The organism is Shinella lacus (assembly GCF_010994755.1).
GTDB classification, from domain to species: domain Bacteria; phylum Pseudomonadota; class Alphaproteobacteria; order Rhizobiales; family Rhizobiaceae; genus Shinella; species Shinella lacus.
In genome coordinates this window covers 277677-334023 of record NZ_WHSB02000006.1, presented here as the reverse complement: position 1 = coordinate 334023, position 56347 = coordinate 277677, and the positions used below count along the sequence as shown (strand labels likewise).

Annotated in this window: 55 protein-coding genes, 2 tRNA genes and 1 riboswitch (2 of these 58 only partly in view); of the genes, 30 read left to right on the top strand and 27 right to left on the bottom strand. The window is 63.8% G+C overall.

Features of this window, described 5'->3' with window-relative positions; translation table 11 throughout:
* A protein-coding gene (locus GB927_RS18625; protein ID WP_256118690.1) for a sigma-70 family RNA polymerase sigma factor crosses the window boundary here: on the bottom strand, positions 1-699 show its 5' portion. 168 nt of this gene lie to the left of the window's left edge; the window shows 699 of its 867 coding nt (coding positions 1-699); its start codon is at positions 697-699; its stop codon lies beyond the left edge, outside the window.
* A gap of 108 nt (positions 700-807) precedes the next feature.
* Between GB927_RS18625 and GB927_RS18620 the strand changes: the two genes are divergently transcribed.
* The 3 genes from GB927_RS18620 to GB927_RS34410 all read left to right on the top strand — a co-directional run bounded on the left by GB927_RS18620 (position 808) and on the right by GB927_RS34410 (position 4009).
* Complete coding sequence (locus tag GB927_RS18620; RefSeq protein ID WP_256118689.1) at positions 808-1266, top strand: carboxymuconolactone decarboxylase family protein; 459 nt, start codon at positions 808-810, stop codon at positions 1264-1266.
* 217 nt (positions 1267-1483) lie between these two features.
* Positions 1484-2920: an MFS transporter gene (locus GB927_RS18615; protein ID WP_256118688.1), complete on the top strand. Its 1437-nt coding sequence runs from the start codon at positions 1484-1486 to the stop codon at positions 2918-2920.
* Between the two features lie 114 nt (positions 2921-3034).
* Positions 3035-4009, top strand: a complete 975-nt coding sequence (locus tag GB927_RS34410) for a sensor domain-containing diguanylate cyclase (protein WP_256118687.1) — start codon at positions 3035-3037, stop codon at positions 4007-4009.
* A gap of 35 nt (positions 4010-4044) precedes the next feature.
* On the opposite strand, the gene GB927_RS18605 is transcribed toward GB927_RS34410, so the two are convergent.
* Positions 4045-5067, bottom strand: a complete 1023-nt coding sequence (locus GB927_RS18605; protein ID WP_256118686.1) for an NAD(P)H-quinone oxidoreductase — start codon at positions 5065-5067, stop codon at positions 4045-4047.
* A gap of 329 nt (positions 5068-5396) precedes the next feature.
* On the opposite strand from GB927_RS18605, the gene GB927_RS18600 reads away from it, so the two are divergent.
* Positions 5397-5654, top strand: a complete 258-nt coding sequence (locus tag GB927_RS18600; RefSeq protein ID WP_256118685.1) for a DUF1344 domain-containing protein — start codon at positions 5397-5399, stop codon at positions 5652-5654.
* A 70-nt stretch (positions 5655-5724) separates the two neighbouring features.
* On the opposite strand, the gene GB927_RS18595 is transcribed toward GB927_RS18600, so the two are convergent.
* From GB927_RS18595 to crcB, 3 genes are all read right to left on the bottom strand, one after another.
* On the bottom strand, positions 5725-7539 hold the full coding sequence (locus GB927_RS18595; protein WP_256118684.1) for a GGDEF domain-containing protein: 1815 nt from the start codon (positions 7537-7539) through the stop codon (positions 5725-5727).
* A gap of 123 nt (positions 7540-7662) precedes the next feature.
* On the bottom strand, positions 7663-8100 hold the full coding sequence (locus GB927_RS18590; protein WP_256118683.1) for an EamA family transporter: 438 nt from the start codon (positions 8098-8100) through the stop codon (positions 7663-7665).
* Positions 8097-8486 carry a fluoride efflux transporter CrcB gene (gene crcB / locus GB927_RS18585; RefSeq protein ID WP_256118682.1) on the bottom strand — a complete coding sequence of 130 codons (390 nt, stop codon included), beginning with the start codon at positions 8484-8486 and terminating at the stop codon, positions 8097-8099. Before crcB ends, GB927_RS18590 begins: the two co-directional genes overlap by 4 nt.
* A gap of 103 nt (positions 8487-8589) precedes the next feature.
* Positions 8590-8653, bottom strand: a riboswitch (Fluoride riboswitch).
* 125 nt (positions 8654-8778) lie between these two features.
* Between crcB and betI the strand changes: the two genes are divergently transcribed.
* From betI to GB927_RS18560, 5 genes are all read left to right on the top strand, one after another.
* A complete protein-coding gene (betI, locus tag GB927_RS18580) occupies positions 8779-9423 on the top strand; it encodes a transcriptional regulator BetI (protein WP_256118681.1) in 645 nt (214 codons plus the stop codon).
* A 45-nt stretch (positions 9424-9468) separates the two neighbouring features.
* The gene (betC, locus tag GB927_RS18575) at positions 9469-10998 is read left to right on the top strand and encodes a choline-sulfatase (RefSeq protein ID WP_256118680.1); all 1530 of its coding nucleotides are present in this window, start codon (positions 9469-9471) and stop codon (positions 10996-10998) included.
* A gap of 1 nt (position 10999) precedes the next feature.
* Entirely contained in the window at positions 11000-12463 is a 1464-nt protein-coding gene (gene betB, locus GB927_RS18570; protein WP_256118679.1) for a betaine-aldehyde dehydrogenase, read from the top strand.
* Positions 12464-12512: 49 nt separating this feature from the next.
* The gene (gene betA, locus GB927_RS18565) at positions 12513-14165 is read left to right on the top strand and encodes a choline dehydrogenase (RefSeq protein ID WP_256118678.1); all 1653 of its coding nucleotides are present in this window, start codon (positions 12513-12515) and stop codon (positions 14163-14165) included.
* A gap of 61 nt (positions 14166-14226) precedes the next feature.
* Complete coding sequence (locus GB927_RS18560) at positions 14227-14505, top strand: hypothetical protein (protein ID WP_256118677.1); 279 nt, start codon at positions 14227-14229, stop codon at positions 14503-14505.
* Here the strand turns inward: GB927_RS18560 and GB927_RS18555 are convergent.
* The 3 genes from GB927_RS18555 to GB927_RS34295 form a co-directional block, all read right to left on the bottom strand.
* A complete protein-coding gene (locus GB927_RS18555; protein WP_256118676.1) occupies positions 14498-14968 on the bottom strand; it encodes a DUF6644 family protein in 471 nt (156 codons plus the stop codon). The genes GB927_RS18560 and GB927_RS18555 overlap by 8 nt on opposite strands.
* Before the next feature lie 12 nt (positions 14969-14980).
* On the bottom strand, positions 14981-15316 hold the full coding sequence (locus GB927_RS18550) for a DUF6152 family protein (protein WP_256118748.1): 336 nt from the start codon (positions 15314-15316) through the stop codon (positions 14981-14983).
* Positions 15317-15505: 189 nt separating this feature from the next.
* Entirely contained in the window at positions 15506-16426 is a 921-nt protein-coding gene (locus GB927_RS34295; RefSeq protein ID WP_305111858.1) for a calcium-binding protein, read from the bottom strand.
* 263 nt (positions 16427-16689) lie between these two features.
* Between GB927_RS34295 and GB927_RS18540 the strand changes: the two genes are divergently transcribed.
* The 4 genes from GB927_RS18540 to GB927_RS18525 all read left to right on the top strand — a co-directional run bounded on the left by GB927_RS18540 (position 16690) and on the right by GB927_RS18525 (position 20624).
* On the top strand, positions 16690-17439 hold the full coding sequence (locus GB927_RS18540) for a phosphoadenylyl-sulfate reductase (RefSeq protein ID WP_256118675.1): 750 nt from the start codon (positions 16690-16692) through the stop codon (positions 17437-17439).
* A 47-nt stretch (positions 17440-17486) separates the two neighbouring features.
* Positions 17487-18440, top strand: a complete 954-nt coding sequence (gene cysD, locus GB927_RS18535) for a sulfate adenylyltransferase subunit CysD (RefSeq protein WP_256118674.1) — start codon at positions 17487-17489, stop codon at positions 18438-18440.
* Position 18441: 1 nt separating this feature from the next.
* On the top strand, positions 18442-19941 hold the full coding sequence (gene cysN, locus GB927_RS18530) for a sulfate adenylyltransferase subunit CysN (protein WP_256118673.1): 1500 nt from the start codon (positions 18442-18444) through the stop codon (positions 19939-19941).
* Positions 19942-20060: 119 nt separating this feature from the next.
* Entirely contained in the window at positions 20061-20624 is a 564-nt protein-coding gene (locus GB927_RS18525) for a GNAT family N-acetyltransferase (RefSeq protein WP_256118672.1), read from the top strand.
* Positions 20625-20795: 171 nt separating this feature from the next.
* Here the strand turns inward: GB927_RS18525 and GB927_RS18520 are convergent, their stop codons facing one another.
* The 3 genes from GB927_RS18520 to GB927_RS18510 all read right to left on the bottom strand — a co-directional run bounded on the left by GB927_RS18520 (position 20796) and on the right by GB927_RS18510 (position 24575).
* Positions 20796-22112 (bottom strand): HlyD family type I secretion periplasmic adaptor subunit, encoded by a 1317-nt coding sequence (locus GB927_RS18520; RefSeq protein ID WP_256118671.1) that lies wholly within the window; start codon positions 22110-22112, stop codon positions 20796-20798.
* Positions 22113-22125: 13 nt separating this feature from the next.
* Positions 22126-23856, bottom strand: coding sequence for a type I secretion system permease/ATPase (locus tag GB927_RS18515; protein ID WP_256118747.1), 1731 nt, complete (start codon positions 23854-23856; stop codon positions 22126-22128).
* Positions 23857-24062: 206 nt separating this feature from the next.
* Positions 24063-24575: an MgtC/SapB family protein gene (locus GB927_RS18510; RefSeq protein ID WP_256118670.1), complete on the bottom strand. Its 513-nt coding sequence runs from the start codon at positions 24573-24575 to the stop codon at positions 24063-24065.
* 161 nt (positions 24576-24736) lie between these two features.
* Between GB927_RS18510 and GB927_RS18505 the strand changes: the two genes are divergently transcribed.
* Positions 24737-24813, top strand: a tRNA-Pro gene (locus GB927_RS18505).
* A 152-nt stretch (positions 24814-24965) separates the two neighbouring features.
* Here GB927_RS18505 and GB927_RS18500 read toward each other — a convergent pair.
* From GB927_RS18500 to GB927_RS18485, 4 genes are all read right to left on the bottom strand, one after another.
* Complete coding sequence (locus tag GB927_RS18500; RefSeq protein ID WP_256118669.1) at positions 24966-26573, bottom strand: MFS transporter; 1608 nt, start codon at positions 26571-26573, stop codon at positions 24966-24968.
* Positions 26570-27646: an HlyD family secretion protein gene (locus GB927_RS18495; protein ID WP_256118668.1), complete on the bottom strand. Its 1077-nt coding sequence runs from the start codon at positions 27644-27646 to the stop codon at positions 26570-26572. Before GB927_RS18495 ends, GB927_RS18500 begins: the two co-directional genes overlap by 4 nt.
* A gap of 1 nt (position 27647) precedes the next feature.
* A complete protein-coding gene (locus tag GB927_RS18490; RefSeq protein ID WP_256118667.1) occupies positions 27648-28403 on the bottom strand; it encodes an SDR family oxidoreductase in 756 nt (251 codons plus the stop codon).
* A gap of 322 nt (positions 28404-28725) precedes the next feature.
* A complete protein-coding gene (locus tag GB927_RS18485; protein ID WP_256118666.1) occupies positions 28726-30294 on the bottom strand; it encodes a winged helix-turn-helix domain-containing tetratricopeptide repeat protein in 1569 nt (522 codons plus the stop codon).
* A gap of 321 nt (positions 30295-30615) precedes the next feature.
* Here GB927_RS18485 and GB927_RS18480 point away from each other — a divergent pair, with 321 nt between their 5' ends.
* Positions 30616-32106: a sensor histidine kinase gene (locus GB927_RS18480; protein WP_256118665.1), complete on the top strand. Its 1491-nt coding sequence runs from the start codon at positions 30616-30618 to the stop codon at positions 32104-32106.
* 165 nt (positions 32107-32271) lie between these two features.
* On the opposite strand, the gene GB927_RS18470 is transcribed toward GB927_RS18480, so the two are convergent.
* Positions 32272-32817, bottom strand: coding sequence for a dihydrofolate reductase family protein (locus GB927_RS18470; RefSeq protein WP_256118664.1), 546 nt, complete (start codon positions 32815-32817; stop codon positions 32272-32274).
* A gap of 220 nt (positions 32818-33037) precedes the next feature.
* Between GB927_RS18470 and GB927_RS18465 the strand changes: the two genes are divergently transcribed.
* From GB927_RS18465 to GB927_RS18445, 5 genes are all read left to right on the top strand, one after another.
* Positions 33038-33220, top strand: coding sequence for a hypothetical protein (locus GB927_RS18465; protein WP_256118663.1), 183 nt, complete (start codon positions 33038-33040; stop codon positions 33218-33220).
* A 285-nt stretch (positions 33221-33505) separates the two neighbouring features.
* Positions 33506-34096: a hypothetical protein gene (locus GB927_RS18460; RefSeq protein ID WP_256118662.1), complete on the top strand. Its 591-nt coding sequence runs from the start codon at positions 33506-33508 to the stop codon at positions 34094-34096.
* A 349-nt stretch (positions 34097-34445) separates the two neighbouring features.
* Complete coding sequence (locus tag GB927_RS18455) at positions 34446-35822, top strand: M10 family metallopeptidase (RefSeq protein ID WP_256118661.1); 1377 nt, start codon at positions 34446-34448, stop codon at positions 35820-35822.
* Positions 35823-36042: 220 nt separating this feature from the next.
* Entirely contained in the window at positions 36043-36378 is a 336-nt protein-coding gene (locus tag GB927_RS18450) for a hypothetical protein (RefSeq protein ID WP_256118660.1), read from the top strand.
* 73 nt (positions 36379-36451) lie between these two features.
* Positions 36452-37198, top strand: coding sequence for a class I SAM-dependent methyltransferase (locus GB927_RS18445; RefSeq protein ID WP_256118659.1), 747 nt, complete (start codon positions 36452-36454; stop codon positions 37196-37198).
* A gap of 43 nt (positions 37199-37241) precedes the next feature.
* Here the strand turns inward: GB927_RS18445 and GB927_RS18440 are convergent, their stop codons facing one another.
* Positions 37242-37685, bottom strand: coding sequence for a DUF3597 domain-containing protein (locus tag GB927_RS18440; RefSeq protein WP_256118658.1), 444 nt, complete (start codon positions 37683-37685; stop codon positions 37242-37244).
* A gap of 218 nt (positions 37686-37903) precedes the next feature.
* Between GB927_RS18440 and GB927_RS18435 the strand changes: the two genes are divergently transcribed.
* Positions 37904-38635 (top strand): AbiU2 domain-containing protein, encoded by a 732-nt coding sequence (locus GB927_RS18435; RefSeq protein ID WP_256118657.1) that lies wholly within the window; start codon positions 37904-37906, stop codon positions 38633-38635.
* An 80-nt stretch (positions 38636-38715) separates the two neighbouring features.
* On the opposite strand, the gene GB927_RS18430 is transcribed toward GB927_RS18435, so the two are convergent.
* Positions 38716-38790 (bottom strand) — tRNA-Gln (locus GB927_RS18430).
* 220 nt (positions 38791-39010) lie between these two features.
* Here GB927_RS18430 and GB927_RS18425 point away from each other — a divergent pair.
* Both GB927_RS18425 and GB927_RS18420 read left to right on the top strand, forming a co-directional pair.
* A complete protein-coding gene (locus GB927_RS18425; RefSeq protein WP_256118656.1) occupies positions 39011-39307 on the top strand; it encodes a cupin domain-containing protein in 297 nt (98 codons plus the stop codon).
* A gap of 5 nt (positions 39308-39312) precedes the next feature.
* Positions 39313-40260, top strand: a complete 948-nt coding sequence (locus GB927_RS18420; protein WP_256118655.1) for an MBL fold metallo-hydrolase — start codon at positions 39313-39315, stop codon at positions 40258-40260.
* A gap of 58 nt (positions 40261-40318) precedes the next feature.
* On the opposite strand, the gene GB927_RS18415 is transcribed toward GB927_RS18420, so the two are convergent.
* On the bottom strand, positions 40319-41224 hold the full coding sequence (locus GB927_RS18415) for a DUF1499 domain-containing protein (RefSeq protein ID WP_256118746.1): 906 nt from the start codon (positions 41222-41224) through the stop codon (positions 40319-40321).
* A gap of 186 nt (positions 41225-41410) precedes the next feature.
* Between GB927_RS18415 and GB927_RS18410 the strand changes: the two genes are divergently transcribed.
* Together GB927_RS18410 and GB927_RS18405 are read left to right on the top strand one after the other, a co-directional pair.
* Positions 41411-41794 carry a hypothetical protein gene (locus tag GB927_RS18410; RefSeq protein ID WP_439655511.1) on the top strand — a complete coding sequence of 128 codons (384 nt, stop codon included), beginning with the start codon at positions 41411-41413 and terminating at the stop codon, positions 41792-41794.
* Positions 41795-41915: 121 nt separating this feature from the next.
* Positions 41916-42173, top strand: a complete 258-nt coding sequence (locus GB927_RS18405; protein WP_256118653.1) for a hypothetical protein — start codon at positions 41916-41918, stop codon at positions 42171-42173.
* Positions 42174-42176: 3 nt separating this feature from the next.
* Here the strand turns inward: GB927_RS18405 and ppdK are convergent, their stop codons facing one another.
* From ppdK to GB927_RS18370, 7 genes are all read right to left on the bottom strand, one after another.
* Positions 42177-44846: a pyruvate, phosphate dikinase gene (gene ppdK, locus GB927_RS18400; protein WP_256118652.1), complete on the bottom strand. Its 2670-nt coding sequence runs from the start codon at positions 44844-44846 to the stop codon at positions 42177-42179.
* Positions 44847-45027: 181 nt separating this feature from the next.
* Entirely contained in the window at positions 45028-45174 is a 147-nt protein-coding gene (locus GB927_RS18395; RefSeq protein ID WP_256118651.1) for a hypothetical protein, read from the bottom strand.
* A 79-nt stretch (positions 45175-45253) separates the two neighbouring features.
* Positions 45254-45553, bottom strand: a complete 300-nt coding sequence (locus tag GB927_RS18390; RefSeq protein WP_256118650.1) for a type II toxin-antitoxin system RelE/ParE family toxin — start codon at positions 45551-45553, stop codon at positions 45254-45256.
* A 2-nt stretch (positions 45554-45555) separates the two neighbouring features.
* Complete coding sequence (locus GB927_RS18385) at positions 45556-45786, bottom strand: ribbon-helix-helix domain-containing protein (RefSeq protein ID WP_256118649.1); 231 nt, start codon at positions 45784-45786, stop codon at positions 45556-45558.
* A 49-nt stretch (positions 45787-45835) separates the two neighbouring features.
* A complete protein-coding gene (gene smc / locus GB927_RS18380) occupies positions 45836-49300 on the bottom strand; it encodes a chromosome segregation protein SMC (protein WP_256118648.1) in 3465 nt (1154 codons plus the stop codon).
* Positions 49301-49375: 75 nt separating this feature from the next.
* Positions 49376-50233, bottom strand: coding sequence for a DsbA family protein (locus GB927_RS18375; RefSeq protein ID WP_256118647.1), 858 nt, complete (start codon positions 50231-50233; stop codon positions 49376-49378).
* Positions 50234-50505: 272 nt separating this feature from the next.
* Positions 50506-51060, bottom strand: coding sequence for a DUF721 domain-containing protein (locus tag GB927_RS18370; RefSeq protein ID WP_256118646.1), 555 nt, complete (start codon positions 51058-51060; stop codon positions 50506-50508).
* Positions 51061-51167: 107 nt separating this feature from the next.
* Here GB927_RS18370 and mutY point away from each other — a divergent pair, with 107 nt between their 5' ends.
* Both mutY and GB927_RS18360 read left to right on the top strand, forming a co-directional pair.
* Complete coding sequence (mutY, locus tag GB927_RS18365; RefSeq protein ID WP_256118645.1) at positions 51168-52265, top strand: A/G-specific adenine glycosylase; 1098 nt, start codon at positions 51168-51170, stop codon at positions 52263-52265.
* 79 nt (positions 52266-52344) lie between these two features.
* Positions 52345-52962: an HAD family hydrolase gene (locus GB927_RS18360; RefSeq protein WP_256118644.1), complete on the top strand. Its 618-nt coding sequence runs from the start codon at positions 52345-52347 to the stop codon at positions 52960-52962.
* Between the two features lie 331 nt (positions 52963-53293).
* On the opposite strand, the gene GB927_RS18355 is transcribed toward GB927_RS18360, so the two are convergent.
* On the bottom strand, positions 53294-54424 hold the full coding sequence (locus tag GB927_RS18355) for a site-specific DNA-methyltransferase (RefSeq protein ID WP_256118643.1): 1131 nt from the start codon (positions 54422-54424) through the stop codon (positions 53294-53296).
* A 143-nt stretch (positions 54425-54567) separates the two neighbouring features.
* On the opposite strand from GB927_RS18355, the gene GB927_RS18350 reads away from it, so the two are divergent.
* From GB927_RS18350 to GB927_RS18340, 3 genes are all read left to right on the top strand, one after another.
* Positions 54568-54864, top strand: coding sequence for a nucleotidyltransferase family protein (locus GB927_RS18350; protein ID WP_256118642.1), 297 nt, complete (start codon positions 54568-54570; stop codon positions 54862-54864).
* Positions 54864-55205 carry a HepT-like ribonuclease domain-containing protein gene (locus GB927_RS18345; protein ID WP_256118641.1) on the top strand — a complete coding sequence of 114 codons (342 nt, stop codon included), beginning with the start codon at positions 54864-54866 and terminating at the stop codon, positions 55203-55205. Before GB927_RS18350 ends, GB927_RS18345 begins: the two co-directional genes overlap by 1 nt.
* Before the next feature lie 90 nt (positions 55206-55295).
* Positions 55296-56347: the 5' portion of a vWA domain-containing protein gene (locus tag GB927_RS18340; RefSeq protein ID WP_256118640.1), read on the top strand. It continues 625 nt past the right edge of the window; only the first 1052 of its 1677 coding nucleotides appear in the window; it begins with the start codon at positions 55296-55298; its stop codon lies beyond the right edge, outside the window.

The following is a 56347-nucleotide window of genomic DNA, read 5'->3' as shown; positions in this document are numbered from 1 at the left end:
CGCCTTGCCCTTGAAGGTGGTGGCCACCGCCTGCGCGCCGTGGATTTCCGCAAGCGAACCGAGCCGCACCGCATCTTCATCCGCGTGGAAGACGACCTCGGGATCGAGCACGGCGAGCAGGCCTGAAAAATCGCCATCGCGCGAGGCGGCGAGGAAGGCCGCGACGACGCGCTTGCGGCGGTCGTAATCCGCAGCCGGCGTCTCCTGCAGGCCCTGCACGCGACGGCGCGCGCGGCTTGCGAGCTGCCGGGCGGCAACCGGCGTCTTGTCGACGATGCGGCCGATCTCCTCGAAGGGTACGTCGAACATGTCATGCAGGACAAATGCGAGGCGCTCGGCGGGCGCCAGGCGCTCCAGCACGACCAGCAGCGCGAGGCCGACGGAATCGGCAAGGGCCGCCTGTTCGTCGGCCGCGGCGCTCGGGTCGGCGTGCTGTATTTCGCCGTCGTCACCGTCGATGGGGTCCTCGCGGCGCTTCGTGCGGGCGCGCAGCATGTCGAGGCAGATGCGGCCGACGACGGTCGTCAGCCAGCCACCGAGATTGTCGATGCCGTCGCCGCTGGCCCGCTCCAGCCGGAGCCAGGCTTCCTGCACCGCATCCTCCGCCTCGGCCCGCGAGCCCAGCATGCGGAAGGCGACGGTGCCGAGGCGCCCGCGTTCAGCCTCGAAATGTTCGGCCCAGAATTTTTTCTCGCTCATCTGTCACACTCCCTCGCTCAGCGGCGTCATGGCCATGACGAACGAAGCAGGCCCGGTGTGACAGGGTTCGCATTCGTCGAACGCGAAAACATTGCAAGGAGCGAAAAAATGCAATCCCGTATGAACAATATCGTCGCCGTTCTCCCCGAAGTCATGGGCGCATTGCAGGCGTTGCAGGGGGCCGCGCAGAAAACCGGCCTGCCGGAGAAGACCGCGAACCTCGTGCATCTGAGGGCAAGCCAGATCAATGGCTGCGGCTTCTGCGTCGACCTGCATCCGCGCATGATGAAGAAGGCCGGCGAGAGCGACCGGCGCATCTTCTCCGTCGCCGCCTGGCGCGAGGCGCCCTTCTACACCGACGCCGAACGCGCCGCGCTCGCGCTGACCGAGGCGCTGACCCGCATCGCCGACCGCGAGGAGCCGGTGCCGGACGCGGTCTGGAACGAAGCCGCCCGTCACTACGACGAAAAGACGCTGGCCGCCCTCGTCGTGGAGATCGCAGCGATCAATGTTTGGAACCGATTCAACGTGGCGACGCGGCAGGTTGCTGGCGAATGGAATCCGTAACTTCGCCCACCCACCGTCATCCTCGGGCTCGACCCGAGGATCCACATGGCGCTCGCGGCATGGATGGTCGGGTCAAGCCCGACCATGACGGAGGAGAGGCTGGCGCGGCTCTCGGCCCATCGGACCCGCATTTTCATTGAAAAGTCACGGCTTGCAGTCGGTTTGAAGCCGTGCGACGTCTGAAATCCATTCTTTTCGCATGCCAAGGCTCAATTTCATGTCCGATAGCGTCATCACCCCGAAGGAGGCCGCGCCGCGGCTTTCCAGCCTGTTTTCCCGCGCCTATCTGTTCGGGACGCTGATGCTGGGCGGCGGGATCATGCTGCATGCGGTGGAGACCTATATCACCGCGACGCTGATGCCCTCGATCGTGCGCGATATCGGCGGCCTTCCGCTGTTTGCCTGGGCGACGACGATCTATGTCGCGGCCTCGGTGCTCGGCTCGACCTTCGTGGCGGTGCGGCCGAAGAGCGTGACGCTCAATCGCTGTTATGTCTTCGGCGCGGTGCTGTTCGGCATCGGCAGCCTCGTCTGCGCCATCGCGCCCACCATGGAGACGGTGCTGGTCGGCCGGGCGATCCAGGGGCTCGGCGCCGGCTTCCTCGTGGCGCTCGGTTATGCCTTCATCCGCTTTGTCTATCCGGAACCGCTGTGGAGCACGGCCTCGACGCTCTATGCCGCCGTCTGGGGCATCGCGACCTTCCTCGGCCCGACGATCGGCGGCATCTTTGCCGCCGGCAGCGCCTGGCGCGAGGCCTTTGCGCTCCTCATTCCGCTTTCCATCCTGATGGCGGTCTCCGCGCCAAAACTGCTGCCCTCCGGCGAGGCCGAGCGGGTGACGACGAAGACGCCCTTCCTGCAGATCGTGCTGCTGGTCGCGGCCGTGGTCGTGTTGTCCTTCGCAAGCTCGGTGGATGCGCCGGCGCTGCGCAGCCTCTTTGCGGCCTCAGCCGTCGTCGCGATCATCGCCGCCATCACCATCGAGCGGCACACCGAAGCGCGGCTGCTGCCGGCCGGCACGATGCGCCTCACCTCGCCGCTTGCCCGCGTCTATCTCATCATGCTGATGCTGCTCGTCACCATCTGCTCGGACATCTACATCCCCTATTTCCTTCAGGTGTTGCACGGGGTGACGCCGCTCGTTTCCGGCTATCTCGTGGCGCTGCTGGCGCTCGGCTGGACGGCCGCGGCCTTTGCCACCGCAAACATCCGGGGGCGGCGCGCCAACCGGGTCATCGTCGGCGGCGCGCTGGTCGAGGCGGTTGCCACCGCGCTTCTCGTCGTCACGCTCGCCCGGCACAATCCCGCAGGCAGCCTGCCGCTGCTGGCGATCGCCACCGTCTTCATCTTCCTGATGGGTTTCGGCATCGGCCTCGGCTGGGCGCATCTCGTCACCCATGTGCTGCATCTGGCGCCGGCCGGCGAGACGGACAAGGCGTCCGCGGCCATCACCACCATGCAGGCGCTGGGTGCTGCCTTCGGGGCGGCGATTGCCGGCATCATCGTCAACACGACCGGCCTCGTCGATCCCGGCGGCACGGAAGGTGCTGTGACGGCGGCGCGCTGGCTCTACCTGCTGCTCGCCATCCCGGCGGCGCTCGGCATGCTGCTTGCGACCACCCTTCCGACGGGAAAGGCCACAAGCGCGGATTGAGGATTTGTTAACGGCATCCGGCAGTCCTCGTTGCGACACTGCCTCCTTCTGCCACAAAAGGCCCCTATCGTCCGGCGCAACGCCCTGACGATTCGGCCTTGGAAGGAAAACCGGGTGAGACGCAGCAACGGGCACAGGGTGCCGGGCGAGAGCAGCAGGGCGCATGCCGATGCTATCCTGCCGCTTGCAGCCATCCGCGACCGCGCGACGACCGACCTCGTGCTGTCCGGGCTCGACGCCTCCGGCGTCGCCTTCGCGCTATTTTCGCCGGACGACGAACTTTCCTACGGTTCCACGGCTTTTGCCGCCCTCTTCGACGTGCAGCCGGGCGCGCGCACCTTCGGCGACATTCTGCGCCATTGCCATGCCAAGGGCGTCGGCCCGAAGATGAACGGGCCGATCGACGCCTTTCTCGCGATGGCGGCCGAAAAACGGCGCAGCAGCCCGCACCGCAGTTTCGAGATCGACATCAGCGACGACCGCTGGTTCCTGGTCAACGAGACGCTGCTGGCCGACGGCTGGCTGTGGAGCGTCTTCACCGACATCACCATGCTGAAATCGACCGAGCGCGTGTTGCAGCTCGCCCGCGATGCCGCGCAGCTTGCCGCCGATACGGACCCGCTGACCGGGCTGCTCAACCGCCGCGCGGCGATGGAGCGGCTGGATGCGGAAATGCGCGCGGCCTTCCGCGACTGTACGCAGCTCTCGCTGGTGCTGATCGACCTCGATCATTTCAAGACGATCAACGACCGTTACGGCCATGCCAAGGGCGACGACGTGCTCCGGCATTTCGCCGCCGCCGGCCGCCAGCAATTGCGCGGCGGCGATGTTTTCGCGCGCATCGGCGGCGAGGAATTCATGGTGCTGATGCCGGGCACCGGTATCCGGCAGGCGACGCAGGCCGTGGAGCGGCTGCGCAGCCATGTGCGCGAGGAGGAGAACCGCGCGGGGCTCTGCTGCACCTACACCATGTCCGCCGGCGTCGCGGAATATTGCGGCAATGCGGTCGAAGACCTTTTCGAGCGGGCCGACAGGGCGCTCTACAGCGCCAAGCATCTCGGCCGCGACCGCATCGAGCAGGCGCCGTAACGTCTAGCTTTTACGCAATTGCGGACGCAAAACCGCTACACACTTTTGCTGGAATTGCTTTCGACGGTCAGCATGATCTTCCCGATATGATCGCCGTGTTCCATCATGCGATGGCCGGCGGCGGCATCGGCAAAGGGCAGGACGGCGTGCACCACCGGGGCGATGCGCCCCTCCTCCAAAAGCGGCCAGACCTTCTGCAAGAGCTCGTCGCGGATCGCCTGCTTTTCCGCCGCAGTGCGCGGGCGCATGGCGGAGCCCATCAGGTGCAGGCGCTTTTGCAGGATGGGCGCGAGGCTGACCTTTTCGGCAAAGGTGCCGCCGAGGAAGGCGATGATCGACAGGCGGCCGTCGCGGGCGAGCGACTTCAGGTTCCGCTCGAAATAGGCGGCCCCGATCATGTCGAGGATGACGTCGACGCCGGCCTTGCCGGTTTCCTCCGCGATGACGGTGCAGAAATCCTCGCTGCGGTAGTTGATCGCGCGGGAGGCGCCGAGGTCGAGGCAGGCCTCGCATTTCTCCGCCGTGCCTGCCGTCGTGAAGACGCGCGAGCCAAGGGCTGCGGCAAGCTGGATGGCCGTCGTGCCGATGCCGCTCGACCCGCCATGGATGAGCACGCTCTCGCCGGGCTTCAAGCCTGCCATCATGAAGAGGTTCGCCCAGACGGTGAAGAAGGTTTCCGGCAGCGCCGCCGCCTTCACCGCGTCATAACCCTTCGGAAAGGGCAGCGCCTGGGTCGCCGGCACGGCGCAATAGCGCGCATAGCCGCCGCCATTCGCCAGCGCGCAGACCTGATCGCCGAGTTCGTAGCCGGTCACGTCGTCGCCGATCGCCACCACTTCGCCGGCGATCTCCAGGCCGAGGATGGGGCTGGCATCCGGCGGCGGCGGATAGTCGCCCTTGCGCTGGAGCACGTCCGGCCGGTTGATGCCGGCGGCCGCGACACGCACGAGGATTTCGCCGCTTCGAAGCTGCGGCGTGCGGCCCTCCATCACCACCAGATTGTCCGGGCCGCCATGTTCGGTGAGCCCGATATAGGACATGGATGATGGAATGGACATGGGCTTCTGCCTCCCCGGGCGCTTTGGCGACGCGCAATCTGTAACGCTGATTCTAGCCTAAAGCGCGAACCATTTGAATCGTTTCCGGCCGCGCCTGCGACATTTGCGATGGCGCGCCGACCGCCCACTTTCAGCCGCAAACCGCTGAGATTCCGGCCGTTTCGGGACGCGCAGAATTAAATCTTGTTAATTTGAAAACGGATTTTTCCGGGCCTAGCTTCTGTTGCGAAGCCGGGGAGCGCCGGCGGCTCACCCCCCTAGAGCCGCGACGCGACGTCTCCCGGACGGCTTCTCAGTGCCCCGCCCGGGGCCGCTATAGGACGACACAGATGCGTGTTCTTCTTTCCAATCTCGCCATCGTCACTGTTCTCACCACACCGGCTCTTGCCCTCGCCGCCCAGACGGCGACCGGTACGGTCAAGGATTACAACAAGGCGTCGATGTCTCTGACGCTCAGCGACGGCACCACCTACCAGCTTCCGAAGGGTTTCCACGATCCCGGGCTGAAGACGGGCGAGAAGGTGTCCGTCTCCTTCGACATGTCCGGCAAGAACCACGAAGCGAAGACCGTGAAGCTCATTCGCTGACGTGGCGGGAAGCGGGCTCCGAGGAGCCCGCTTCCAAGTTTTTTGTTTTGCCGCTTCGGCTGGAAATGCTCTAGTGCGCAGCCGAAAGCTGCGCTGCGGCGGATGCCGAGGACAGCACGAGCCCCCCGTCGCTGCCCTTGGCATCCGCCTTCAAGGCGGCGATCCGGCTGCTGATCAGCCCCGCCTCGCCGATCACCTCGCCCTCCGGCACGATGACCACGGCAGCCGAGCAGCGCATCAGCGGAAACGTCGTCTGGTTGCCGGCGCGATCATGCCCGCGGATCTGGCCGGCGAGTTGGTCTTCCGCCGCATAGAGCAGGCGCACCTCGCGGCTGAAATCGGCCAACAGCCGCTCCAGAATGACCTGCACAGCCTCCACCGGACGGCCGGAAATGCCGGCAAAAAAATCATCCCCGCCGACATGGCCGATGAAGACGTCGTCGCCGATGAATTCGCGGCGCATCAGCGAGGCGAAGAGCGACAGCGCGAGATCGCCCTTCTGGAAGCCGTAGTGGTCGTTGAACGGCTTGAAATTATCGAAATCGAAGTAACACAGGCAGCGCAGCTGGTCGCCGTCGAGCGCCTTGTCCTGAAGGTAGTCGCGGATCGAGCGGTTACCGGGAAGCCCGGTCAGCGGGTTCTGGTCCTCCGCCGTCTTCAGGCGCTTCTCGTTGATGATCTTCAGCAGCGAGGAGGCAGACAGGATGCCGGCATAGCGCAGGTTCTCCGTCAGGATCACGCATTCATTGCCGCCCATGCCGGTGAAGACGTCGAGCAATTGTTCGGCGGGCGTGTCGAGATCGGCGATCGGCGCGGTGGTGACGAAATGCGACAGGCTCTTCTGGTAGAGCTTGTTCTTCAGGAGATCGCGGCCGAACGGGTGATAGCTCAGTTCCTTCACATGATATTCATGCAGGATGCCGCGCGGCTCGTCATTGGCGTTGAGCACCGGGAAGAAGGTGCGCTTGGGATCGCGGCGGAAGAATTCGAAGACCGATTCCAGGCTCTCGTTTTCGCGCAGCACCGCGACCTGCTCGATCTCGCGGCGGATGAGGATGCTGTCCAGCGTGCGTGACGAGCGGCGCGTGCCGCCGGCCCGCGTTACCTGGGCATAGACCGGGCTGAGCATGGAAAAATCGGTGACCGGGCGGGAGACGAACCAGCCCTGCACGAGATCGCAGCCGGCCTCGCGGGCGGCGACGAATTCGGCCTCCGTTTCCACGCCTTCGGCGATGACGCGGATGCCGAGCACATGGGCGGCGTTGACGGTGTTGCGCACCAGATGGCGCTTGCGCGCATCGTTCTCCATGCCGGAAATGAAATGGCGGTCGATCTTGAGATAGTCGACCTGGTGGTCGCAAAGCAGCTTCAGCCCGTTATGCCCGACCCCGAAATCGTCGATGGCGAGCTTGAAGCCGGCAAGCCGGAGCTTGCGCACGAGGATCGCGAAATCCGGCAGCGTATCGTTGTCGAAGCGCTCGGAAATCTCGAAGCAGATCGAGGAGGCCGGAATGCCGGCGCGGAAGAGATGGCCGGCGAGCCGCTCGACGAGGTCCGCCCCTTCCGGCACCAGGCGGGAATCGAGGTTGATGAAGAGCGTGCGCGAGCGGAAATCGGGCAGGGCGGCGAAGGCCGCGATCGCGCGGCTGTTGGCCATGTGCTCCAGCGCCAGAAGCTGGCCCGCCTCGTGCGCGCGGTCGATCAGGTCGAGCGGCGAGCTGAAGCCGAGCCGGTCGAAGCCGCGCATCAGCGATTCGTAGCCGAACACCGCGCCGGTGCCGGCCTCGACGATGGGCTGGAAGGCCGTTTCGATCACCAGCTTGGCAAGGGTGACGATCTCGCCATCCCCGAAACGGCGTAGGGCGAGCAATTCGGCGGCGGACATGGGCGGCTCCGAGGCGTGAACTTATGCCACGAAGTGTTCTCCGGGATCGCTGAAGAATCCGTTTCCGTAATGTGACAGTTCGATGAAAGTTCAATGACTACAAGGAGTTGAAAAAGGAGCGACTCATATAGGCAAAGCCAGCAGCAAGGCCCCGCCGCCAATCATGACCACAGCCAGCCAATGGGCCGGCGAAAGCTGCTCGCCGAGGAACAGAACGGCGAAGACGGCGACCAGAATAACGCTCAGCTTGTCGACAGGCGCGACCTGGGCAGCCTTGCCGATCTGCAGCGCGCGAAAATAGCAGAGCCACGAGGCGCCGGTCGCCAGGCCCGAGAGAATGAGGAAGATCCAGCTCCTTGCCGGCACCGTGCCCGGCGCCTGCCAGTTGCCCATGAGCGTCAGCATGAGGGCGAGCGCCAGCAGGATAACCACGGTGCGCACGAAGGTCGCGAAGTCGGAATTGACTTCGGCAATGCCGATCTTGGCGAAGATCGCCGTCAGCGCCGCGAAGACCGCCGAGCCGAGCGCCCAGACCTGCCAGGATGTGAGAAGCCCCTTCACATTGCACCTCCTGCGAGCATATAGCGCGACAGGATAAGCCCCGCCGCCACAGCAAGCAGCGAAAAAATCACCGAGGCGCCGACATAAAGCGCGGCCAGCCCCACCTCGCCGCGCTCCCAGAGCAGCGCCGCATCGAGCGAGAAGGCCGAAAAGGTGGTGAAACCGCCGAGGATGCCGGTGGTGAGGAACAGCCGCAACTCCTGCGGCAGGTGGCCGCGAAAGGCGAAGGCTCCGGCAATCAGTCCCATCACCAGGCAGCCGAGCACGTTGATGACGAGCGTGCCGGCCGGAAAGCCCGTGCCGAACAGGCGCGCCGACAGCACGTTCACCCCGTGGCGCCCGGCACCGCCGATGCCCGCGCCGAGAAAGACGATCAGATAGTTCATGTCCGTTGCCCTCATGGTTCAGCTACTGGAAAGCCGGACAACAAAAAACCGCCCACGGGCGGTCGCCAAACACGCGCCCGCCGTCGACGGCCATTGCTGGCCGGTTCTGGCAGGCGCTATCAGCCGGTAAACGGCGGTTGTCGGGGAGCACCATCCCCATCCCACGGTGAAATTTCTAACGCGGGGCTGCGGCTGCTGTCAAACGGCGTTGATGGGGCCGATAGTGCCAAAAAAAAATTTATTGATTGATCACTCAATTAAAAATACGCTTGACGAAAATCAGGGGAACCACATGCCGAAGGTTGGAATGGAGCCGGTGCGCCGCAAGGCGCTGGTGGACGCGACGCTGAGGGCGGTCGGCGACCACGGCTCGCTGACCGTCACCATGTCGGAGATCGCCCGCCATGCCGGCGTGTCGGCCGCACTCGCCCACCACTATTTCGGCTCCAAGGAACAGCTCGTCATCGAGACGATCCGCAGCCTGCTGCGCCAGCTCCGCGCCGATGCCGTGGCGGCGTTGAAGGCTGCCGCGACGCCGCGGGAGAGATTGTCGGCGGTGATCCGCGTCAATTTCCAGGCGCACCAGTTCGCACCCGAGACCGTCGCCGCCTGGCTCGCCTTCTATTCGGAGGCGCAGCGCTCGGAAGAGGTGCGCCGCCTGCTCGTCGTCTATGCGCGGCGGCTGAACTCCAACCTGCTGGCAAGCCTCAAGCAGCTCTGCCCCGCCACGACCGCCTCCGACATCGCCGATGGCGCTGCGGCGATGATCGACGGGCTGTACCTGCGGCAAGGGCTGAAATCCGCGCCGGTCAGCATCGAATCGTCGATTGCGCTGACGGAGGGGTATGTGAACGCGCAGTTGGCCGCTGCCGGCGTTGTCGCAGGGTCACCCCCACCCGCCGCTTCGCGGCGACCTCCCCCCTCAAGCGGGAGGTAAAGTCTGCCAAACGCCACGCCTTGCATTGTTTCGAAGGACCCATCCGTGACCGCCAGCAAGCCGAATATCCTGATCATCATGGTCGACCAGCTCAACGGGAAGCTTTTCCCGGATGGCCCGGCGGACTGGCTGCATGCGCCGCACATGAAGGCGCTGGCTGCGCGTTCGGCGCGCTTTCGCAACAACTACACGTCCTCGCCGCTCTGCGCCCCCGCCCGCGCCTCCTTCATGGCCGGGCAATTGCCGAGCCGCACGCGGGTCTACGACAATGCGGCGGAATACGTCTCCTCCATCCCGACCTTCGCCCACCACCTGCGCCGCGCCGGCTATTACACGGCGCTGTCGGGCAAGATGCATTTCGTCGGGCCGGACCAGCTGCACGGCTTCGAGGAGCGGCTGACCACGGACATCTACCCCGCCGATTTCGGCTGGACGCCGGACTACCGCAAGCCGGGCGAGCGCATCGACTGGTGGTATCACAATATGGGTTCGGTGACGGGCGCGGGTGTCGCCGAGATCACCAACCAGATGGAATATGACGACGAGGTCGCCTTCCTTGCGAACCAGAAGCTCTACCAGCTTTCGCGCGACAATGACGATATCTACCGCCGGCCGTGGTGCGTCACCGTCTCCTTCACCCATCCGCACGATCCCTATGTGGCGCGCAAGAAATTCTGGGACCTCTACGAGGATTGCGAACACCTGATGCCGGAGGTCGGCATGCTGGAGGAGCAAGACCCGCATTCCGCGCGCATCCTGCATTCCTGCGACTATGCCGCCTTCGCCATCAGCGGCGAGAACGTGCGCCGCTCGCGCCAAGCCTATTTCGCCAACATATCCTATCTCGACGAGAAGGTCGGCGAGTTGGTCGACACGCTGACGCGCACGCGCATGCTGGACAACACGCTGATCCTGTTCTGCTCCGACCATGGCGACATGCTGGGCGAGCGCGGCCTGTGGTTCAAGATGAACTTCTTCGAGGGTTCTGCCCGCGTGCCGCTGATGGTGGCCGGTCCCGGCGTTACCCCCGGCCTGCACCTCGCCCCCTCCTCCAATCTCGACGTTACGCCGACGCTCGCCGACCTCGCCGGCATCTCGATGGACGAGATCATGCCCTGGACGGATGGCGAAAGCCTCGTGCCCGTCATCAACGGCGCGGAGCGGACGTCGCCCGTGCTGATGGAATATGCGGCGGAAGCCTCCTATGCGCCGATCGTCGCGATCCGCGAGGGCAAGTGGAAGTACATCCACTGCGAGCTCGACCCGGAACAGCTCTATGACCTCGACGCCGACCCGCTGGAGCTGACCAATCTCGCGACTTCGGAAAATCCAGTCATCAAGACGACGCTCACGGCCTTTAGACAGATGCGCGAGGCGCGCTGGGACATGGCGGCGTTCGATGCGAGCGTGCGCGAAAGCCAGGCACGGCGCTGGGTGGTCTATGAGGCGCTGAGGAACGGTGCCTATTATCCCTGGGACCACCAGCCGCTGCAAAAGGCATCCGAGCGCTACATGCGCAACCACATGAACCTCGACAATCTCGAGGAATCCAAACGCTACCCGCGGGGAGAATAAGATGAGAGCCCAACCGAAAGCCTCGCATTTCATCGACGGCGAGTATGTGGAAGACGCCGCCGGCACGTCCTTCGAGAGCCTTTACCCCGCCACCGGCGAGGTGATCGCGAAGCTCCACGCCGCGACGCCCGCGATCGTCGAAAAGGCCATTGCGTCCGCCAAGCGCGCGCAGAAGGAATGGGCCGCACTGAGCCCCACCGCGCGCGGCCGCGTGCTGAAGCGCGCCGCCGAGATCGTGCGCGAGCGCAACCGCGAGCTTTCGGAACTCGAAACGCTCGATACCGGCAAGCCGATCCAGGAAACCATCGTCGCCGACCCGACCTCGGGCGCCGACGCCTTCGAATTCTTCGGCGGCATCGCGGCGGCAGGCCTCAACGGCGACTACATCCCGCTCGGCCAGGATTTCGCCTTCACCAAGCGCGTGCCGCTCGGCGTCTGCGTCGGCATCGGCGCGTGGAACTACCCGCAGCAGATCGCCTGCTGGAAGGGCGCGCCTGCTCTCATTTGCGGCAACGCCATGGTGTTCAAACCGTCCGAAAACACGCCGCTCGGCGCGCTGAAAATCGCCGAAATCCTCGTCGAGGCCGGGCTGCCGAAGGGGCTCTACAACGTCATCCAAGGGGACCGGACGACCGGGCCGCTGCTCGTCAACCACAAGGATGTCGCCAAGGTCTCGCTGACCGGCTCCGTGCCGACCGGCAAGAAGGTGGCGGGGGCTGCCGCCTCCGACCTCAAGCATGTCACGATGGAACTCGGCGGCAAGTCGCCGCTCATCGTCTTCGACGACGCCGACCTCGAAAGCGCCATCGGCGGCGCCATGCTCGGCAACTTCTACTCGACCGGCCAGGTCTGCTCGAACGGCACCCGCGTCTTCGTGCAGAAGGGCATCAAGGACAAGTTCCTGTCGCGTCTCAAGGAGCGCACGGAAAAGATCCTGATCGGCGACCCGATGGAGGAAGCGACGCAACTCGGCCCGATGGTCTCGAAAGCCCAGCGCGACAAGGTTCTCGACTATATCGAGAAGGGCAAGGCGGAGGGTGCGACGCTGCTGACCGGCGGCGGCATCCCGAATGACGTCTCGGGCGACGGCTACTACATCCAGCCGACCGTCTTTTCCGACGTGACGGACGAGATGACGATCGCGCGCGAGGAAATCTTCGGCCCCGTCATGTGCGTGCTCGATTTCGACCATGAGGCCGAGGTGATCGCCCGCGGCAACGCCACGGAATTCGGCCTCTCCGGCGGCGTCTTCACATCGGACATCACCCGCGCCCACCGCGTCGTCGACCAGCTCGAAGCCGGCACGCTGTGGATCAACACCTACAACCTCGCCCCCGTGGAAATCCCCTTCGGCGGCTCCAAGCAATCCGGCTTCGGCCGCGAGAACTCGCTGGCGGCGCTGGAGCACTATTCCGAGCTGAAGACGGTCTACGTCTCGATGGGCAAGGTCGAGGCGCCGTATTGAGCGGTCGCTCGTCGATGAACGCATGAACAAAACCTGGCTGGGGACCGCCATGCAGAACGCAGACTACATCATCGTCGGCTCCGGCTCCGCTGGCTCCGCGCTCGCTTACCGGCTTTCGGAGGATGGCAAGCATACGGTCATGGTGCTGGAATATGGCGGGTCGGATATCGGGCCGTTCATCCAGATGCCGGCGGCGCTTGCCTGGCCGATGAGCATGAAGCGGTACAACTGGGGCTATCTTTCCGAACCCGAGCCGAACCTCAACAACCGGCGCATCACCGCGCCGCGCGGAAAGGTGATCGGCGGGTCGTCGTCGATCAACGGGTTGGTCTATGTGCGGGGCCATGCGGAGGACTTCAACCGCTGGGAAGAGCTTGGCGCGCGGGGCTGGGCCTATGCGGACGTGCTGCCCTACTACAAGCGCATGGAGACCTCGCATGGCGGGGAAACCGGCTGGCGGGGCACGGATGGGCCGCTGCATGTGCAGCGCGGGCCGGTGACCAATCCGCTCTTCCACGCCTTCATCCAGGCGGGCAAGCAGGCGGGGTTCGAGCTTACCGAGGATTATAACGGCTCCAAGCAGGAAGGGTTCGGCCTGATGGAGCAGACGATCCACAATGGCCGGCGCTGGTCGGCGGCGAACGCCTATCTGCGCCCCGCCATGAAGCGGCCGAACGTTTCGCTGGTCCATTGCTTCGCGCGAAAGATCGTCATTGAGAACGGGCGGGCGACCGGCGTCGAGATCGAGCGTAATGGCAAGATCGAAGTGGTGAAGGCGAACCGCGAGGTGATCCTGTCGGCCTCCTCCTTCAATTCGCCGAAGCTCCTGATGCTCTCCGGCGTCGGGCCGGCCGCGCATCTGAAGGACATGGGCATCGAGGTGAAGGCCGACCGGCCGGGCGTCGGCGCCAATCTGCAGGACCATATGGAATTCTATTTCCAGCAGGTCTCGACCAAACCCGTCTCGCTCTATTCCTGGTTGCCGTGGTTCTGGCAGGGGGTGGCGGGGGCGCAATGGCTGCTGTCCAAGGGTGGGCTCGGCGCTTCCAACCAGTTCGAGGCCTGCGCCTTCCTGCGCTCGGCACCGGGGCTGAAGCAGCCGGACATCCAGTATCATTTCCTGCCGGTCGCGATTTCCTACGACGGCAAGGCGGCGGCGAAGAGCCACGGCTTCCAGGCGCATGTCGGCTTCAACCTGTCGAAGTCGCGCGGCAGCGTGACGCTGCGGTCCGGCGATGCGATGGCCGATCCGGTGATCCGCTTCAACTATATGAGCCATGCGGAAGACTGGGAGAAATTCCGGCACTGCGTACGGCTGACGCGCGCGATCTTCGGCCAGAAGGCCTTCGACGAATTCCGCGGGCCGGAAATCCAGCCGGGCGCCGGCGTCGAGACGGACGAGCAGATCGATGCCTTCCTGCGCGAGCATCTGGAGAGCGCCTATCACCCTTGCGGCACCTGCCGCATGGGGGCGGCGAGCGACCCGATGGCGGTGGTAGATCCGGAAACGCGCGTGATCGGCGTCGATGGGCTGCGGGTCGCCGACAGCTCGATCTTCCCGCATGTCACCTATGGCAACCTCAATGCGCCGTCGATCATGACCGGCGAGAAAGCGGCCGACCACATCCTTGGCAGGCAACCGCTGGCGCGCTCCAACCAGGAGCCGTGGACCAACCCGCGCGCTGCGGTGAGCGACCGGTAAAAACTTGGGAACCAGAACGGTTCCAAGGGGTTAAGGCGGGCAACCGTTCCAAGGGGAGCCCATGACCGTCTACCAAAAGGTTTCGCGCATCGACATCAGCAAGGAGACCGATCTCGTCGTCACCTTGATCCACGGCATCACTGGCCCCTGCGCCTTCATCACCGATCCGGCGCAGGCACAGGACACGATTCCGCTTCCCGCCGAGGAAGCGCTGACCGACGCCAGACGGCTGATTGCCGGCGACGTCAACCCGCGCAATCTCGTCGTCGTCGACGAGGAGGACCTGTGGGACGAACGCTGGGGCAGGCTCGTGCCACACCCCGATCGCGGCATCAGATAAAGCCGATCCAGCGCCCCGCCAGGACGGCGCCAATCCAGATCACGAGCGAGAACGCTGCCTGCACGCGCAGGGCGGGCGTGGCGCTGTCCGTCGACATCGCCATGCGCCACCCGCTGCGCAGATGCAAGACGAGGGCATTGGCGATGCCGAGTGCGACGAGCCCGACCTTGGCCAGGAAGGCCGGGTTTTGCGCGTATTCCTGCGGCCGGACGGAGAAAAGACAGAGGCCGGTCACGATCGCGAAAACGATGCCCGTTGCCGCGGTGCGCGACAGCAGCGGGCCGATAGCCGCGATGGGCGCTGCGCGGACCACGCCGATCAGCCGCAGGTCGAGCGGCAGGATCGCCCCGACGATGAGGCCGATCGACAGGATGTGGGCGGCGTTGACGACGAGATAGAGCGTGCCGGACGCCTTGAGCGCTGCGGCGACCGGCGTCGTCGAGAGCCAGGCGAGCGCCTCCATGCGGGCCGCCTGTCAGTTCGTCTCGATGCGGTCGGGATAGATATCGAAGACCTTGCCCGCGACGGTGATGCGCACCGCCTTCATGCGCTTCTCGTCCTGGTCGAGCGAGCGGTTGCCGAGCACGACGATCTCGTCGCCGGGATTCGCCGAGCCTTCCACGAAGCCGGAGCGCTCGGTCTGGCGCGGATTGCCGAGTTCGACCTTCCACACGCCGTCCGAGGCCGTCTCGACCTCCAGTGCTGGATGCGGCGGCGCGATCATCACGGTGCGGATGGTGCCGGTGAGTTCGGTCTGCTTTTCCTCGGCCCAGGTCCAGCCATGGTGGGCAAAGGCGGCGAAGGCTGTCATCGTCGCGGCAGCGGCGAAGGTGACGATCCGGATGGTTTCGGTCTGCACGGCGTTGTCCTCCGAGGGTCAGCCCCGAAGGCAGGATACACCAAGCCGCCGGCGAGGCCGTTCAAGGATAGTTGAACGGGTCGCCCAAACGGAAAAGGCCGGGCAGACGCCCGGCCTTCCTCACCGCTTCCGACCGGAGGCTCAGAAGAAGAAGAAATCGTTGGCGTGCAGGTCGGCCTTGTCGACGCCGGCAAGCTTGATCGTGTTGTTGCCGTAGTCGATGACCACGCCGCTGGACGAATCGTCGGCATGCGCCAGCACGTCCTTGAAGCTCGAGAGCAAGGACTTGTCGAGGCGGATCACGTCGCCCTTGGCGCCGCCGGCGGAGAAGTCGGTGATCGTGTCGTTGCCCTGGGCCTTCTTGAAGATGAAGGTGTCGTTGCCAGCACCACCGGAAAGGCGATCGTTTCCGGCGCCACCGTCGAGCGTGTCGTTGCCGGCGCCACCGGTAAGCTTGTCGTTGCCGGCGTCGCCGTAGAGCTTGTCATTGCCCGCGCCACCCGAAATCGCATCGTTGCCAGCGCCGCCCTTCAGCGTGTCGTTGCCGCCATTGCCGGAGATCTTGTCGGCCTTGCCGAAGCCGGTGAACGTGTCGCTGCCATTGCTGCCGCGATAGTCGATGGCATTGGCCTTGAGGATCTTTTCAAGGCTGGTCGTCGCGCCGCCATCGGTGTTCTTGCCGCCCATGATGTCGGCGAGGATCTGGCCGCCCACTGTCTTATCGGTGACGTTGAGACCGGTGATCTCGATATCGGACACCGCCTTGAAGCGCGAGCCCGACAGGTCGATGGAATTGCCGAAGGTGATGGCACTCAGCGAGCCGGTGACCTTGTGGGTCATCAGGTCGTAGTCCCACTTCGTCTTGCCGGCCGTCAGGAAGGCGCCGAAGTCCTTGGCGTTGGTGGTGGCATATTGCGTGCCGCTCATCGCCATCGGGTCGGCGCTGTTGAAGGAGCCGTAGCCATCGCGAAGGTAGGTCCTGTTGAAGCTGGCGAGATAGGCGGCGAAGTTGATGCCCTTGCCGTCGCTGTTTGCATCCTTGACCGTGATCTTGATCGCCATCTCGCTGTCCTTCCCGAAGAGCCGCACAGGCCCATTAATAACATGACTGGGGTAGTCAGCTATTAAATCTGATTTTTGCTGTCAAGTTTTTTGACGGCCTCTCTGCTACATGCATGGATGCTGAAAGGCGGCAGGATTTCTGCGCTCGGCGTGAGATGGAGAGATATTTGCTCCCGCGCCGACATTTCAGAAATCCGTTTTGCTGTCTTGGCGGGGGCAAGGCTGCGATAATCCCCTCAATTCTCGTAAAGGCATGGAATGAAATGACTGCTCTCACCGGAAACGGGACCGCGCAGGCCCTCAATGACAAACTCGCCGAACTCGACCTCGCCGGGCGCATCGCGCTCGTGGCGGAGTTGGGCGGCCGTGCCGTGTTCACCACCAGCCTCGGCATCGAAGACCAGGTCATCACCGCGGCGATCGGCATAGATCGCCTGCCCGTCGATGTCGTGACGCTGGAGACCGGCCGGCTCTTCAAGGAGACCGTCGACCTCATCGACGAGACCGAAGAGCAATATGGCATCACCATCACGCGCTATCGCCCGGTGCAGGACGATATCGACGCCTACGCCAAGCAATATGGCCTCAACGGCTTCTACGAAAGCGTCGAAGCCCGCCACGCCTGTTGTGGCGTGCGCAAGCTGAAGCCGCTTGCGCGCGCGCTCGAAGGGGCATCCTTCTGGATCACCGGGCTTCGCCGCGGCCAGTCCGGCAACCGTGCCGACACGCCGTTCGCGGAGTTCGATGCCGAGCGCAACCTCATCAAGATCAACCCGCTGGCCGACTGGGACATGACGCGCATCAACGCCTATGTCGCCGACAATGCCGTGCCGGTGAACCCGATGCACAAGCGCGGTTATCCGTCGATCGGCTGCGAGCCCTGTACGCGCGCCATCAAGCCGGGCGAGCCCGAGCGGGCCGGCCGCTGGTGGTGGGAAAACGACGAGAAGCGCGAATGCGGCCTGCACGTGCCGGAATCGGCGATCCCATCCCTCGAGTCGAGCGCCCTTTGACAATCTTTCGCCTCTACCAGGCGCATCAATCCGGAGACTACCCTTTCATGTCCGATACCCGTCACGAAGCGGAAGCGAAGCAGAATGCAACGTCGAAGCCGCCGCTCGATCCGCATCTGAAGGCACTGGAAAACGAAGCGATCCACATCTTCCGCGAAGTCGCCGCCGAGTTCGAGCGTCCGGTGATGCTCTATTCGATCGGCAAGGATTCCTCCGTCCTCCTGCATCTTGCGCGCAAGGCCTTCTATCCCGGCCGCGTGCCCTTCCCGCTCCTGCACGTCAACACGGGCTGGAAGTTCGCGGAAATGATCGCGTTTCGCGACAAGGTCGTCGCCGATTACGATCTCGACCTGATCGAGCACATCAATCCGCGCGGTGCGGCGGAGAACGTCACGCCGTTCACCCACGGTTCGGCGCTCTACACCGACATCATGAAGACCGAGGCGCTGCGCCACGCGCTCGACGCCGGCAAGTTCGATGCGGCCTTCGGCGGTGCGCGCCGCGACGAGGAAGCCTCGCGCGCCAAGGAGCGCATCTATTCCTTCCGCACGCCGGACCACCGCTGGGACCCGCGCAACCAGCGCCCGGAACTGTGGAACATCTACAACGGCATGATCCGCAACGGCGAAAGCGTGCGCGCCTTCCCGCTCTCCAACTGGACCGAGGTCGATATCTGGCGTTATATCCAGGCGGAAGAGATCCCGATCGTCCCGCTCTATTTCGCGGAAAAGCGTTCCTTCGTCGAACGCGACGGCATGATGATCCTCGCCGAGGACCCGCGTCTCGAACTGCTGCCGGGTGAAGTCAAGCAGGAAGGTGTCATCCGCTTCCGCACGCTCGGCTGCTTCCCGCTGACGGGCGCCATCCGCTCGCAGGCCACCACGCTCGACGACATCATCGCCGAGCTGGAGACCGCCACTGTCTCCGAACGCCAGGGCCGCGCGATCGACCGCGACCAGTCCGGCTCCATGGAAAAGAAGAAACGTGAAGGGTACTTCTGAGATGACCGCATCCGCCACCGCAACCGCCGAGGTTTTCACCGTGGACGAATCGGTTCTCGAAACGGCCAGCGACCAAGCGCGCGCGATCCGCGATTCCCGCCCGCTCCGCCTCATCACCTGCGGCTCGGTCGACGACGGCAAGTCGACGCTGATCGGCCGCCTGCTCTGGGACACCAAGGCCGTCAAGGAAGACCAGGCTGCGACCCTGCACCGTGACAGCGGCAAGCAGAACGACCTCGGCCTGCCCGATTTCGCGCTGCTGCTCGATGGTCTCCAGGCCGAACGCGAACAGGGCATCACCATCGACGTCGCCTATCGCTATTTTGCGACGGACCGCCGCTCGTTCATCGTCGCCGATACGCCCGGCCACGAACAATATACCCGCAACATGGCAACCGGCGCCTCGACGGCGGACCTTGCCGTGCTGCTGATCGATGCACGCGCCGGCATTCTCGAACAGACCCGCCGCCACGCCACGATCGCGTCGCTGATGGGCATTCGCCAGTTCGTGCTTGCCGTCAACAAGATCGACCTGACGAACTACGACCGTGCCGGCTTCGAGCAGATCGTGCACGACTTCAAGGAGTTCGCGCTGACGCTGGGTGTCAAGCAGATCACCGCCATCCCGATGTCGGCGCTGAAGGGCGAGAACGTCGTCTATGACGGCCGAGCCAACATGCCCTGGTACGAAGGCCCGACGCTGATCGAGACGCTGGAAAAGGCCACCACCCGCTCCAACCAGACTGTCGGCTTCCGTCTGCCCGTGCAGCGCGTCTCCCGCCCCGGCGAAAGTTTCCGCGGCTATCAGGGCACCGTTGCCGGCGGCTCGGTGAAGCCGGGCGATTCTGTCGTCATCCTGCCCTCGGGCATGGTGGCGAATGTCACCAAGATCGTCACCTTCGACCTCGTGCGCAACGCCGCCGTCGCGGGTGACGCGATCACGCTGGTGCTTGACCGCCAGGTGGACGTGTCGCGCGGCGATATGATCGTCGCCATCGACAGCCAGCCGATGACCGGCCGCGGCTTCGACGCGCAGCTCGTCGCCCTCCAGCCGGAAGGCATCGAGCCGGGCAAGCGCTACTGGCTGAAGAGCGGCTCGCGCCGTCAGCGCGTGAGCATCGAGCCGGTGAGCCAGCTCGACCTGAAAACCTCGAAGTGGCATTCGGCCGAAAAGCTCGGCATGAACGGCATCGGCAAGGTCCATCTCGTCTTCGACGAGCAGGCGATCTTCGACACCTACGAGCAGAACCGCACGACCGGCGCCTTCATCCTGATCGACCCGGACACCAACAACACGGTGGCCGGCGGCATGATCACGGGCCGCCGCTCGGAAATCGGCGGCATCCACAAGGACGACCAGCGCGTGCTGCTGTCGCTGCCCGCCGACCTCGCCGAAAAGATCATGGCCACCGAACTCTTCGCCAACCGCCGCCAGGATGTGGACGTGCGCCACACCAGTGCCGGCCGGGCTGCGGAAATTCTGGCCGATCTGGATGAATAGTCCCGGCTTCGCCATAGGATCTGCAAGCGGCGCTCCATGAGCGCCGCTTTCGTTTGGGCACTATCACTTTTTGCCCGGGCCAGCTTGCAGCACGCTCCATTTCTGCAATGTTGCGGGCCATGACGTCCCGCCTCACGATCGACTATCCGACACTCGCCACCGACCGCCTCCGGCTTCGCGCGCCGCGCATGGAGGATCGCGACACCTTCCACGCCATCCTGTCCGTTCCCGACGTGTCGCGCTTCTCCAACCTGCCCGATGCGCCGACGCGCAAGCAGACGGACCGGACGCTGAAGTGGATGTGCGAGGTCTTCGCGAAGGGCAAGGGCTGCGCCTGGATGATCGAGGAACGCACGTCCGGCAGCCTCATCGGCGCGGTCCGCTTCAACCGCATCGAGCACGAGGCGCGCTGCGCGCAGATCGGCTACGAGCTTGATCCGGCGTTCTGGGGCAAGGGATATATGCGGGAGGCGGTGGCGGCGGTCGTCGCCTGCGGCTTCGCGCGATTCGCTCTCAACCGCATCGAAGCCTGGACCTTGTCAGGCAATCCGGCCTCGGACCGGGTGCTGGAAAGAGCGGGCTTCCAATATGAAGGCACCCTTCGCCAGAAAGCCTGGTTCAAGGGTGCCTTTCATGATTTCAGAATGTTTTCACGACTGGCAGGCGACACGCCAGCGGCCTAGCGTTTTCCGCTCAGAAGAAGAAGTACCAGAGCACGAGAACGAGGAAGAGCGGCACACCCATCAACCAGAGGATCAAAGCCCGAGCCATTGTGGTTTCCTTTCCAACATTGCGTTGATCGGGAAATGCCCGGGCGGCAAAATTGTTCCATCAGCGAATGGTAATGCGAACCTTCAGCGCTCGCGGAACGCCTTGGCGAAATAGTCGGCGAGCGGCTTTACCAGATATTCGAGCGGCGAGCGTTCGGTGGTCTGGATGAAGGTTTCCACCGGCATGCCGGGCATGACGTGCTTGTCGCCGAGCTTCAGCATTTCGCCGACATCCGGCTTGATCTCCGCCTTGTAATAGGTCGCACCGGTGCGCTGGTCGGCGAGCACGTCGGCCGCGACCTTCGTCACATGGCCGAAGATTTCCGGCGTCGAGCGGTGGTCGAAGGCGGCAAAGCGGATATGCGCCATCTGGCCCACATGGACCTGGTCGATCTGGGTGGGCGAAATCTGCGTGGAGATGACGAGATCATGCTCCTGCGGGATGATGTAGAGCAGCGGATCGGCCGGGCGGATGACGGAGCGCAGCGCATGCACCTGCATGCCGAGCACGATGCCCGACATCGGCGCGGTGATGTCCATGCGGCTCAGCGTCTCCAGCTTGGCGTTGCGGTTTTCCCGGAGTTCGGCGACCTTCGCCTCGATCTCGCGCAGCGTCGTCGTCGCCTCCTCGCGCACCGTCGAGTGGATGTTGAGGATGGCGATCTCGATTTCGGCGACGCGGCCGGTATTCTCCGCGATGTTGGCGCGCGCTTGGCTGATCGTGCCGAGGATTTCCGCCTCCTCGCGCTGAAGGGCGAGCACGCGGCTGGCATTGGTGAGCGACTGGGCGAGCAGCTTGTTCTGGGCGTCCAGTTCCTTGCCGATCAGGCCCTGCTGGGTTTGCAGCGCCTTGATGCGGCTTTCCAGGCCCTCGTTCTGCTTGCCGATCTGCGCCTTCTTTTCCTGAAGCTGGCCGGCCTGCTTGCCGCGCGTTTCGGCACGCGCTTCCATCAGCCGCTTCTGGCCGGCAACGATTTCGGCGACGTCGGGATCACTCGCCGCGACCTTCAGCAGTTCCGGATCGAAGGTGATCTCGGTCTTCTCGTCCTGTTCCGCCTGAAGCCGCGCGGCGGTGCCGAGCAGGCTGAAGAGCTGGCCCTCGATGACGGCGAGTTCGGAGCGGTCGAAGGTGTCGTCGAGGCGCATCATCACGTCGCCCGCCTTGACCGTATCGCCTTCCTTGACGCGGATTTCGCCGACGACGCCGCCCGTCAGGTGCTGCACGATCTGGCGGTTGCTGGCGACCTCGATGATGCCGCTGGCGACGACCGCGCCGTTGATGCGCGTCAGCGCCGCCCAGGCGCCCATGCCGCCGAGCAGCACGAAGACCGTCGCATAGCCGGCAATCGCATAGCCGCTGCTGGCCCACTTGCGGTCCCTGGGTGCCGTTTCCTTTTTCATTGGCCGAAACCCCTTATTTGTTGCTGCCGCCGGTGCCGGCGACGACCTGCGTGTGGTTGCGCAGATGCGCGCGCAGCACGTCGTCGCGCGGGCCGAAGGCAAGGCGCTGGCCGTTTTCCATGATCAGGATCAGTTCGCATTCCTCGATCGCCGCCGGGCGATGCGCCATGATGACGATGGACTTGCCATCCGCCTTCATGTTGCGGATGGCGAGGTTGAGCGCCATCGAGCCCTCGGCGTCGAGGTTGGAGTTGGGTTCGTCGAGCACCAGCAGCACCGGATCGCCATAGAGCGCGCGGGCGAGGCCGACGCGCTGCTTCTGGCCGCCGGACAGCCGGCCGCCCATGGCCGGCAGCTTCGTGTCGTAGCCATCCGGCAGTCGCAGGATCATGTCATGCGCGCCGGCCTTCTTGGCCGCCTCCACCACCATCATCGGATCGGGATCGAGCGCCATGCGGGCGATGTTTTCCGCCACCGTGCCTTCGAACAGCACGACATCCTGCGGCAGGTAGCCGACATGGTCGGCAAGGCCGTCCGTGCCGTATTGTTCGAGCGAGGCACCATCGAGGCGCACCTTGCCGGCGGCGGGCGGCCAGATGCCGGTGAGCACGCGCGCCAGCGTCGACTTGCCCGATGCGCTCTGGCCGATGACGCCGAGCGCCTGGCCGGGCCTGAGTTCGAAATTCAGCATGCGCAGCGTCGCGACCTGCTCGCCCGGCGGCACCACCGTCACCTGCTCGACCTCCAGCAGGGCGCGGGGCTTCGGCAGCGCGGTGCGGGCCGTCTCCTCCGGCACGCGGCCGAGCAGCTCGGAAAGCTGCTTCCAGCCCTGCATGGCGCGCTGGATGAGAGACCATTGGCCGATGGCGCCCTCGATGGGGGCAAGCGCACGGCCGATGATGATGGAGCTTGCGATCATTGCGCCGGCGGTGATCTCGTTCTTCAGCACCAAATAGGCGCCGAGCGCCAGGATCGCCGATTGCAGGAAGACGCGGAAGGTTTTCGAAGAGATCGAATAGAAACCGTTGCTGTCGGAATAGTGGATGTTGGCTTCGAGCGCCCTGTCACGCAAGAGCTGCCAGCGGCCGGCGACGGCGCGGCGCATGCCGAGCGCGCGCACGGTGTCGCTTTCCTTCTGCAAGGTCTGGGTCATCTCGTCGCTGAGGCGGCCCGCGATCATCGCCTTTTCCTGGTCATCTTTCGTGCCGTTCTGGTTGAGCCAGGTGAGCGCCACGAGGATGAGGCCGCCGGCAACGCCGAGCATGCCCATCCAGGGATGGAACGTGAAGATGATGAAGAGGAAGAACGGCGTCCACGGAATATCGAACACCGTGAAGAGCGCTGGCGAGGACAGCACCTTCTGGATCGCGTCGAGATCGCGCATGCCGGTGACGGTGGAGACGCCCTGCGCGTGCAGGTTGGTGCGATCGAGCACGGCGTTGAAGACGCGCTTGTCGAAGCGGGCCTGGAAGCGGGCGCCGATGCGCGCCGCGACGCGGCTGCGGATATGGTCCAGCACGCCCATGACCATATAGAGGCCGATAATCAGCCCCGTCAGCGCCACCAGCGTCGCCTCCGAACGAGAGGACAGCACTCGGTCGTAGATCTGCAGCATGAACAGCGGGCCGGTGAGCACGAGCAGGTTCACGAAGAAACTGAAGAAGCCGATGGCGAGGAAGCCCGCGGCGCTCGATTTCAGCACGGCTCTGAGTTCTTCCACACCGGCTTTGCCCGATGGACGCATCACATTGTCTCTTTAAAGATCGACGCCGGAGGTTCGGCCGATCTCCGGCCGTTGTCCGAGCGGCGAAGGGCCACTCGACCGCCCTGCCGCGAGCGGCCGGATGCGGGGGTGCTCGCAAAACGCGAGCCACCTCAATGGAAGACGGTATAGGGCGCGATTTATTCGTAAATCAACAGAATTCCGACGAACCGCCTGAAAACAAGAGTTCAACTGTCATCTTTATCGTGCCGGCCAGCCCGTTTTGTCCCGCCATCCGTCTTGATTTCAAGCCTTCCGATGATGAAAAGCACGACGAAGCAGGCAACCGTTGCGAAGACGGCAATGAACCAATAGCCGAGGCCCACGCACAGTCCGACAGAGCCGGCGAGCCACATCCCTGCCCCGGTCGTCAGGCCTTTTACCTCACCCCGCGAGAAGACGATCATGCCGGCCGCAAGGAAGGCGACGCCGGCGGTGACCGCCTCGATGACGCGCAGGGGATCGATCTGCACCTGCTCGTCGGCAAAGCCCACCATATGCACGCTCTCGATCGAGAGAATGGCGAAGACGCAGGCCGACAACGCCACCAGGATATGGGTGCGCAGTCCCGCCGGATGCTCCCGGTACTCCCTCTCCGCACCGATCACCCCGCTCAGCACGATGGCCCCCACCATACGGGCCAGGATGACTGGATAGGGCAATCGCGTCGGCGGAAAGAAGTCGGCGAGGATCTGTTCCATGGCTCGCCAAACGCAACAGCCGCTTTTCGGTTCCCGCCGACGCTGAGCCGACAAAGAAAAATTTCCCGGCCAGCCGGGGTTTTGCCCAAGCTCTCGAATTTTTTTGACATTTTGCGCTTGTCGAAACGAAAAGCCTGATCTATAGGAAGCGCCGCTGGTCACGGAGTGTAGCGCAGTCTGGTAGCGCACCACGTTCGGGACGTGGGGGTCGAGTGTTCGAATCACTCCACTCCGACCAGCTTGAACCGCTTAAAATTCAGGCGGTTCAGACCTTTCCCGAAAACTTCACGAAAACCATATTTATGCGTAACGGCCCGGTTGCGGACCTTTTCGGAATGCGTTCGCCGTACTCTCGCTTGGTCGGCTTGCCAGCTCCATGGGGCTGATGCGCTACGACGCGCCCGGGATGTCACCTTTCGGCTGTGCCCTTCTGGTGCGTTTGGCAAGCGTGATCTTGATAGCGACCAGCACGGGAGCGGCAAAGAGGAAGAGTAGGGCAACGGCGGCGAAGGCGGTGTCGAAGGCGATCACTGTCGACTGGCCGGTCACCGACCTGCCGAGAAGGCTGGTCGCCGCGCGGCCGGCGGCGGCCGCGTCGAGACCCTTCGCGCTGAACAGGGCCGTCGTGGCAGTCAGCCGTTCGACGACGGCGGGCGTTCCTGCCGTGACATTGGCGCCGATGACGGCAGTGTTTGCCACCGTGGCCTGGTCGATCAGCGTCTGGAGCCCGGCAACGCCCATCAGCCCGCCAAGCTGGCGGCCGCTGTTGAAAAGGCCGATCCCGGCGGCAAGATTACGCCCGTCAAGCCTGCTGAAGGCGATCAGGGTGATCGACAGAAACAGGAAGCCGAGGCCAAAACCGCGCAGCAGGATCGCTGCCATCATGTCCGGCGCGCCGCTCTCGCCGCTCGACCCTGACAGCATCCACATCGCCGCCATGATCATCAGAATGCCGAAGGGCACGGTGGCGAAGGGAGGGACGCTGCGCACCTGCACCAGAAAGGCAGCGATAAGCAGCGCGACGACGAACAGCGCGCCACTCGGCAGCAGCAGCAGACCGGCATCGGTGGGCGTGAAGGCGAGCACGGAGACGGCGAAGGACGGGATCAGGAAAGCGCTGCCGAAAAGTGCGGCGCCCGCCACGAAACTGACGATGAAGGCGAATGTAAAATCCGCGGACGCGAACAGGGTTGCATCGACGAGGCCCCGCTCCGCGGCAAAGAGCTGACGGCCGAGGAACGTCACCAAGGCGGCAGCGGCGATCACCGCCAACCACAGGAGATGCGGTGCCTCGAACCAGTCCCAGCGACTGCCCTGGCTGAAAACATAAGTGAGGCAGAACAGTGTGATGGCAAGGAGCACGAAGCCTATCCCGTCGAAGGGTCGGCGTGCCATCTTCGCCGTGATCGGATCTTCGGCGGCGAGGAGAAGCCCGGTCGCTGCCAGCGCAACGGGCACGACGCAGAAGAAAATCCATGTCCAGGAATGGCTGTCGAGCAACCAGCCCTCCAAGGCGGGCGCGATCGTCGCGGGGGCAACGACGGAGCCGATGGCGAACAGGCATTGCAGGACAGGTTGGCGGGATGCCGGATAGGCGAGGAAGATCGCCGCCTGGCCCGCCACCAGCAAGACGCCGCCGGAAAAACCCTGCAGGAGCCGGAGGGCGATCAAGACATCGAGGCGCGCCGTGACGGCAGCGATCGCACACGCGCCCCCCATGACAAGGGTCGCGCCGAGGATAAGATTGCGAAGATTGAAGCGGTCCATCAGCCCGGCCGCGGCCATGAAGCCGATCAGCTTGAGCGCAGTGTAGCCGATGTCCAGCCACGCGAATTCGTCAGGCGTGGCATAGGTGTCGCCGATCATGTCGGCACGGCCAAGTGCCAGGACAGTGCTGGCGATCGCTTCGGTCAGCGCGGCCAGCGCGATGCCGCCGACGAACAGTGGCCCGGCCATCGACCGGCCGCGGGACGGCATATCGGCGAGGATGACGGTCATGGCCTGTCTCCAAGATCGACGGCGACACGGGCGGAAAGGCCGGGTACCAGGCGGCCGGGCAACGGATTGCCGGCAAAACGGATTTTGACGGGAACGCGCTGCACGACGCGGACGAAGTTTCCGGTCGCATTGTCAGCGGGAAGCAGACTGAAGGCCGAGCCGCTACCCGGCGCGAAACTGTCCACCACGCCTTCCAGCGTCTCGTCGGGATAGCCATCCACGGTGATGCGGACCCGCTGGCCCGGACGGATATGTTCGAGCTGGGTTTCCTTGAAATTCGCCACCAGCCAGACGTCGTCGACCGGAACGATATCGAGCAGCGAGACGCCGGGCGCAACGAGCCGACCGACGCGCACCTGGCGGTTGCCGACGACGCCGCCGACCGGCGCGCGAACGACAGTGCTGTCGACGTCGATCTCGGCAAGATCTCGCGCGGCCTTGGCCTGCGCCACGGCGGCGACGGCGGCTTCGCGCTGGGCGGCGAGCACGACAGTGCGCTGCTGCTGGGCCTCGACCAGTGCGGAAGCCGCAGCAAGGTTCGCCTCCGCCCGCGCCCGCGCGGAATCGCTTTCATCGACGCGCGCCTGGCTGACGGCATTGCTGAGGATAAGGCCGCGCTGCCGGTCGGACGCCTTGGTCGCAAGGTCCAACTCGGCAATGGCCGACCGACGCTGGGCCTCAGCCTGCCGAATGAGCATGCCTTGAAGCCGCACCTCGGCGTCGACATTGGCGAGGCGGGCGTCTGCTGCCTCGACATTGGCCGCCGCCTGCGCCAGCCGTGCGCGATAATCGCGGTCATCGATCCGAAACAGCACGTCGCCAGCCGCGACCGTCTGATTGTCGTTAACCTCGACCTGCGTGACATAGCCGGAAATCTTCGGCGCAAGCGAGGTGACGTCGCCGCGCACATAGGCGTTGTCGGTCGATGCCGTATCGCCCGAGCGGGCAAAGACCCAGCCTCCGGCCCCGATTGCCACAGCCAAAAGGCACAGCATGAGGCCGGCGATCTTCCTTCCCTTCCCGGACTTCGTCGCTGGCGTGGCGGCACCTTCTTCCTGAAGCTGTTCCGTCATCTCAGTTTCCCCCGGCCTGCTGGCCAAGCCAGTCTGTAAAACAGATCGTGCCAAGGCGCGGATTGCGGCCTGGCGTCAGCGAGCGGTCGTCGAGAATGGCGCCGAAATAACGCGCACGGATATCGGCAATGACCTTGCGTCTGTCGCCCGTCGCCTGTGCAAAGCCGCGAACCGCTTCATCAAGCGGGATGGCCTGCGGGCCGGCGACTTCAATCGTGCCGTTCACCGGAGGCGCCAGCGCGAGGTCGGCGAGCGTATCGACAACGTCGTCAGATGCGACGGGCTGGAACAGCGCTGGCGACACGCGGATTTCCTCGCCGTCGGCGATGGACTGCGCAATACCGCCAACGAACTCGAAGAATTGCGTGGCGCGCAGGATGGTGTAGGCGATGCCGGAGGCCTTGATCAGGTTTTCCTGCGCGACCTTCGCCCGGAAATAGCCGTTGCCGGGCAGCCGTTCGCTGCCGACAATCGACAGGGCGACGTGGTGGCGAACGCCGGCGGCAGCCTCTGCGGCGAGAAGGTTGCGCCCCGAGGTCTCGAAAAAGTCGAGCACGGCCGCGTCCTCCCAGACTGGCGCATTCGCCACGTCGATGACGACGTCTGCGCCAGCGAGCGCTTCGGCGAGCCCCTTGCGGGTGATGGTATTGACGCCCGTGCTGGGCGAGGCGGCAAGTGCCTCATGGCCTCGTTCGACAAGGGCCTTGACGAGCTTCGATCCGATGAGGCCACTGCCTCCGATCACAACGATCTTCATGGCATCTCTCCACATGTTCCGACCGCTGGATTGCCGTCGACGTAAATAAAGAGTGCCTGCCGGCCGCCTCGAAGTCCTTGGCGCGCGCTTGAATTCCTCTTGAAGAAGTCTTGGTTATTCGTCCAAGGATGCGGGTCGTGTTTGGAGACCGGGCAAAAATCGGTGCCGTGGGCTGACCTGCGCGAGACGGCTCCGATGGAGCGAAGACGCTTTGGTGGGTTCAGCGAGTTCTTCGCCCGTTATCCCTTGGAAAGGAGCGAGCGTGACCTTTTGGCAAGGCCACGACGCCGGTTGCCTGTTCCCTTCATTCTTGCCGCCGTGGTCATTCGGGCAAGCCCGCCAGACGCAAGCCCTCTGTCATGCGCAGAAGGTCTTCCGAGCGATGGATCGGCAGCCAATCCTTAAGGTTGGAGAGGCGTGCGGCAGGCTGCAAGTGGCGCAGGCGCCGCATTGCCTGCTGCGCCTCCATCGAGCGCCCCGTGAGCGCATGGCTTGCCGCCAGGAGCGTAAGGGCAATCAGGAGGTCGGGCAGGTTCCCCAAAGCCTTTTCCGCGGTGGCCGCAGCCGCGTCGAAGCGGCCGGCGCAGAAATGCGCGAGTGCGATGCCAGCCTGCATGCGAAACATCTCCGGATCGAGCGGGCTCAACCGGACGGCATGGGCGAGATCCTCCATCGCCTGTTCCGTTTCGCCGCGGAAAATGCGCAAAAAGGCGCCGAGAAACCAGGCGGGGGCGAAATTGGGATTGAGCAGCCGCGCCTTGTCGATGATTGCGATGCCGCCGTCGAGATCGCCGGCGAGGTGGCCGAGTGCATGGCCCGCGCGCGTCAGCGCCACCGCATCGTCGCGCCCGAATTCCACCGCCAGCCGCGCCAAACGTACGCCTTCGGCATTCTCCGCGGCCGGATTGCCCATCCAACCGTTCAGCTTACGCCAAAAATGGCACCATGCCGCACCGCTATAGGCAGACGCGAATTCCGGATCGCGTTCGATTGCCTGATGGAACAGGGGCAAGGCCGCCTCGATGGCGTCGCGCGTGCCATTGTGCAACCGGGCCATGCCGCGCAGATAATAGTCGTAGGCGTCGAGGCTCTCCGTAGGCTTGCGCTTGGCGCGCTCGATCTCGGCCCGTTCGAGTTGCGGCGAGATCGCGCCGACGACGCTTTCGGCGATCTTGTCCTGGAGTTCGAAGAGGTTACCGAGTGTACCCTCGAAACGTTCGGCCCAGAGATGCGCGCCGGTCGCGGCCTCGATCAGTTGCCCGGTGATGCGCACCTTGTCGCCCGCCTTGCGCAGGCTCCCCTCCAAAACATAGCGCACGCCGAGCGCGCGGCCGACCTCTTTCACATCGACGGCTTGTCCCTTGTAGGTGAAGCTCGAATTGCGGGCGATGACGAACAGCCATCGCAGACGCGACAGTGCGGTGATGATGTCCTCGACCACGCCGTCGGCGAAATAGTCCTGCTCCGGATCGCCGCTGAGGTTGTGAAACGGCAGCACGGTGATGGAGGGCTTGCTGGGCACGACAAGAGCGGGGACCGGCTCCACGATTTCCGCGGCAGGGTTTTCCACGGGGCTTGGCACACGGATGGAAATGTCGCCGACAAAACAGAATCCCTTACGGGCAACGGTGCGAATGAGGCGCTGCGCCTCGCCGCTGTCGCCGATTGCCTTGCGCACCGCATTAATATGGCTGGCAATAGTCGATTCAGAGACGATCCGCCCACCCCAAACTGCCTCAAGCAGATCATCCTTGCTGACGACGCAGTCGCGGTTCTTGACGAGATACAGCAGGAGATCGAAAACCTGCGGCCCGACAGCCACGACCTCGCCACACCGGGTGAGCTCCCGGCGCGGTTGGTCGAGCAGGTAGTCTCCAAACATGAACTGCACGATCGGCATCCTCGCGCGATTTTCGTCCACGCCCTGCGCTACACGAGCGGGTTTCCAGCATTGTTACCACACTACCGCCTAGCGTGCCCGTTTGCTGGCTGCAAGCGTTTCGGCATTGGATGAAAATTCAAGGCATTTAAGAAGCAATTCGCGTCCACAACCAAGGACTTCCGGCGGCTCGCAGAGAGACGATCCGCTTTGTCCGGCTTGACGAAAAACCGGGACATCCCTTAGCCTTCTGGTTAAGGCCGGGGGACACACTAGGGGATAGCAGTACTGCGCGGGCTGAACATCCAATTTACGTTGGCAAGGGCGGCAGCGATGATCATCATTGCGATGTTCATTTCGCTGCTCTTCATGCTCGGTCTGTGGCTCAACACAAGTTATCGGGACGCGGTCCGCCGTACCGAGGAACGGGCCATTGCGGCCTCCAAGATTGTCGCAGGCAACGTGTCGCTGCTCGATTCCCTGGCACGTCAGGCCCTTCGGCGCATCGACGAGACGCTTGGCGAGGACATCGTGCCGCCGGCATCGACCGAGGTGCGCAACATCGCGGAGGCCGTCGCCGACTTGCCCGGCCAGGTGAAGGCTTACGTGGTCGACGATAGCGGTCTCACCCTCTATTCGACCGATCCCATGGTGAAGCCGATCAGCATCGTTGACCGACCCTATTTTTCGGATCTGGCAAAGGGTGCCAAGCAGCACATTTCGAGCCTCCTGATGAGCCGTCTCAACGGCGAGCAGATTTTCGCCTTCAGCCGCAGGCTGGAGCGGAATGGCCGCTTCGCCGGCGCCGCAGTCGTTTCTTTCGAGGCCAAAGTCCTTGCTGATGTCTGGGAGGCCGTCGATCTCGGCCCGAACTCCACTGTCAGCTTCGTCCGCTCTGATGGCCAGTTGGTCGCCCGCTACCCGCTCGCCGAGGGGCCGCTCGATATGAGCAAATACGTGCTTTTCACGGATTACTTACCCAAAGCGGAGGCCGGCACCTATGACGCCATTTCGCCCGTCGATAGCGCCCACCGCATCGTCGCTTACAGAACAGTCGAGGACACAGGGCTGATCGCACTCGCTTCGGCCGACTACGATTTCGGCATCCAACGCTTCTGGCGAGATGGGACCGTGGCGATTTCGGTGCTGATCCTGGCCAGCATCAGCCTTCTTGCCGCCGGCCAGTGGATCCGCCATCTGCGGCAACGCGATGCCGCGCAATCGCAGCTGCTCCGCAATGCGCTCGCGGACAATCAGCTGCTCCTTCGCGAGATCCATCACCGCGTCAAGAACAACCTGCAGGCCGTCCAGAGCATCGTGCAGCTTCAGCGCCTGCCCTCGGACGTTCAACAATCGCTGACCGATCGCATCTCCTCCATGGTCGCCGTGCATGAGCAGATCTATCGGCATGACGAATTTTCACGTCTGCGCGCGCGGGACCTGATGACATCCGTGGTGGAGAAACTGATCAACGCCTATGGCGCACCCGTGACGATGGACTATGACATCGACGATATCGCCGTCTCGGCCGACAATGCCACCCCCCTCGCCCTGCTGACGAACGAACTCCTGACCAACACCCTCAAATATGCCTTTGCGGATGGCCGCACAGGCATGGTTTCCATCGCGCTCAAGGCTACTGGGGGACGGCGAGCCCGGCTTACCGTCAAGGACAACGGCATCGGCTTTGATTCACAGACCATAAAACAGGGTATGGGAAGTCGCTTGGTCCGGGGCGTCGTCAACCAACTGAACGGTACGTATACCTTCGACGGAAGCAGCGGAGCGACCTTTGTGGCTGAGCTTGATATCGTGGATATATGAGCACCGCGCGCGCCGTTCGCAGACAACATTGAGGCACCAGTGCAGGCCGTCGGATCGATAAACGTATGCCCGAACCGACGCCATCGATCAGCAGACGGGTTCCCAGAAGAGCGACCGCGACCACGTCGCGTGCGAAACAACGCTCATCCATCCCGCAAGCGACCGTCAGACCCTCGATCCCGCATCGGGAACATAGGTCAGCCTAATCACATCATCGTCAATCCGATCGTTCGTCAAGAGGCGGAGCGGCGGGCGGGGACCGGCGAAATAGGGTTTGCCGTGGCCGAGCACGACGGGGTGCAGGTAGATTCGATATTCGTCGATCAGGCCAAGCTCGGTGAGGCTTTTCGCCACGTCCGGGCCGGCAACTTCGATTTCACCCTCGTGCGCGGCCTTCAGCGCGCGGATCTCGCCCTCAAGATCATCTCCGAGAAGCGTGGCATTGGGGCCGACCGACGTCAACGAACGCGAGACGACCCACTTGGGCTGGGCCCGCCACGCCGCGGCGAAGGCACGTCTATCTGCGTCCCACTCCGGATGATCGTCATCCCAGTAACGCATGATCTCGTACATGCGCCGACCATAGATACTGCCCGCCTGCCCCCGCGCCTCCTCGATGAAATGGCGGAACAGCGTAGGGCTCGGCCCGAAAGACATATGGTCGACATAGCCGTCGAGGGACTGGTTCATTCCAAACACGAGCTTCGCCATGCCAGTTCCTTCCTCGCGCGGCACATTCCCAAGGTGCTGATTGCGATATGCAACCGGTTAAAGGCTAGATCGAGTGGTTTTATATTGCAACCGGTTTTTTGAAGTATGTATGAATGCTCAAGGGCGACCGGTCGCTTTTCGGCAACTCAACCGCCGCTTTTTCGCCATCTTGACCACGCGTTTCCACTCCCTATATTGCGCTGCAACAAAGGAGCGAAACATGAACGTAGCGCCGAGAAATCCAATCACCGACCTTCGCGCAAGCACTGGCTATACCATCGAGGAGCTGTCGGTGGTTTCCGGTCTCACCGTTATCGAGATCATGAAAATCGAGAGCGGTGAGTTGGTCGACCCTGCAAAGGTTGCCCGCCTCTTTGCGGCGGCGGGGTTAAAGCAGGTGTAACTAGCGCATGACATCTATCTCCAAGACAGCTTGGTTGGACATTTAAGGGGGCTTTTGCCCCCTTTGTTTTGCGTGCCCCATGCGGCTGGCCTTGAGCAACTTTTACTGGAGCGCTCAATCGCTATGCTCGAATGAAAAATACTCCGGCTAGCAGCACCAAGGCGGCCGCCTGCAAAAACCACATTGGCCATTCTGACGACATGACAATTCCTCCTGTAACGGAAGGCGTGTAGAAGGGTTTGGTTCCGCAAAAGCGGCACTGGGCACGCAAAGGGGGTAGGGAAAATGTCGGTTCATGAAATCACAGCCAAGATAAACAATAGCAGCATTCTCGGCATGGGGTCGAAGCCCGATTCGAACAGTACGAACCGGCACAACACGCTTTCGGCGACGCACCGGCTGAAAAACTCCTTCGTACACACCAAAGCAACGGTGAACGCCACCAGCAACCGGCTTTCCTTTGTCGATGCCGCCAGCTCTATCGATTTCAATTCGAGCTACATTCACTTCCAGGACGACTGGACGACCTGCGGCACCCTGGACGTAAACCGCCGCCTTGTTGCGAGCGGCAACTTCAGCGGCTGCACCTACAAGGTCTTCGATTCCGGCTCCGGCGCCTTCACCTGCCTGCATATTGCACGGCCGTCGGGCAAAGGTGCGGATGCCCTGGTCGGGCTCGCCGACGATTATGCGGCTCAAAAGAAGTGGACGCTGGTGCGCGAGGTCAAGACCGTCGGCCATATCGGGGTCAACGGGTGCAAGGAAATCTTCCTGATTTCCTATCTCTCGCCGAACAAGGAGATCCACACGATCCGCGTGAACCTCAACAATATGGGCCTCGTCGTCGACAAGGAATTGTTTGTCGACAAGGTTTGATGCGCGCGCCGAATCAACGGCGTCGGGCTGGCGGGCCGGGCATCCAGGCCGCCAGCGCGTAGCCCTCCGGCCTGACGATATCTCGAAAAACTCCACAAAAGCCTGGTTTTTAGCCCTGCGGTCAGTCAGTTCGCGCCTTCATGCGCAATACTGCCCCGATAAGCAGAAGTATGACCAAATTTGTTCTTCCGTGCATGAATAAGGCTTCTTGCAGGAACGTTTCCCATTCCTATGATACCAGCATTCAAGGGGCGGGAGTGCGTCCGACGCAGGCACAATGCGTGCGGACCGGGGGAAATACTCGCCTTCCAGCAGAAATCCAGACGTTTTGGTCGAAGGGGCAACACGCATGACCGGCACAGGCAAGACGACAAAGACAATCTTCGCGACGGGATCGCAGTTCATTGACGCCGTCCTCAGCGGAAACGCCTGGGGCGGCACGAACATCACCTATGCATTCCCGACATCCACCAACAACTATTCCTACACGAACGAGACGAGCAACAATTTCGGCTCCGTCTCGCTCATGCAGAAGAATGCGGCCCTCTTCGCCATGGAGAAGAGTTTCGGCGGCACTGCGAATGACGGCTTTTCCGTCGAAGGCTTTACCAACCTCAATTTCAGCGCCGGCTCGTCGAGCACCGCAACGCTGCGCTTCGCCCAGTCCGATGCTGCGAACCCGACGGCCTATGCCTATTATCCGGGCGGGTCGGCCGAGGCCGGCGACGTCTGGTTCAGCACGGCCTATGCCGGCACGATCAACGACTACCGCACGCCACAGGCCGGCAACTATGCCTGGCACACGATGATCCACGAGCTCGGCCACGCGCTGGGTCTCAAGCACGCGCATGAAACTGATACATTCGGCGCCATCCAGCCCGAGTGGAACAGCCCCGAATATACCGTGATGACCTACAACGCCTTCGTCGGCGATTCGGGCGGGCCCTATCAATATGAAGAGTTCGGCGGACCACAGACCTTCATGATGGCCGACATCTACGCGCTCCAGCACATGTATGGCGCGGATTACACGACCAACAAGGGCACGACCGTCTACAAGTGGAAGCCCGGTAGCGGCGACACGTTCGTCAACGGCAAGGTCGCCATCGACGCCGGCGGCAACCGCATCTTCGCCACCATCTGGGATGGCGGCGGAAACGACACCTACGACCTGACGGCCTACAAGACGGGTGTCGAGATCGACCTTCGCGCCGGCGCCTATTCGATGTTCAGCAAGACTCAGCTTTCGTTCCTCGGCGGCGGGCCGAACGACGGCTATTCCCGCGGCAACATCTTCAATGCGCTGCTGTTCAACGGCGACAAGCGCTCTCTCATCGAGAATGCCAAGGGCGGCTCGGGCAATGACAGCATTCTCGGAAACGAGGCCAAGAACAAGCTGTACGGCAATGGCGGCAACGATACGCTGAACGGCGGAGGCAACACCGACAGGCTCGACGGTGGCGCCGGCAACGACAAGCTGACCGGCGGTTTCGGCGCGGATATCTTCGTGTTCAAGAAGGGTTATGGTCGCGACACCATCACCGACTTCAAGAACAATATCGACGATATCGACCTGCGCTCCTACAATTTCTCCAAGATCAGCCAGGTGCTGGGCAAGGCGGACCAGGTCGGCAGCGACGTGCATATCGAGCTCGGCGGCAACGACGTGCTGATCCTCAAGAAGTTCAACATCGACAATCTCGACAAGTCGGACTTCATTCTCTGAAGCCTCTCCCGGCGTGCCCTGGCCCATTCGCGGTCGGGGCACGCCCTCACGCTTGCGCGCCGTCGACGCGAACTGTTGCAAATCCGCACGTTTGACGCCTCTTCGATGGGGATGACGGGAAAGTTCGCATGGTGGCGATTCCCCTTTTGCGCGCGCTGCGCTATGGCGAATCCAGGCTCCCATTCACAGCCACACCAAAGCTCCCAAGGAACTGGCACACATGAACTCCCGCATTGCAATTCTGGCAGGCGTCGCGCTTGCCCTCGCCGGATGCACCACCGCAATCGTCGCGTCCAACCCGCTGCAGGCCCGCTGGAACGGCAAGACCGCCGGCAGCTTCTTCGCGGCCTACGGCCCGCCGATCTCCGACGTGAGCGGCGCGGGCGGCACGACGCTCTACAAGTGGCGCGGCGGCTTCTCAAAGGGCAAGTCCTGCACGGTGGAGCTGACCGTGAACGACGCCTACCGGATCAACAACATCCGCGCCGTCGCCGACCGCGTCGACCCGAAGGGCGGCCCGACCCATTGCGAAAAGGTGCTGGACGCCGCGTCGTAAAAACACGGCGCGCGATCGACATTTTCGAAGGCCGCGCATCCCTGTGCGGCCTTTTCCTTTTTGGGAGGACGACATGGACGAGGACCGCCTCTACCACGACCCGGCGCTTGCCGATTTCTACGATCTGGAAAACGGCTGGGAGCGCGCGCCGGATTTCGATTTCTGCCTAAAACTTGCAGCAGACGCCGCAAGCGTGCTCGACCTCGGCTGCGGCACCGGCGAACTCGCCGTGGCGCTTGCCGGCGGCAGGACGGTCGTCGGCGTCGATCCCGCACCGGCCATGCTCGCCATCGCGCGGGGCAAGGCGGGTGCTGCAAGCGTCGAATTCGTCGAGGGCGATGCCCGCACGCTGCGCCTCGGCCGCCGTTTCGAGCTCGTGCTGCTGACCGGCCACGCCTTCCAGGTTTTCCTGACGAGAGAAGACCGCCAGGCAGCCCTCGCCACCATCGCCGCCCACCTTGCTCCCGGCGGCCGCTTCATCTTCGACAGCCGCAACCCCGCCTGCCGCGAATGGGAGGAATGGGGGCCGGAGGAATCCATGCGCCTCCTCGACCACCCTCGCTTCGGCCCCGTCGCCGCCTGGAACGACGTCGCCCACGACCCCGCCACCGGCATCGTGACCTACGGCACCCACTACGAAATCCGCACCACCACCCAACGCCTCTCCGCCACTTCTCACATCGCCTTTCCGGAGAAGGCGGAGCTGGAAGCGTTGATAGCGGAAGCGGGCTTGCGGGTGGATCGGTGGCTGGGGGATTGGGAGGGCAATGCCTGGCAGCCCGGTGCCAAGGAGCTTATTCCGTTGGGTGGGCTCATCTAAAGCAGAAGCCCGCCAAACCTCTCCGGCGGGCTTCTTCGTTCAATCAATCCAGCAGGTCGGCCGGGACCTTGCCGCCGTTGTCGGCGAGGGCTTTCAGCAGGGCCTTGTGCAGCCAGATGTTCATGCTGGCGGAGTCGTTCTTGTCGCCGGTGAAGCCGAGTTCGTCGGCGAGTTCCTTGCGCTCCTGGAGGCTGGCATCCATGCCGAGGGCCTTCATCAAGTCCACGATGGAACGGCGCCAGTCGAGCTTCTGGCCATTCTTGGCAACGGCTGCATCGAGGATCGCCGCGACGTCGACCGGCTGGCTCGGCGTGGCCGCAACCGGCTGGCTTTCGGTGGTCGCCACGACCGCCTCGTTGCTGATCGTCGGCGTCGCGGAAACATCCGCCGTCGCCGGCTTTACGGCGTCGGCCGTGATCGTTTCTACCGGCTTTTCTTCCTCTGCCTTGCCGAAGAGCTTTTCCTTGATGGAACTGAAGATACCCATGTGTGACTGACTCCCTGTTGATCTCTACCGGCTCTGACTCGGCATGACCAAAATAGAGCCACTGCCTGTCATTTCAATGAATACAACAGATGATCTGAAAATGCCGCGAAGAGTCAACTTCACGTCCACGAGTTGGCTGGAGGCAGAGGCCCTTATGTAAAACTTGCCAAGAAATGTGCCGGGCTTTTCTATTTTCTGAACTCTTTTACATTCGGCATATGGCGAAGAAAAAGAAACGAATCACAATCTCTACGAAACCAGCGATAGCGCGCCTCGATCGAATGATGCCGATCCTTTACGGCAATATGCAGAATGCAATTTGGATCGAGGCGACAATGGAGGTTGGAAACAACACTGTCGGCGAGATGACCGACAGAAATTTTCCAGGGGCGAGCGCCTATAACCGGATCATGCGTAGTTTGGCCTATGATCTCGCAATGCACCTTGCACGCCTCTATGACATAGGCAGTAAAAAGCATCATCCCAACAAACGGGATGTCGCATCTATCCCGCTCGCTTTCCGGCTACTACGCCAGCAACGGTGCAAGAGTGCCCTATCCCAACGAGCCAGGACGTGGCTTCCCCATAACACTTCGTTCGCAGGCACATCTGAGAGAGATTGCCTCAAAGCAATTGAGCGAGCTTTAGAGAGCTATTCTGAAACCATGAAGGGGCGACAAGGGCGCCGTGTGGTGACGACGCTGAAGGAGTTTCGAGATGTGTTCATGGCACATTCGCTCATGAAAGACTCAGACGCGAACCCGATTTATAATCAGTTGTTCCGGCTGACGGATTGCGCCCGTGATTTCGTCCAAGATGCTCGACTTGCCATCGAAGGAAAGGCTAACGATCTAAAAGAGCAGGAACGTATATTGGCTGCGGATGCGAGGCGATTCTGGCGTATGGCTTTGCTGGGAGAACGCGACGAAAGCGAAATTCTCGCGGACTAGGCGCAACATATAAAAGACAGCAAGCGCTTATCCACTTAGGCTTCCACGCAACTAATTGAATTTTATCAATAAAAAATCCGTGGCTGGGGCGCCAGGATTCGAACCTGGGAATGCCGGTACCAAAAACCGGTGCCTTACCGCTTGGCGACGCCCCAACATGGCGGGAGCCTGATAGCAAAGGCGCGAGGCGTGGACAATGCTTAACTTCCGCCTGGGGTGATTATTCTCCGGGCGTGGCTCTCGAATTGCGCGGGCTTCAGCCTTGGCAGGCGGGCGTGGCGGGGATAGGGTCCGGGCATTCGACCGTCTTTCCGGCGGCGGCTCGCCCCCTTTGACCGGGCGCACCAGCCGCGCCGATTCTCACGAGGAGCCGCCATGTCCCAGTTTCGCGCCCGTCCGCCGGCGATGCCGACCGTTCTTCTCGATGATGCGGTGGTGCGCGTGACGCGCTGGGATTTCGAGCCGGGGGCCGATACCGGCCATCATGTGCACGGGCTCGGTTATGTCGTCGTGCCGATGACGGATTGCGATTTCCTCATCGAGGAGGAGACGGGCGATCGGCGGGTGCACAGCAAGGCGGGTGCGGTCTACCGGCGCGAGGCGGGGGTGGCGCACAATGTCGTCAATGGCGGCGACAAGCCGATGAGCTTTATCGAAATCGAATACAAGTGACAGCCGTGTCCAATTCCACACAAGACGACAGCCAGGAAACCCCGCATTTCGACCTGGAATTCAAGCCGGCGCATGGCGAGGCGGTGCCGGTGGCGCGGCGCGTGCAGCGCATCACCGTCAACAATCCCGGCCCCTTCACCTTCCACGGCACGAACAGCTATATCGTCGGCGACCGCTCTGTGGCGGTGATCGACCCCGGCCCGGAGGACGAAGCGCATTTCCAGGCGCTGATGACGGCGCTTGCCGGGCGCGAGGTGACGCATATCGCCGTCAGCCACACCCACCGCGACCACTCGCCGCTCACTCGCCGTCTCAAGGCGGAGACGGGCGCGATCGTCGTGGCGGAGGGACCGCACCGGGCGTCGCGACCGCTGCATGCCGGCGAGGTCAACCCCTTCTCCGAAAGCTCGGACATGGATTTCGTGCCGGATATCGCGCTCGGCGACGGCGAGACGGTGGAGGGCGACGGCTGGGCGCTGACGGCGCTGCACACGCCGGGCCACACGGCCAACCACGCGGCCTTCGCGCTCGACGGGCCGGAGGGCATCGTCTTTTCCGCCGACCATGTCATGGCCTGGGCGACGACCATCGTGGCACCGCCGGATGGCGCCATGGCGGACTACATGGCCTCGCTCGACCGGCTGCTTCAGCGCGACGACCGCCTGTACTTCCCCGGCCATGGCGGGCCGGTCACCGAGCCGGCCTCGTTCCTGCGCGGACTCCGGACCCATCGGCGCATGCGCGAGCGGGCGGTGCGCGAGCGGGTGCGCGCCGGCGACCGGCTGATTGCCGACATGGTGAAGGTGATCTACCGCGAGACGGACCCGCGCCTGCATGGCGCCGCCGCCCTTTCGGTGCTGGCGCATCTGGAGGACCTGGTGGGGCGCGGCGAGGTGGTGACCGAAGGGCCGCCCGCGCTGAAGGGGCTCTATTTCCCCGCCCCCGGCTTCTAGAGTCTTACGTTTGTCTTTTCGGGAAAACCGGTTTCCACTTTTCCCCGACAAACTCTGATCAGTCGCCCGCGATGCCGAGCAGTTCGGCGTCGAGCGCCTTCAGGTAGCCCTCCACCAGCTCGGCGCCGATGCCGAGATCGTGCGGGCCGTAGCGCGAGGCGGCGCGCATGTCGACCAGCGTCGTCTCCGCCTCTTCGCGCAGCCGTATGACCACATCGAAGCGGAAGCCGAAGAGCGGCGAGCGCCATTCGCCCTGCAGCAGCACATCGCCGGGGCCGCCGATGCGCGGGATCACCGGCGTTTCCAGCGGGCGGGCTTCGGGGATCGGCACGTCGCCGAGCGGTTCTTCACTCGCAGAGGCTTTGTTGGGGTCGACGACGAGGTCTTCGAGGTCGGCGAGGATATTGTCGAGCCCGTTCTCGGCGGTGATGGTGATGCCGTAGGCCGTCGCCACCTTGCGCACGCCCTGATAGACGCGGTCGAGCGCGCCGTCGTAGCGCCGGCCGGAGAGGCCGGGATAGGCTTCGAGCTGCACGGTACGGTCGCGGGCCGTCACGATGCCGACGCGCGGCAGCCAGTCCTGCTCGGCCGAGGGTTCGGAAAGCCAGGGCGGCGCGGCGACGGTATCCGTCGTCACATCGTAGAGCGCCGGCTTGTAGAAATAGGCATAGGCGCTGGCGCCGGCCACGCCGAGCGGCAGGAGCGAGAAGAGCAGCGCCGTCAGCGCCGCCTTGCCGCCGCGCGCACCGACATGCCAGAGGCGCGCCAGGCCCACGGCCGCCAGCAGCACAGCCAGCCCCGCCATCACCGCGGCAAAACCCGCCAGCACCAGGAAATGCGGCGTGGTCAGCGGCCCGAAGCGATGCGACAGCACGGCGGCGATGAACAGCAGGCAGGAGAACAGCGCCATGCGCCGCGCCCAGTGCGCCGCATGCGAAACGGGCCGTTCGTACTGGATCGTGATTGCCATGGCCTCACCGGATGCGCCTGCCGTTCCCTCTCCCTAGCGCAGTGTCGCTGATTTTTCCATCGGCTTGGTGCGGCATCTTGACCGGGGGTTTTGCGGCACGGCCGCGGAAAATCCTTGCGTGCCGCAAATTCGCCACGCTCGTTAACGACTTTTCACACACGGGGGTTGAGAAGGAGCAAGATGATGTTGCCGATGCATACGGCTGCCGACACGGCGATTGCCACCACCGCTGGCGAACCCGCCCTCCCCCTGGAGCTTCTGGAACTCGAACTTTCGCTCGACGGTTTTTCCGGCGACGAGGCTGGTTTTGCGGGCGCGGTGCGCGCCGCCGCCGATCAGGTGGGCGGTGATTTCCTGTTCGACCTTCCCGCTTCCGGGCTTGCGGAAGATTGCCGGCGCATCGCCGCACTGCGCGTGCCGCAGGGTGACGACGGCGCGCTTGCCGTGGTTTTCGCGCTGCTCGATGCGGAAGGTGCGGCCATCCGGGTGGAGAACCCCGACGAGAAGACCAAGGACCTGAAGCGTTTCGCGGATGCCTTCGTCGACGTGCTGGAGCGTATCTGAGGTCTTGCGAGCGCGCGCTTACGGGCCTTTTTTGCTTATGCGCAATTCCGGACGCAAAACCGCTTCGCACTTTTGCTGGAATTGCTCTATCCATGGCGCGTTACAGATCGCCGGAGCCAGCATGTCCAAAGTGGTTATTCGCCTCGCCGCCCTTGCCGCCACCGCACTCTTTCTCGCCGGCTGCCAGACGGCCGCCGAAGTGCGCGCGAACGACGAGAACAGGTGCCGCTCGTACGGGTTCCGCATGGGCACGGACGCCTTCGCCGAATGCCTCCAGCGCATAGACCTCGATCGCCGCGCGGATTTTCGCGCCGCGCGCATGGAATCGCCGCTCTGGGATCGCCCGACCTACATCTACGTCCGTGGACGGCGCCACTGATCCTCAGGTCTTGCTGCCATTGAACGCTGCCTGCGCCGCCGCGAGCCTTGCGATCGGCACGCGGAAGGGCGAGCAGGAGACGTAGTCGAGGCCCGCCTCTTCGCAGAAGTGGATCGAGGCCGGATCGCCGCCATGTTCGCCGCAGATGCCGAGCTTCAGGTCGTTGCGGGTGCGCCGGCCACGCTCGGCGGCGATGCGGATCAGTTCCCCCACACCATCGAAATCGAGCTGCACGAAGGGATCCTGCTCGACGATGCCCTTCTGGATATAGGTCGACAGGAAGGCCGAGGCGTCGTCGCGCGAGATGCCGAAAGTCGTCTGGGTCAGGTCGTTGGTGCCGAAGGAGAAGAACTCGGCCGATTCGGCGATGACATGGGCACGAAGGGCTGCGCGCGGCAGCTCGATCATCGTGCCGACGAGATAGTCGATCGTCACGCCGGTTTCAGTGATCACCGCCTTGGCGACCTCCTCGATGCGGGCCTTGACGTAATCGAGCTCCGCCTTGAGGCCGACGAGCGGCACCATGATTTCCGGTACGACGGCGGCCCCCGTGGTGCGCGCGGCTTCCGCAGCCGCCTCGAAGATGGCGCGGGCCTGCATTTCGGCGATCTCCGGATAGGAAATCGCCAGCCGGCAGCCGCGATGGCCGAGCATCGGGTTGAACTCATGCAGCGTATCGACGCGGCGGCGCAGCACGGCCTCGTCAATGGCGAGTGCGGCCGCCACTTCGGCGATCTCCTCGTCGCTCTTCGGCAGGAATTCGTGCAGCGGCGGGTCGAGCAGGCGGATCGTCACCGGCAGGCCGTGCATGATCTCGAACAATTCCACGAAGTCCGAGCGCTGCATGGGCAGGAGCTTTGCGAGCGAGGCGCGACGGCCCGCCTCGTCCTCGGCCAGGATCATCTCGCGCATCACATTGATGCGGCTGCCCTCGAAGAACATGTGCTCGGTGCGGCAAAGACCAATGCCTTCCGCACCGAAGGAGCGCGCCGCGCGGGCATCCGCCGGCGTCTCGGCGTTGGTGCGCACCTTCATGCGGCGCGTGCGGTCGGCCCATTCCATGATCTGGCCGAAATCGCCGGACAGTTCCGGCTGGAGCATGGGGATCTCGCCCTTCAGCACCTGGCCGGAGGAGCCGTCGATGGTGATGATATCGCCCTTGGTGAGCGTCAGTCCCTGGGCAATCAGCAGTTCATTGCGCAGATCGACGCGCAGCGTGCCCGCGCCGGAGACGCAGGGCGTGCCCATGCCGCGCGCGACGACGGCTGCATGGCTCGTCATGCCACCGCGGGTGGTCAGAATGCCTTCCGCGGCGTGCATGCCGTGGATGTCTTCCGGGCTCGTCTCGATGCGCACGAGGATCACCTTGCGGCCCTCCTCTTCCGCCTGCACGGCATCTTCCGAGGTGAAGACGATCGCGCCGGTCGCGGCACCCGGCGACGCCGGAAGCCCCGAGCCGATGACGTCGCGGCGCGCGCGCGGATCGATCGTCGGGTGCAGCAGTTGGTCGAGCGAGGCGGGATCGATGCGTGCGACGGCCTCGCCCTCGCTGATCAGCCCTTCCGTTGCCATGTCGACGGCGATCTTCAGCGCCGCCTTGGCGGTGCGCTTGCCGGAACGGGTCTGGAGCATCCAGAGCGTGCCGCGTTCGATGGTGAATTCGAGGTCCTGCATGTCGCGGTAGTGCCGCTCCAGCCGGTCGCAGATGGCGCGGAACTCGGCAAAGGCCTCCGGCATCAGCTTTTCCAGCGACGGCCGGTCGGAGCCGGACGCGATGCGCGCCTCTTCCGTGATGTTCTGCGGCGTGCGGATGCCGGCGACGACATCCTCGCCCTGCGCGTTGACGAGGAACTCGCCGTAGAGCTTGTTTTCGCCCGTCGAGGGATTGCGCGTGAAGGCGACGCCGGTGGCGGACGAATTGCCGAGATTGCCGAACACCATGGCCTGGACGTTGACGGCCGTGCCCCAAATGGCGGGGATGTTGTGCAGGTGGCGGTAGGTGACCGCGCGGGCATTCATCCAGCTCGCAAAGACCGCGCCGATGGCGCCCCAGAGCTGGACTTCCGGATCCTGCGGAAATTCCTCGCCCAGCTCTTCGCGGATGATGTCCTTGTAGCGGCCGATGACATGCTGCCATTCGACGGCGGAAAGCTCGGTGTCCTGCTCGTGGCCGAGGCGACCCTTTTCGTCTTCCAAAATCTCTTCGAAGACCTCATGGTCGAGGCCCATGACGACGTCGCCATACATCTGGATGAAGCGGCGGTAGCTGTCCCAGGCGAAACGCGCATCACCGGCATCGTGGCCGAGCGCCTGCACCGTGCTGTCGTTGAGGCCGAGGTTGAGCACCGTATCCATCATGCCGGGCATGGAGGCGCGCGCGCCGGAGCGCACGGAGAGCAGCAGCGGCTTTGCCGTGTCGCCGAAGGCGCGGCCGGTGATCGCCTCCATCTGGCGAAGCGCGGCGCGGACCTGGTCCTTCAGCTCCGGCGGCAGCGTGCGGCCGCTGTCGTAATAGTGGTTGCAGGCGGAGGTGACGATGGTGAGGCCGGGCGGCACCGGCAGGCCGAGATTGCACATCTCGGCAAGGTTCGCGCCCTTGCCGCCGAGCAGATTGCGATCGCTCGCGCTGCCTTCGGCGCGGCCTCCCCCAAAGGTATAGACCCACTTCTCCATCGACGCCTCCCCAAATGCGTTTTGACAATCTACATGAACAGCATGTCTTTGAAAACGCGGCGTGATGAGTTTTTTGCTGCATTGCATCAAAATTGCGACCGCGATGCAAAATTATAAGGATCAAATATAAAAGCCGTGCCCCTGGCGGGAACACGGCTTGCGATCGGTGCGATCCGACGGCTCAGTTTCCTTCGATGGAAAGCCCCTGGTCGTCGAGCTTTATCTCCACGCCGTCCGGCTTCTTTTCTTCCTGATAGGCATAGTAGGAAAAGCCGGCCACCACGACGATGAGGGCGCCGATGATCATGTAAAGTGCGTTTCTATTCACGTTTGGTCCCCGATTTCACTGATTGCCCACGAATGTTCGCAGGCTCTTATAAACGCGCGGAGAGGGCGTTTGTTCCTGCCTATGGCCTAAAGGCATCTGGCTTGACGTTTTGCCTCGCCGCCAGAACGCGGATCACCAGGACCTCGGCATCGATAAGCACGTAGAAGATAAGGTGTTCGCGGTGAGGAAAGCTGCGCAGGTCCGGTGCCAATTCGGGACGCAGCCGACCGGCGGCGGGGTTTGCCGAAATCATCTCAAGAATGCGGTAGAGGCCGTCAATATAGGCCTCGGTCTGCGCATCTCCCCAGGCCGACATCGTATAGGACAGGATTGCGTCGATATCTTTTTCGGCGCTCTCGGTAAACCGGATGGCCTGCACGATCAGGACGCCACAATGCGAGCCCTGGCCAGGAATTCCTTCGCCGTCACAGGCCGATACCTGCTTTTCGCCAGATCATCTAACCCCATTTGCACGTCCTCGCGGACTGCAGCGAGATAGGTTTCATGAAGCCGAAGCGCATCGTTGACCACCGCGCTGGCATCGGCGAAGCGGCCGCTCTCGACCTCGTCGGCAATATAATCTTCCAGTTCTTTCGCGATCGACAGCTTCATTTCGACGCCTCCAGCACCGCATTAATCTAACACAGCCCACGCAAGGCGGCTAGGAAGCCTCGCGCAGTTGCTCGGCCGTCTGCAAGTCCACCGAGACGAGCTGAGAGACGCCCTGTTCGGCCATGGTGACGCCAAAGAGGCGGTTCATGCGGGCCATGGTGATGGGGTTGTGGGTGATGATGATGAAGCGGGTCTCGGTGGAGGCCGCCATCTCGTCCATCAGGTTGCAGTAGCGTTCCACATTGTGGTCGTCGAGCGGGGCATCCACCTCGTCCAGCACGCAGATCGGCGCCGGATTGGTGAGGAAGACGGCGAAGATCAGCGCCATGGCGGTCAGCGCCTGCTCGCCGCCGGAGAGCAGCGTCATGGTTTGCGGCTTCTTGCCGGGCGGGCGGGCGAGGATTTCGAGGCCGGCGTCGAGCGGGTCGTCGCTCTCGATCAATTGCAGCTCCGCCGTGCCGCCGCCGAAGAGGTGGGTAAAGAGGCGCTGGAACTGCACGTTGACCACGTCGAAGGCGGCAAGCAGGCGCTCGCGGCCTTCGCGGTTGAGGCTCTGGATGGCGGAGCGCAGCTTGCGGATCGCCTCGATAATATCCTCGCGCTCGGCGACGAGGGCATCGAGCTTATCCGTCAACTCCTTCTGCTCTTCCTCGGCGCGCAGGTTGACGGCGCCAAGCCGCTCGCGCTCGATCCGCAGGCGGTCGAGTTCCCGCTCGCGCTCGCGCGGGTCCGGCAGCGGCGAGCCCGACGGGTGGCCGGTGAGCTTGAAGGCTTCATGCGGCGCGCAGGACAGCGCCTCGCGAATGCGCGCCTCGCCCTCGACACGGCGCTCGCGGGCCGAGACGAGGCGTTCTTCCGCGCGGCCGCGGGTTTCGCGCGATTCGGCGAGCTGTGAGAGCGCGGTGACGGCGACGCGGTCGGCCTCGCGCTGGCGGTTTTCCGCCTCCTGGAGGGCATCGGCGGCCTCGCGGCGGGCGGCCTCGGCATTGGTGAGGCCGGTCAAGAGTTCGCGGCGCTTTTCCTCGATCTCATCCGGCGCCTCGGCGAGGCTCTCCATCTCGTCGCGCGCCTCCGCCTCGCGGTCACGCAGCGTCGCGATGTGGTTTTCCGCATTGGCGGCGCGGCTTTTCCACGTCTCGCGCTCGGCGGAGATCGCCATCAGGCGGCGGCGGCGGTCGGCCATTTCGCGGGCGAGGCCATCATGGGCAGCGCGGGCTTCGGCGAGTGCAGCGCGGTCGGTCGCGACGTCCATCGTGTGGGTGCGCAGGCGCGATTCCAGATCGCCGAGGTCGGGCGCGTCTTCCAGCGCGCTGTGGGTGTCTTCCAGGAATTCCGCGGCCTCTTCCGCCTGTGCCTCGATCTGCGCCCTCGTTTCGGAGAGCACGGCGCGGCGGCGGATCAGATCGCCGGCGGCGCGCTCGGCGGCCTCCAGAGCGTCGCGGGCGTCGGCGAGCATGCGGCCGGCATTGCGCTGCGCCTCGCGCGCCGCCTGCTGGCGCTGTGTCTCGGCGCGGATGGTTTCGCCGGCACGGGTGAGATCGGCTTGCGCATCGGCAAGAGCCGCGCGGGCGTCTTCCAGTTCGGCTTCGAGTTCGGCGAGGCGGTTCTTTTGTTCCAGGCGCAGGGCGGCAGCACCTGGCGCATCGGCGCCGGTCACATGGCCGTCCCAGCGGAAGACCGCACCCTCGCGGGTGACGAGGCGCTGGCCGGTGCGCAGGTGCGGCAGAAGGGAAAGCGCCTCGTCGACACTTGCGACGACGCCGATCTGGGCGAGCCGCCGGTGCAGCACTTTTGGCGCACGGACGTGAGCGGTCAGCGCGGTCACATCGCTCGGCAAATGCGGATCGTCCGAGGTGTTGCCCGACAACCGCCAGTGGGCGGGGGCGGAAATGTCCGTCGGCGATTCGAGATCGTCACCGAGTGCGGCACCAAGCGCGGTCTCATAACCGCGATCGACATGCACATCCTCGACGACAGGCGCAAAGGAGCGATCGCCGGCCCCAGCCTCCAGCATGCGGCGAATGGTGCGGGCTTCCGTCTCGATGCCGGCCAATCGCGCGCGCGCCGTATCGACGGGGGCGCGCAGCGCAGATTCGGCAAAACGCGCCTCTTCCAGCGCCTCTTCCACGGCGGCGAGCATTTCGCCTGCCGCTTCCAGCGCCTCCTCGGCGGCCTGGACATTGGCGCGGCGCTCTTCCGGATCGGGAAGCGCCGCGATGCGGGCATCCATTTCCTCAAGCTCGCGGGCCTGCGCTTCGAGCTGCTTGCCGAGCCTTAGGTGGCGTTCCGACAGGTCGCGGATCGCCTTTTCGAGCTGGTTGCGCATGGCGGACGCTTCCGCGCGTTCCGCCGTGACGGCAGCGAGCGCGGCTTCGCTTTCCGCGAGCTTCGCGGCGGCTTCGTCCATGGTTTCGCGGGCAGCCTCGGCGCGTTCGTCGGCCTCGGCGAGAATCTCGCCGATCTCGTCTTCCTCCGCGACGAGCCGCTCCAGCACGGCGGCATTGTCCGCCACCATGCGTTCCTCGCGAATGATATCCTCCGCGAGCTGCGCGAGGCGGCGGATGAGTTCTTCGCGGCGGCGCAGCAGCCGGGCGGAATCCTCTTCGAGTTGCGCGCGGGCGATCTGCAGACGTTGCAGCACGGCGGCGAGCTTCGCTTCGTTCTCGCGCAGTTCCGGCAGCTTCAGGCTGGCGACCGCCTGTTCCTTGGCCGCCTGCATCTGCGCATTCGCCCGTTCGGCGACGAGCGAGGTCGCCTGGTTGAGCTGGCTTTCCGCCTCGCCTTCCGCTTCCTTCGCCTGCACCCAGCGAATGTGCAGCAGCATCGCCTCGTGGCGGCGGATATCGGCGGAGAGCGCCTTGAAGCGGTTCGCCTGGCGCGACTGGCGCTTCAGGCTCTCGATCTGGCTTTCGAGCTGCGACGTCACGTCATCGAGCCGTTCGAGATTGGTTTCGGCGGCACGCAGGCGCAGTTCCGCCTCGTGGCGGCGCGAATGCAGGCCGGAAATGCCGGCGGCCTCTTCGAGAAGCTGGCGGCGCGCCTGCGGTTTGGCCTGGATCAGCTCGCCGATGCGGCCCTGGCCGACCATCGAGGGCGAGCGGGCGCCGGTGGAGGCGTCGGCGAAGAGCAGCTGCACATCCTTGGCGCGCGCTTCCTTGCCGTTGATGCGGTAGATCGAACCGTTTTCGCGCTCGATGCGGCGGGTGACCTGGATCTCGTCCTGGTCGTTGAAGGCGGCTGGCGCGGTGCGGTCGGCATTGTCGAGATAGAGGCCGACTTCGGCGGTGTTTCTCGCGGGGCGGTGTCCGGAGCCGGAGAAGATGACGTCGTCCATGCCGGACGCGCGCATGTTCTTGTAGGAATTCTCCCCCATCACCCAGCGCAGCGCCTCGACGAGGTTCGACTTGCCGCAACCATTCGGCCCGACGACGCCGGTAAGGCCGCGTTCGATGATGAATTCGGTGGGTTCGACGAAGGACTTGAAGCCGAGCAGGCGGAGCTTGGTGAACCTCATACGCTCACCCAACCCACAACGTAAAAAGCGGGCGAGCGGCTTCCGCCGTCGCCCGCTTGAAATCCGGCCGAAGGATCAGAGCATGCTGTCGATGAGGGCCGACATAGAGTCAACCGACATGTCTCCGGAATAACGCTTGCCATTGATGAGGAAGGTCGGTGTCGCCGCGACGCCGAATTCCTTGGCACCGCGCTCGCGTACCGAGTTCACATCATCCAGAAGCTTCTGGTTCGTCAAGCAGGCCTGGAAGCTCTCCTGTGTAAAACCGGCGAGTTTCGACATCTGGAGCAGCGCTTCGCGGCCATCCTGTGCCGCAGCCCAGGTTTCCTGCTGTTTCATCAGCATGGAAATCATCGGGAAATACTGCGAGGCATCCGTCAGTTCGGCGGGCGTTGCCGGCTTGCAGCGCGCCAGCATGAAGGCTGCGGCAGCGCGCGGATCGAACGGGAATTCACGCACGATGAAACGAACCTTGCCGCTATCGACATACTTCGCCTTGATCGCATCGAAGGTGTTGTTGTGGAAGGCCGCGCAGTGCGGGCAGGTCGTCGACATGTATTCGACGATGGTGACGGGGGCATTGGCCTCGCCGAGCGCCATTTCCGGCAGCGCGCCGGCCTTCAGCACTTCCGCCATGTCCACGTCGCCTTCGGCAGAGGGAACTTCCGCCGTCTTGGTCTCGGTGGCAGGGGTCTGCGCAGTCTCGGTGGTGGTGGTCGTCGTCGTGGTTGGGGTCGTCGCGGTTTCCGTCGTCGTGCCGGAAGACGTGGCCGGCGTCGAGCTTGCGCTTTCCTCGGTCGTCGTCTGGCTGGTTTCGGGAGCCTTTGCGGTCTCCTTCTTCTCGTCGCTGCATGCGACGAGCGTCACGGCGAGCGCTGCAACGGCGACGCCGGAGAAGAGGCGCTTCATCAGGCTCATTTCGGAAAGGGACATGGTCTCTCCTGTCGGAAGGGATATGGAATTCTTTGGTCCATCGACGCAATGGCGGTCGGAAACCGGAATTGCTCTCGGCACTCCCGTTATACCTGCTTTGGGGCGGGAACAAGCGGAGTTAAGGCAAGTAACTTCAAAGAATTGTGACCGTTCGATGGTCTTACGCGACGCTTTCGAGCGCAGTTCGATCTGACTGGATCAGATCGGCGCTCTATCCTTTTTTTTGAAGCGCAATCTTATCGATCCTCGTTTCACTCCGGTCGGATTGCGCTTTAGCGCGTCTTCGCGCGGCCGCCGAGCACCGCCGTGCCGAGCCGCTTCAGCGCCGCCTTCAGCGCGTCGCCCTCGATGCCATCGACGAGGTCGTCGAGATGGCGGGCCGCCTCCCCCGTCAAGGGGCGCGGCTTCGGGCGGCCGCGCGACAGCGGCGTCACCGGTTTCTGCACGATGCGCACCTGGCTGATCGCCGGAAAGCCGAAGAAGCCGTTGATGCGCTGGATGATCTCGCCCTGCTGGTGGCTGAGGAAGAGCGCGCGCGCACCCTCGCAGGCAATCGTCAGCACGCCCGGCTGGTGGCCGCCGCCCTCGCCCGTCATCTCGGAGGCGCGGCGCGGCCAGGTGATGCGCTCGGGCCGCGTGCAATCGGCAAATTGCGCCCCGGCGATCTCGTCCCAGGAGCCGAGCAGCATGGTGTTGAGGCCGGCGCGCTTGGCGAGCACGGGATCGATAAGCGCATTCGCCACTTCGCTGATCTGGACGATGCCGCGCCGCTGGCCGCTCTTGTAGCCGCTCTGCGGGCCGCGCCAGGGCGCCTTGCTGGTGTTCACGTTGCCTACCCCGATCGGGAAAATATTCCTGTCTTGCCGGCGAAGCACCTTGAAGATCGCCGACCGCTCCGCCAGTTATAGGCGCTCCGACCCCGTTCAGGCAAATCATGACCCAGGCCCACCGGACCGCGGCGCCCGCCGACCTCATTCTCGACTGGTACGACCGGCACCACCGCGACCTGCCCTGGCGCGTGAGCCCGCCGATGGCCGCGCGCGGCGTGACGCCGGACCCGTACAGGATCTGGCTTTCCGAGGTCATGCTGCAGCAGACGACGGTGCAGGCGGTCAAATCCTATTTCGCGCTCTTCACCACCCGCTGGCCGACCGTCATCGATCTCGCCAAGGCCGACAACGAGGACGTCATGAAGTCCTGGGCGGGGCTTGGTTATTACGCGCGCGCCCGCAATCTCAAGAAATGCGCCGAGGCCGTCGCCTTCGAACATGGCGGCGTGTTTCCCGATAGCGAGGACGGGTTGAAGGCGCTGCCGGGCATCGGCGATTATACCGCCGCCGCCATCGCCGCCATCGCCTTCAACCGGCAGAGCGCCGTGCTCGACGGCAATGTCGAGCGCGTCATTTCGCGCCTGCATGCCATCGAGACGCCGCTTCCCGCGGCAAAGCCGGAAATGCGGGCGTTGGTCTCGGCGATGACGCCGGAGCACCGGCCAGGCGATTTCGCCCAGGCGATGATGGACCTCGGCGCGACGATCTGCACGCCGCGCCGGCCGGCCTGCGCGCTCTGTCCGGTCAATGCGCATTGTCGCGTGCTCGGCCGCGAGGACCCGGAGCTTTTTCCGCGCAAGGCCGCGAAGAAGGAGAAGCCGGTGCGCGTCGGCGCGGCGTTCATCGCCGAGGACCACACGGGCGCGGTCTTCCTGCGCAAGCGCATCGACAGCGGCCTGCTCGGCGGCATGACGGAGGTGCCGGGCAGCGCTTGGACCGCCCGCACCGACGGCGAGACCGGCCTTGCCGCGGCCCCCTTCCCGGCCGACTGGCAGGCCTGCGGGACCGTCACCCATGTGTTCACGCATTTCGAGTTGCGCCTCTCCATCTACCGTTCCATGGTATCCGGCGCGGTGCGGGCCGGCGAAGGGTGGTGGCAGCCGAAGGAGACGCTTGACGGCGAGGCGCTGCCAACCGTCATGAAGAAGGCAATAAAACAAGCGATACCGGATGCTTTCGAGCGAGTAGCGAATAGGGAGTAGCGAAGAGGAACAAGTGCTCGCGAATGTCCTTCTGGCAACTACTCCCTATTCGCTACTCGCCTATACACACGAGGAAAACATGAGCAGCATCGAAATCCGACACATCGTCTTCGACATCGGCCGGGTGCTGATCCATTACGATCCCCATATCCCCTTCACCCGCCTCATTCCGGACGATGCCGAGCGCAACTGGTTCTTCGCCAATGTCTGCACGCATGACTGGAACCTGGAGCAGGACCGCGGGCGCGACTGGGCGGAGGCCGAAGCCCTACTGATCGCCGAACATCCCGACCGCATCGACGAGATCCGCGCCTTCCGCAAATATTGGCACGAGATGGTTTCGCATGCCTATGTGGAGAGCGTCGCGATCATGGAGGCCCTCATCGCGGAAGGCCGCGACGTGACCATGCTCACCAATTTCGCCCCCGACACGTTCAAGGAAGCGCGCAAGCTCTTCCCCTTCCTCGACATGCCGCGCGGCGTGACCGTTTCCGGCGAGATCGGCCTCATCAAGCCGGACCTCGCCATCTACGAGAAGCATACGAAGGATTTCGACCTTTCGCCCGCCCACACGCTGTTCATCGACGACAGCGGGCCGAACGTGGTGGGCGCGCGCGCCGCCGGCTGGCATGCGGTGCAGTTCACCGATCCGGAAAAGCTGAAGAGCGACCTTGCCGCGCACGGAATTCTGCTCTGAGCAGTGCTGGATGTCCCGAAAACCGAAACGCCCGGAGCCTTGCGGCTCCGGGCGTTTTCGCATTTCCGGGACTGAAGGTACTAAAACCGGAAAAGCGATATCCTGCCTGCCTGACCGGTTGATCGGTCTCAGCTTTCCACAACGATTTCCGTTGCTTGGCCTGATGTATTTGCCAAACTACCCTAAGCGCCTGATGGTTAAGATCAACTGAATGCTCGAAGTGGAAAGTTTGGGTTTTTGCGGCGCGCGGCGCCTTCAAAAGCCACAGCCCCCGGTGCAGGGAACACCGGAGGCCGCAGCTGGAGAACCACGTTTTAGGTTCGGGTATTGTTTATTCGAGGCCGGCCATGCCGCTGCGCACCACGGCGCGCAGGGCATCGATCGGCTTCAGTTCGGCACCGTCGGCATAGTGCCAGAAGGTCCAGCCGTTGCAGGCGTCGAGCCCCTGCACCTTGGCGCCGACCCGGTGGATGGAGCCGGCATCGCTGCCCGAGGCGAGCGTGCCGTCGGCGCGCACGATGGCGCTGTGGCGGCGGCGCGCATCCGTCAGCACCGTGCCGGGCGCGATCAGGCCGCTTTCGATCAGCGTGTTGAAGGCGACGCGCGGTTCGGCCTTCTTGCCGCTCATCACGGAAAGCGTGCCGGAACCGAGCGGCTCGACCGCATCGATGCGTTCGCGGGCGGCGTCGATATAGGCCTGTTCGCGCTCGATGCCGACGAAATGGCGACCAAGGCGCTTTGCCACCGCACCCGTAGTGCCGGAGCCGAAGAACGGATCGAGGATGACGTCGCCCGGCTTGGAGGAGGCCATCAGGATGCGGGCGAGCAGGGCTTCCGGCTTCTGGGTCGGGTGCACCTTCTTGCCGTCGGCATCCTTCAGGCGTTCGCCGCCGTTGCAGATCGGGAAGAGCCAGTCGGAGCGCATCTGCACGTCGTCATTGGCGGCCTTCATGGCGTCGTAGTTGAAGGTATAGCCCTTGGCCTTGGCGTCACGCGTCGCCCAGATCATCGTCTCATGCGCGTTCTGGAAGCGACGGCCCTTGAAGTTTGGCATCGGATTGGTCTTGCGCCAGACGATGTCGTTGAGGATCCAGAAGTTGAGATCCTGCAAGGTCGCGCCGACGCGAAAGATGTTGTGGTAGGAGCCGATGACCCAGATCGTGCCGGCGGGCTTCAGCACGCGACGGCAGGCAAGCAGCCAGGCGCGGGTGAAGGCATCATAGGCTTCGAAAGAGGCGAACTGGTCCCACTCGTCATCGACCGCGTCGACCAGCGACTGGTCCGGCCGATGCAGCGTGCCGCCGAGCTGGAGGTTATACGGCGGATCGGCAAAGATGACGTCGACCGACTGGTCCGGAAGCGCCTCGAGCGCTGCGACGCAGTCCCCCTTGATGATCGTGTCGAGCCACGCACTCCGGCGGGGCGAACGGGAGACGTCTGCAAGCGAAAGAACAGATGGCATTTGATACTCGCTGATACGCTTACTCGGAACTGAACTGTCCCTTATGGTTACCGAAGATGGTTACCAAAGGCTGAACCCTTTGAACGGTTTCGGGAAATTTTCGAGACGTGGCGCGTTTTGCGCAATTGCGCTAGGATGGTTCCATGACGAAGAACGAAGCGATCACCCGGCTGAAACAGCAGGCCGACGCCGTGCGGGCGCTCGGCGCGACCTCGCTTTACCTCTTCGGCTCCGTGGCGCGCGACGAAGGCACGTCCGCGAGCGATCTCGACCTTTTCATCGATTACGACCGCGAAAGGGCATTTTCCCTCGTCGATCTCGTCAGCATCAAGCTGCTGCTGGAAGACCAACTCGGCAGCGACGTGGACGTGACGACGCGCGACAGCCTGCACCCGAAGCTCAAGGGCCGGATCGAACATTCGGCAATCCGCATCTTCTGATGGCACGCGACACCGGGCCGGTTCTGCACGACATCCTCGAAACGATCGCCCTGATCGAGACCGTACTTGCCGGAAAATCGCGGGAGGATTTCGGCAAGGACGACATCCTGCGCCTCGCCATCCAGCGGGCCATCGAGATCATCTCCGAAGCCAGCCGGCACATCCCGGACGAGCTGCTGCTGCACGCGCCGCAAATCCCGTGGCGCGCGATCCGGGGCATCGGCAACGTGCTGCGCCACGAATATCACCGCGTCGCCGACGACATCATCTGGAATGTCGTCGTGCGCGACCTGCCGGCACTGCGCACTGCCGTCGAAAGCCTTATCAGCCACACCGAATAGACGCCCCTTCCCGCACGTCACTAACGCAACATCGCCGAGCCCTGCCGGCGTGGGCGGGCAGGTTTTACTTAAGGGTCGAGGAGGACAAACGTGCGATTGAGAGCCGTCTTCATGCTTCTGGCGGGGCTTCTTGCCGCCACCGAGACGATTGCCGCCGACAAGACGATGATCGTGCTCGATGCCTCCGGCTCGATGTGGGGGCAGATCGGCGGGCGCGCCAAGATCGATATCGCCCGGGAGACGCTCGGCACCGTTTTGAAATCCGTGCCTGTCGGCACCGAGCTCGGCCTGATGGTCTATGGCCACCGCGAGAAGGGCTCGTGCAGCGATATCGAACTCGCCGTGCCGCCGGGTGCGGGCACCGAGGACGCGATCAATGCCTTCGTCGCCGGGCTCAATCCGAAGGGCAAGACGCCGATTTCGCATTCCGTCGAGCAGGCGGCCGATATCCTCAAATATACCGAGGACAAGGCGACGGTCGTGCTGGTGACGGACGGGCTGGAGACCTGCGAGGCGGACCCCTGCGCGCTTGCCTCAGCGCTCGAAAGCAAGGGCGTCGACTTCACCACCCATGTCGTCGGCTTCGGCCTGACGGAGGAGGAAGGCAAGCAGGTCGCGTGCCTCGCTGAAAACACCGGCGGCAAATATTTCCAGGCTTCCGACGCCACCCAGCTCGTGGCGGCGCTGACGGAGACGGTGGCGGATGCGCCGATGTCGAAGCCGACGCAGGAGGTAGCGGTGGCCGAGCCGGAACCCGAACCGGTGCCGGCGATCGAGTTCAACACCGAGCTCGACAGCGTGCTTTCGGAGGGCGGGCCGTCGCTCGGCGACAACAATGACGTCTTCTGGACGATCTACAAGGCGGATGCGAATGGCGCGCCGGAAGGCGACTACATCGAAAGCCAGTACAAGGGCAAATATTCCGGCAACTACCCGCCGGGCAAATATGTGGCAGTGGCAACGCTGCAAAGTTCGATCAAGCGGCAGGTGCCCTTCGAGGTGAAGGACGGTGCGGTCGCGAAACCCTTCATCAATTTCGATGCCGCCTATGTGACGGTCAAGCCGAAGCGGACGCCGCAGGATGCGGAGGCCGATTCCAACGCCGCCATCGAAATCGCCTTCGGCGACTATTCGACGACCTA

Coding starts and splice junctions, on each gene's coding strand:
- GB927_RS18620 (WP_256118689.1), top strand. CDS start 808: ATGCAATCCCGTATGAACAATATCGTCGCCGTTCTCCCCGAAGTCATG.
- GB927_RS18615 (WP_256118688.1), top strand. CDS start 1,484: ATGTCCGATAGCGTCATCACCCCGAAGGAGGCCGCGCCGCGGCTTTCC.
- GB927_RS18605 (WP_256118686.1), bottom strand. CDS start 5,067: ATGTCCATTCCATCATCCATGTCCTATATCGGGCTCACCGAACATGGC.
- GB927_RS18600 (WP_256118685.1), top strand. CDS start 5,397: ATGCGTGTTCTTCTTTCCAATCTCGCCATCGTCACTGTTCTCACCACA.
- GB927_RS18595 (WP_256118684.1), bottom strand. CDS start 7,539: ATGTCCGCCGCCGAATTGCTCGCCCTACGCCGTTTCGGGGATGGCGAG.
- crcB (WP_256118682.1), bottom strand. CDS start 8,486: ATGAACTATCTGATCGTCTTTCTCGGCGCGGGCATCGGCGGTGCCGGG.
- betI (WP_256118681.1), top strand. CDS start 8,779: ATGCCGAAGGTTGGAATGGAGCCGGTGCGCCGCAAGGCGCTGGTGGAC.
- betB (WP_256118679.1), top strand. CDS start 11,000: ATGAGAGCCCAACCGAAAGCCTCGCATTTCATCGACGGCGAGTATGTG.
- betA (WP_256118678.1), top strand. CDS start 12,513: ATGCAGAACGCAGACTACATCATCGTCGGCTCCGGCTCCGCTGGCTCC.
- GB927_RS18560 (WP_256118677.1), top strand. CDS start 14,227: ATGACCGTCTACCAAAAGGTTTCGCGCATCGACATCAGCAAGGAGACC.
- GB927_RS18555 (WP_256118676.1), bottom strand. CDS start 14,968: ATGGAGGCGCTCGCCTGGCTCTCGACGACGCCGGTCGCCGCAGCGCTC.
- GB927_RS18550 (WP_256118748.1), bottom strand. CDS start 15,316: ATGACAGCCTTCGCCGCCTTTGCCCACCATGGCTGGACCTGGGCCGAG.
- GB927_RS34295 (WP_305111858.1), bottom strand. CDS start 16,426: ATGGCGATCAAGATCACGGTCAAGGATGCAAACAGCGACGGCAAGGGC.
- GB927_RS18540 (WP_256118675.1), top strand. CDS start 16,690: ATGACTGCTCTCACCGGAAACGGGACCGCGCAGGCCCTCAATGACAAA.
- cysD (WP_256118674.1), top strand. CDS start 17,487: ATGTCCGATACCCGTCACGAAGCGGAAGCGAAGCAGAATGCAACGTCG.
- cysN (WP_256118673.1), top strand. CDS start 18,442: ATGACCGCATCCGCCACCGCAACCGCCGAGGTTTTCACCGTGGACGAA.
- GB927_RS18525 (WP_256118672.1), top strand. CDS start 20,061: ATGACGTCCCGCCTCACGATCGACTATCCGACACTCGCCACCGACCGC.
- GB927_RS18520 (WP_256118671.1), bottom strand. CDS start 22,112: ATGAAAAAGGAAACGGCACCCAGGGACCGCAAGTGGGCCAGCAGCGGC.
- GB927_RS18515 (WP_256118747.1), bottom strand. CDS start 23,856: ATGCGTCCATCGGGCAAAGCCGGTGTGGAAGAACTCAGAGCCGTGCTG.
- GB927_RS18510 (WP_256118670.1), bottom strand. CDS start 24,575: ATGGAACAGATCCTCGCCGACTTCTTTCCGCCGACGCGATTGCCCTAT.
- GB927_RS18500 (WP_256118669.1), bottom strand. CDS start 26,573: ATGACCGTCATCCTCGCCGATATGCCGTCCCGCGGCCGGTCGATGGCC.
- GB927_RS18495 (WP_256118668.1), bottom strand. CDS start 27,646: ATGACGGAACAGCTTCAGGAAGAAGGTGCCGCCACGCCAGCGACGAAG.
- GB927_RS18490 (WP_256118667.1), bottom strand. CDS start 28,403: ATGAAGATCGTTGTGATCGGAGGCAGTGGCCTCATCGGATCGAAGCTC.
- GB927_RS18480 (WP_256118665.1), top strand. CDS start 30,616: ATGATCATCATTGCGATGTTCATTTCGCTGCTCTTCATGCTCGGTCTG.
- GB927_RS18470 (WP_256118664.1), bottom strand. CDS start 32,817: ATGGCGAAGCTCGTGTTTGGAATGAACCAGTCCCTCGACGGCTATGTC.
- GB927_RS18465 (WP_256118663.1), top strand. CDS start 33,038: ATGAACGTAGCGCCGAGAAATCCAATCACCGACCTTCGCGCAAGCACT.
- GB927_RS18460 (WP_256118662.1), top strand. CDS start 33,506: ATGTCGGTTCATGAAATCACAGCCAAGATAAACAATAGCAGCATTCTC.
- GB927_RS18455 (WP_256118661.1), top strand. CDS start 34,446: ATGACCGGCACAGGCAAGACGACAAAGACAATCTTCGCGACGGGATCG.
- GB927_RS18450 (WP_256118660.1), top strand. CDS start 36,043: ATGAACTCCCGCATTGCAATTCTGGCAGGCGTCGCGCTTGCCCTCGCC.
- GB927_RS18445 (WP_256118659.1), top strand. CDS start 36,452: ATGGACGAGGACCGCCTCTACCACGACCCGGCGCTTGCCGATTTCTAC.
- GB927_RS18440 (WP_256118658.1), bottom strand. CDS start 37,685: ATGGGTATCTTCAGTTCCATCAAGGAAAAGCTCTTCGGCAAGGCAGAG.
- GB927_RS18435 (WP_256118657.1), top strand. CDS start 37,904: ATGGCGAAGAAAAAGAAACGAATCACAATCTCTACGAAACCAGCGATA.
- GB927_RS18425 (WP_256118656.1), top strand. CDS start 39,011: ATGTCCCAGTTTCGCGCCCGTCCGCCGGCGATGCCGACCGTTCTTCTC.
- GB927_RS18410 (WP_439655511.1), top strand. CDS start 41,411: ATGATGTTGCCGATGCATACGGCTGCCGACACGGCGATTGCCACCACC.
- GB927_RS18405 (WP_256118653.1), top strand. CDS start 41,916: ATGTCCAAAGTGGTTATTCGCCTCGCCGCCCTTGCCGCCACCGCACTC.
- ppdK (WP_256118652.1), bottom strand. CDS start 44,846: ATGGAGAAGTGGGTCTATACCTTTGGGGGAGGCCGCGCCGAAGGCAGC.
- GB927_RS18385 (WP_256118649.1), bottom strand. CDS start 45,786: ATGAAGCTGTCGATCGCGAAAGAACTGGAAGATTATATTGCCGACGAG.
- smc (WP_256118648.1), bottom strand. CDS start 49,300: ATGAGGTTCACCAAGCTCCGCCTGCTCGGCTTCAAGTCCTTCGTCGAA.
- GB927_RS18375 (WP_256118647.1), bottom strand. CDS start 50,233: ATGTCCCTTTCCGAAATGAGCCTGATGAAGCGCCTCTTCTCCGGCGTC.
- mutY (WP_256118645.1), top strand. CDS start 51,168: ATGACCCAGGCCCACCGGACCGCGGCGCCCGCCGACCTCATTCTCGAC.
- GB927_RS18360 (WP_256118644.1), top strand. CDS start 52,345: ATGAGCAGCATCGAAATCCGACACATCGTCTTCGACATCGGCCGGGTG.
- GB927_RS18355 (WP_256118643.1), bottom strand. CDS start 54,424: ATGCCATCTGTTCTTTCGCTTGCAGACGTCTCCCGTTCGCCCCGCCGG.
- GB927_RS18350 (WP_256118642.1), top strand. CDS start 54,568: ATGACGAAGAACGAAGCGATCACCCGGCTGAAACAGCAGGCCGACGCC.
- GB927_RS18345 (WP_256118641.1), top strand. CDS start 54,864: ATGGCACGCGACACCGGGCCGGTTCTGCACGACATCCTCGAAACGATC.